General features: G+C 71.5%; 50 protein-coding genes and 1 pseudogene (2 of these 51 cut by a window edge). 34 read left to right on the top strand and 17 right to left on the bottom strand.

Features of this window, described 5'->3' with window-relative positions; translation table 11 throughout:
* From ABZX85_RS23735 to ABZX85_RS23710, 6 genes are all read left to right on the top strand, one after another.
* On the top strand, positions 1-221 hold the final stretch of the coding sequence (locus ABZX85_RS23735) for a WYL domain-containing protein (protein ID WP_355871977.1). It extends 772 nt beyond the left edge of the window; only the last 221 of its 993 coding nucleotides appear in the window; its start codon lies off the left edge, out of view; it ends in the stop codon at positions 219-221.
* Positions 218-517 (top strand): hypothetical protein, encoded by a 300-nt coding sequence (locus tag ABZX85_RS23730; RefSeq protein WP_355871975.1) that lies wholly within the window; start codon positions 218-220, stop codon positions 515-517. Before ABZX85_RS23735 ends, ABZX85_RS23730 begins: the two co-directional genes overlap by 4 nt.
* A 65-nt stretch (positions 518-582) precedes the next feature.
* Positions 583-777: a hypothetical protein gene (locus ABZX85_RS23725; protein ID WP_355871972.1), complete on the top strand. Its 195-nt coding sequence runs from the start codon at positions 583-585 to the stop codon at positions 775-777.
* A 262-nt stretch (positions 778-1,039) separates the two neighbouring features.
* Positions 1,040-1,330: a Sec-independent protein translocase subunit TatA gene (gene tatA, locus ABZX85_RS23720; protein ID WP_355871969.1), complete on the top strand. Its 291-nt coding sequence runs from the start codon at positions 1,040-1,042 to the stop codon at positions 1,328-1,330.
* Between the two features lie 47 nt (positions 1,331-1,377).
* Entirely contained in the window at positions 1,378-2,325 is a 948-nt protein-coding gene (tatC, locus tag ABZX85_RS23715; RefSeq protein WP_355871966.1) for a twin-arginine translocase subunit TatC, read from the top strand.
* A 132-nt stretch (positions 2,326-2,457) separates the two neighbouring features.
* A complete protein-coding gene (locus ABZX85_RS23710) occupies positions 2,458-5,262 on the top strand; it encodes a DEAD/DEAH box helicase (RefSeq protein ID WP_355871963.1) in 2,805 nt (934 codons plus the stop codon).
* A gap of 55 nt (positions 5,263-5,317) precedes the next feature.
* Here the strand turns inward: ABZX85_RS23710 and atzF are convergent, their stop codons facing one another.
* From atzF to ABZX85_RS23690, 4 genes are read right to left on the bottom strand one after another with little or no spacing between them, the layout of a single operon-like run.
* The gene (gene atzF / locus ABZX85_RS23705; protein ID WP_355871960.1) at positions 5,318-6,982 is read right to left on the bottom strand and encodes an allophanate hydrolase; all 1,665 of its coding nucleotides are present in this window, start codon (positions 6,980-6,982) and stop codon (positions 5,318-5,320) included.
* Between the two features lie 14 nt (positions 6,983-6,996).
* Entirely contained in the window at positions 6,997-10,656 is a 3,660-nt protein-coding gene (locus ABZX85_RS23700) for a 5-oxoprolinase/urea amidolyase family protein (protein ID WP_355871957.1), read from the bottom strand.
* Positions 10,653-11,291: an urea amidolyase associated protein UAAP2 gene (locus ABZX85_RS23695; RefSeq protein WP_355871954.1), complete on the bottom strand. Its 639-nt coding sequence runs from the start codon at positions 11,289-11,291 to the stop codon at positions 10,653-10,655. The genes ABZX85_RS23700 and ABZX85_RS23695 overlap by 4 nt, the downstream gene beginning before the upstream one ends.
* Positions 11,288-12,112, bottom strand: coding sequence for an urea amidolyase associated protein UAAP1 (locus ABZX85_RS23690; RefSeq protein ID WP_355871951.1), 825 nt, complete (start codon positions 12,110-12,112; stop codon positions 11,288-11,290). Before ABZX85_RS23690 ends, ABZX85_RS23695 begins: the two co-directional genes overlap by 4 nt.
* Positions 12,113-12,505: 393 nt before the next feature.
* On the opposite strand from ABZX85_RS23690, the gene ABZX85_RS23685 reads away from it, so the two are divergent.
* The 6 genes from ABZX85_RS23685 (at position 12,506) to ABZX85_RS23660 (ending at position 17,986) form a co-directional block, all read left to right on the top strand.
* Positions 12,506-13,123 (top strand): TetR/AcrR family transcriptional regulator, encoded by a 618-nt coding sequence (locus ABZX85_RS23685; RefSeq protein ID WP_355871948.1) that lies wholly within the window; start codon positions 12,506-12,508, stop codon positions 13,121-13,123.
* Between the two features lie 228 nt (positions 13,124-13,351).
* Positions 13,352-15,025 carry an ATP-binding protein gene (locus ABZX85_RS23680; protein ID WP_355871945.1) on the top strand — a complete coding sequence of 558 codons (1,674 nt, stop codon included), beginning with the start codon at positions 13,352-13,354 and terminating at the stop codon, positions 15,023-15,025.
* Positions 15,022-15,429 (top strand): roadblock/LC7 domain-containing protein, encoded by a 408-nt coding sequence (locus ABZX85_RS23675; protein ID WP_355871942.1) that lies wholly within the window; start codon positions 15,022-15,024, stop codon positions 15,427-15,429. The genes ABZX85_RS23680 and ABZX85_RS23675 overlap by 4 nt, the downstream gene beginning before the upstream one ends.
* Positions 15,426-15,833: a DUF742 domain-containing protein gene (locus tag ABZX85_RS23670; RefSeq protein WP_355871939.1), complete on the top strand. Its 408-nt coding sequence runs from the start codon at positions 15,426-15,428 to the stop codon at positions 15,831-15,833. The genes ABZX85_RS23675 and ABZX85_RS23670 overlap by 4 nt, the downstream gene beginning before the upstream one ends.
* Positions 15,814-16,434 (top strand): ATP/GTP-binding protein, encoded by a 621-nt coding sequence (locus tag ABZX85_RS23665; protein WP_355871936.1) that lies wholly within the window; start codon positions 15,814-15,816, stop codon positions 16,432-16,434. The genes ABZX85_RS23670 and ABZX85_RS23665 overlap by 20 nt, the downstream gene beginning before the upstream one ends.
* Before the next feature lie 58 nt (positions 16,435-16,492).
* Positions 16,493-17,986, top strand: a complete 1,494-nt coding sequence (locus ABZX85_RS23660; protein WP_355871933.1) for a cytochrome P450 — start codon at positions 16,493-16,495, stop codon at positions 17,984-17,986.
* A gap of 30 nt (positions 17,987-18,016) precedes the next feature.
* Here the strand turns inward: ABZX85_RS23660 and ABZX85_RS23655 are convergent, their stop codons facing one another.
* From ABZX85_RS23655 to ABZX85_RS23640, 4 genes are all read right to left on the bottom strand, one after another.
* The gene (locus ABZX85_RS23655; protein WP_355871930.1) at positions 18,017-18,994 is read right to left on the bottom strand and encodes a pseudouridine synthase; all 978 of its coding nucleotides are present in this window, start codon (positions 18,992-18,994) and stop codon (positions 18,017-18,019) included.
* Between the two features lie 364 nt (positions 18,995-19,358).
* Positions 19,359-20,867, bottom strand: coding sequence for an amino acid permease (locus ABZX85_RS23650; RefSeq protein ID WP_355871927.1), 1,509 nt, complete (start codon positions 20,865-20,867; stop codon positions 19,359-19,361).
* Between the two features lie 153 nt (positions 20,868-21,020).
* Positions 21,021-21,860, bottom strand: coding sequence for a siderophore-interacting protein (locus tag ABZX85_RS23645; protein ID WP_355871924.1), 840 nt, complete (start codon positions 21,858-21,860; stop codon positions 21,021-21,023).
* 177 nt (positions 21,861-22,037) lie between these two features.
* The gene (locus ABZX85_RS23640) at positions 22,038-22,943 is read right to left on the bottom strand and encodes a 5'-3' exonuclease (RefSeq protein ID WP_355872319.1); all 906 of its coding nucleotides are present in this window, start codon (positions 22,941-22,943) and stop codon (positions 22,038-22,040) included.
* 221 nt (positions 22,944-23,164) lie between these two features.
* Between ABZX85_RS23640 and ABZX85_RS23635 the strand changes: the two genes are divergently transcribed.
* The 5 genes from ABZX85_RS23635 (at position 23,165) to ABZX85_RS23615 (ending at position 29,365) form a co-directional block, all read left to right on the top strand.
* Positions 23,165-24,202 carry a glycine betaine/L-proline ABC transporter ATP-binding protein gene (locus ABZX85_RS23635; protein ID WP_355871921.1) on the top strand — a complete coding sequence of 346 codons (1,038 nt, stop codon included), beginning with the start codon at positions 23,165-23,167 and terminating at the stop codon, positions 24,200-24,202.
* The gene (locus ABZX85_RS23630) at positions 24,195-25,988 is read left to right on the top strand and encodes an ABC transporter permease/substrate binding protein (protein ID WP_355871918.1); all 1,794 of its coding nucleotides are present in this window, start codon (positions 24,195-24,197) and stop codon (positions 25,986-25,988) included. Before ABZX85_RS23635 ends, ABZX85_RS23630 begins: the two co-directional genes overlap by 8 nt.
* 338 nt (positions 25,989-26,326) lie before the next feature.
* Positions 26,327-26,896, top strand: coding sequence for an XRE family transcriptional regulator (locus tag ABZX85_RS23625; protein ID WP_355871915.1), 570 nt, complete (start codon positions 26,327-26,329; stop codon positions 26,894-26,896).
* A 73-nt stretch (positions 26,897-26,969) separates the two neighbouring features.
* On the top strand, positions 26,970-27,884 hold the full coding sequence (locus ABZX85_RS23620) for a LysR family transcriptional regulator (RefSeq protein WP_355871912.1): 915 nt from the start codon (positions 26,970-26,972) through the stop codon (positions 27,882-27,884).
* Between the two features lie 566 nt (positions 27,885-28,450).
* The gene (locus tag ABZX85_RS23615; RefSeq protein ID WP_355871910.1) at positions 28,451-29,365 is read left to right on the top strand and encodes a phosphotransferase; all 915 of its coding nucleotides are present in this window, start codon (positions 28,451-28,453) and stop codon (positions 29,363-29,365) included.
* 7 nt (positions 29,366-29,372) lie between these two features.
* Here the strand turns inward: ABZX85_RS23615 and ABZX85_RS23610 are convergent, their stop codons facing one another.
* Positions 29,373-30,053: a gamma-glutamyl-gamma-aminobutyrate hydrolase family protein gene (locus ABZX85_RS23610; protein WP_355871908.1), complete on the bottom strand. Its 681-nt coding sequence runs from the start codon at positions 30,051-30,053 to the stop codon at positions 29,373-29,375.
* 128 nt (positions 30,054-30,181) lie between these two features.
* A complete protein-coding gene (locus tag ABZX85_RS23605; RefSeq protein WP_355871905.1) occupies positions 30,182-30,919 on the bottom strand; it encodes an FCD domain-containing protein in 738 nt (245 codons plus the stop codon).
* 119 nt (positions 30,920-31,038) lie between these two features.
* On the opposite strand from ABZX85_RS23605, the gene ABZX85_RS23600 reads away from it, so the two are divergent.
* Genes ABZX85_RS23600 through ABZX85_RS23590 form a run of 3 tightly spaced genes read left to right on the top strand, consistent with a single transcriptional unit; the run spans position 31,039 to position 34,603 of the window.
* Positions 31,039-32,397 (top strand): glutamine synthetase family protein, encoded by a 1,359-nt coding sequence (locus ABZX85_RS23600; protein ID WP_355871902.1) that lies wholly within the window; start codon positions 31,039-31,041, stop codon positions 32,395-32,397.
* Positions 32,398-32,456: 59 nt separating this feature from the next.
* Entirely contained in the window at positions 32,457-33,824 is a 1,368-nt protein-coding gene (locus ABZX85_RS23595; protein WP_355871899.1) for an aldehyde dehydrogenase family protein, read from the top strand.
* Positions 33,821-34,603 carry a 3-oxoacyl-ACP reductase gene (locus ABZX85_RS23590; protein WP_355871896.1) on the top strand — a complete coding sequence of 261 codons (783 nt, stop codon included), beginning with the start codon at positions 33,821-33,823 and terminating at the stop codon, positions 34,601-34,603. The genes ABZX85_RS23595 and ABZX85_RS23590 overlap by 4 nt, the downstream gene beginning before the upstream one ends.
* Positions 34,604-34,607: 4 nt before the next feature.
* Here the strand turns inward: ABZX85_RS23590 and ABZX85_RS23585 are convergent, their stop codons facing one another.
* On the bottom strand, positions 34,608-35,810 hold the full coding sequence (locus ABZX85_RS23585; RefSeq protein WP_355871893.1) for an amino acid deaminase/aldolase: 1,203 nt from the start codon (positions 35,808-35,810) through the stop codon (positions 34,608-34,610).
* Positions 35,811-36,154: 344 nt separating this feature from the next.
* Between ABZX85_RS23585 and ABZX85_RS23580 the strand changes: the two genes are divergently transcribed.
* A complete protein-coding gene (locus ABZX85_RS23580) occupies positions 36,155-38,746 on the top strand; it encodes a hypothetical protein (RefSeq protein WP_355871890.1) in 2,592 nt (863 codons plus the stop codon).
* Between the two features lie 110 nt (positions 38,747-38,856).
* On the top strand, positions 38,857-40,050 hold the full coding sequence (gene mycP, locus ABZX85_RS23575; RefSeq protein WP_355872317.1) for a type VII secretion-associated serine protease mycosin: 1,194 nt from the start codon (positions 38,857-38,859) through the stop codon (positions 40,048-40,050).
* 25 nt (positions 40,051-40,075) lie between these two features.
* On the opposite strand, the gene ABZX85_RS23570 is transcribed toward mycP, so the two are convergent.
* A complete protein-coding gene (locus ABZX85_RS23570; protein ID WP_355871887.1) occupies positions 40,076-41,014 on the bottom strand; it encodes a serine hydrolase in 939 nt (312 codons plus the stop codon).
* Between the two features lie 149 nt (positions 41,015-41,163).
* Between ABZX85_RS23570 and ABZX85_RS23565 the strand changes: the two genes are divergently transcribed.
* Complete coding sequence (locus tag ABZX85_RS23565; protein ID WP_355871884.1) at positions 41,164-41,889, top strand: SseB family protein; 726 nt, start codon at positions 41,164-41,166, stop codon at positions 41,887-41,889.
* Between the two features lie 59 nt (positions 41,890-41,948).
* On the opposite strand, the gene ABZX85_RS23560 is transcribed toward ABZX85_RS23565, so the two are convergent.
* Positions 41,949-42,293: a DUF1844 domain-containing protein gene (locus ABZX85_RS23560; protein ID WP_355871881.1), complete on the bottom strand. Its 345-nt coding sequence runs from the start codon at positions 42,291-42,293 to the stop codon at positions 41,949-41,951.
* A gap of 376 nt (positions 42,294-42,669) precedes the next feature.
* On the opposite strand from ABZX85_RS23560, the gene infC reads away from it, so the two are divergent.
* From infC to ABZX85_RS23510, 10 genes are all read left to right on the top strand, one after another.
* Positions 42,670-43,407, top strand: coding sequence for a translation initiation factor IF-3 (infC, locus tag ABZX85_RS23555; protein WP_355872314.1), 738 nt, complete (start codon positions 42,670-42,672; stop codon positions 43,405-43,407).
* 111 nt (positions 43,408-43,518) lie between these two features.
* Complete coding sequence (gene rpmI, locus ABZX85_RS23550) at positions 43,519-43,713, top strand: 50S ribosomal protein L35 (protein WP_003977225.1); 195 nt, start codon at positions 43,519-43,521, stop codon at positions 43,711-43,713.
* 93 nt (positions 43,714-43,806) lie between these two features.
* Positions 43,807-44,190: a 50S ribosomal protein L20 gene (rplT, locus tag ABZX85_RS23545; RefSeq protein ID WP_010350261.1), complete on the top strand. Its 384-nt coding sequence runs from the start codon at positions 43,807-43,809 to the stop codon at positions 44,188-44,190.
* A gap of 85 nt (positions 44,191-44,275) precedes the next feature.
* A complete protein-coding gene (locus tag ABZX85_RS23540) occupies positions 44,276-45,112 on the top strand; it encodes an RNA methyltransferase (RefSeq protein WP_355871877.1) in 837 nt (278 codons plus the stop codon).
* Between the two features lie 45 nt (positions 45,113-45,157).
* Positions 45,158-46,264 (top strand): ATP-binding protein, encoded by a 1,107-nt coding sequence (locus ABZX85_RS23535; protein ID WP_355871874.1) that lies wholly within the window; start codon positions 45,158-45,160, stop codon positions 46,262-46,264.
* Positions 46,265-46,391: 127 nt separating this feature from the next.
* Positions 46,392-47,513 carry a phenylalanine--tRNA ligase subunit alpha gene (gene pheS, locus ABZX85_RS23530; RefSeq protein ID WP_355871872.1) on the top strand — a complete coding sequence of 374 codons (1,122 nt, stop codon included), beginning with the start codon at positions 46,392-46,394 and terminating at the stop codon, positions 47,511-47,513.
* A complete protein-coding gene (gene pheT / locus ABZX85_RS23525) occupies positions 47,513-50,023 on the top strand; it encodes a phenylalanine--tRNA ligase subunit beta (RefSeq protein WP_355871869.1) in 2,511 nt (836 codons plus the stop codon). The genes pheS and pheT overlap by 1 nt, the downstream gene beginning before the upstream one ends.
* 215 nt (positions 50,024-50,238) lie before the next feature.
* Positions 50,239-51,234 carry a PP2C family protein-serine/threonine phosphatase gene (locus tag ABZX85_RS23520; protein ID WP_355871866.1) on the top strand — a complete coding sequence of 332 codons (996 nt, stop codon included), beginning with the start codon at positions 50,239-50,241 and terminating at the stop codon, positions 51,232-51,234.
* 194 nt (positions 51,235-51,428) lie between these two features.
* Positions 51,429-52,769 carry a transcriptional regulator gene (locus ABZX85_RS23515; protein ID WP_355871863.1) on the top strand — a complete coding sequence of 447 codons (1,341 nt, stop codon included), beginning with the start codon at positions 51,429-51,431 and terminating at the stop codon, positions 52,767-52,769.
* A gap of 117 nt (positions 52,770-52,886) precedes the next feature.
* Complete coding sequence (locus ABZX85_RS23510) at positions 52,887-53,417, top strand: NUDIX hydrolase (RefSeq protein WP_355871860.1); 531 nt, start codon at positions 52,887-52,889, stop codon at positions 53,415-53,417.
* Here the strand turns inward: ABZX85_RS23510 and ABZX85_RS23505 are convergent.
* Together ABZX85_RS23505 and ABZX85_RS23500 are read right to left on the bottom strand one after the other, a co-directional pair.
* On the bottom strand, positions 53,414-53,671 hold the full coding sequence (locus ABZX85_RS23505) for a hypothetical protein (RefSeq protein ID WP_355871857.1): 258 nt from the start codon (positions 53,669-53,671) through the stop codon (positions 53,414-53,416). The genes ABZX85_RS23510 and ABZX85_RS23505 overlap by 4 nt on opposite strands.
* Positions 53,672-53,875: 204 nt before the next feature.
* Positions 53,876-53,992, bottom strand: a pseudogene (locus ABZX85_RS23500) (3-hydroxyacyl-CoA dehydrogenase family protein); the annotation flags it as partial.
* 514 nt (positions 53,993-54,506) lie between these two features.
* Here ABZX85_RS23500 and ABZX85_RS23495 point away from each other — a divergent pair.
* Positions 54,507-54,752, top strand: coding sequence for a helix-turn-helix transcriptional regulator (locus ABZX85_RS23495; protein WP_355871854.1), 246 nt, complete (start codon positions 54,507-54,509; stop codon positions 54,750-54,752).
* 331 nt (positions 54,753-55,083) lie between these two features.
* On the opposite strand, the gene ABZX85_RS23490 is transcribed toward ABZX85_RS23495, so the two are convergent.
* Together ABZX85_RS23490 and ABZX85_RS23485 are read right to left on the bottom strand one after the other, a co-directional pair.
* A complete protein-coding gene (locus tag ABZX85_RS23490) occupies positions 55,084-55,641 on the bottom strand; it encodes a hypothetical protein (protein ID WP_355871852.1) in 558 nt (185 codons plus the stop codon).
* A 113-nt stretch (positions 55,642-55,754) separates the two neighbouring features.
* Positions 55,755-56,959 carry the 3' portion of a helix-turn-helix transcriptional regulator gene (locus tag ABZX85_RS23485; protein ID WP_355871849.1) on the bottom strand. 28 nt of this gene lie beyond the right edge of the window, so 1,205 of the gene's 1,233 nt are visible here — the last part of the coding sequence; the start codon falls outside the window, past its right edge; its stop codon occupies positions 55,755-55,757.

Raw genomic sequence — 56,959 nt, 5'->3', positions numbered from 1 at the left:
CCGAGTACTACCCGCACGACAGCGCGGAGGAGCTGCCCGACGGGGGGCTGCGGATCACGCTGCGCACACCCGATCCGGCGTCCCTGCGGCGGCTCGCGCTGCGGCTGGGCGCCGACGGGCGGATCGTGGCGCCGCAGGACCTCGCGGACAGCGCCCGTGAGGCCGCGCGGGCGGCGCTGGCCGGGTACGACGAGGCCGGGACGAGGGGAGTGGCGGGGTGAGCGAGTCGTCCGGGGGGCCGGAGATGACGGTGGCGACCGCGTTCGCGGGTATGAAGGACGTGGGAATCGAGGCGGTCACGCCGGTCGTGTTCACCGCGGGGTGTCCTGAGTGCCGGGGGCGGTTCGAGCTGGAGGCGTCCGCGCTGATGCTCGCGATCGGGGGGAGCAGCAGGACGACGTTCTACTCGTTCACGTGCCCCGTGTGCGAGGAGACGGTGCGCAAGCCGGCGGGGGAGCGGATCGTGGGGCTGCTGGTGGAGGGCGGGGTGCGGACGCTGCGGTTGCAGGGGGCGTAGGGGTTCTCGGGGGTGTCCGGTGGCCGCCCGTCACCGGGTGCCTGGGGGAGCGCTACGCTCGGGGCATGTTCTGGGCGATGGTCGCGGTTGCTGTGGGTTTCCTCGGGCTGCTCGTGCTGGGGGTGCTCGCGGTGCGGGTGTTCGTGGAGGCGCGGCGGCTCGGGGCGCAGGTCGCGGCGTCGGCGGAGCGGATCGGGCGGGCCGCCGAGGACCTGGAGAGGGCCGCGGTGAGCACCGCGCGGGCTGTCGACTCGCTGTGAGTACCGCTGTGATGGTTCTGTGAGTCCGGCGGCGGATGCGATTTGGGCGACTTCTCCCTCCCGCGCCGACGGGTGCGGCGGGTACGCTGCTGGTCGCGGACCGGAGAACGAGGCCCGATTCGCGGAACAGGGAGTACGCACGGGGATTGCCTGACGTTCACCCCCGGGAGTTACGATCGCTGAGAGCACGATCGTTCGGACACCTGTCCGACCGGTCGCACAGCATCCCCACCCAGCCGCCTCGGTGAGAAGGTAAAGACTTATGTTCGGAAGGCTCGGAGCCCCCGAGATCATTCTCATCCTCGTCGTCATCATCCTGCTGTTCGGCGCGAAGAAGCTTCCGGACATGGCCCGCTCCCTCGGGAAGTCCGCGCGGATTCTGAAGAGCGAGGCCAAGGCGATGAAGGAGGAGGGCGGCAACTCCGCCACCACCTCGGCCGCCCCGCCCACCCCGGGTGACCAGGCCAATGCGCAGCGCACCATCCAGGCGGCCCCCGGCGACGTGACCAGCTCCCGCCCGGTCACCGAGCCGACGGACTCCACGCAGCGCTGACGCAGGGCCGGTGAACTCCGGCCCACCGCACGAGATGGGAACGTGGGTTGCTCAAGTCTGCCCGCAAGAAGGAGAAGGACCCCGAGGGGCGGATGCCCCTCGCGGAACATCTGCGTGAGCTGCGCAACCGGCTCGCCAAGGCTGTCCTGGCGATCGTCGTCGTCACGATCGTCGCCGCCTTCTTCTACAAGGACATCATCGAGTTCTTCACGAACCCGATCCTGGACTCGGTCGGGTGCAACGCCACCCTCTCCGAGCTGGCGCAGCAGCGCACCGGAACCTGCGCCCGCATCGTCCTGAACGGTCTGCTGACCCCCTTCACGCTCGCCCTCAAGGTCTCCCTGATGGCCGGTGTGATCTTCGCTTCCCCGATCTGGCTCTACCAGCTCTGGGCGTTCATCACCCCGGGTCTGCACAAGCACGAGAAGAAATACGCGTACGTCTTCGTCGGCACCGGTGCCCCGCTGTTCTTCGGCGGCGCGTTCTTCGCCTACAAGACGCTGCCGACGATGGCGAAGGTCCTCCTGGAGTTCTCCCCGGCGGACCTGGACAACCAGCTGCCGCTGGACGATCTGCTCGACCTGATCGTCCGCATGGTGCTCGTCTTCGGTCTCTCCTTCGAGCTGCCGCTGCTCCTGGTGATGCTCAACCTGACCGGGGTGCTGACCGGCAAGCGGATGCTCGGCTGGTGGCGCGGCATGATCATGGGCATCACCGTCTTCGCCGCGGTGGCCACGCCCAGCACCGACCCGCTGACGATGCTGGCGCTGGCCGGCCCGATCTGGGTCCTCTACTTCTGCGCCACGCTGGTCTCCCTGCTCAACGACCGCCGCAAGCGCCGCCGCGAGGAGATGGGCCCGGCGGACGACGAGGCGTCCGAGCTGGACCTCACCCCGCAGGACATCGGCGAGGTCGAGTCGGTCAGCTCCTCCCGCGCGCTCCCGGGCCAGTCGAACAACACCGACCGGGTCAACGGGTACGACGACGTCACCTGACCGCCCTCGCCCGACGGGCCACGGCCGGACGCTCACCGAGTGTCCGGCCGTTTCCGTCCGGCCGGGCTGTTTGTCCACGATCCGGATAATGATCGTCCCGTTGTCAGTGGGGGCCGGTACGCTCGAAGCACGATGACAGAGGACCTCTCCCCGGCCGAGCGGTACGCGGCGGCGCGCATGCGCGCTGTCGAGCAGGCGACCGCGCTGGCCGGGTTCCGCGAGATGTATGAGTTCGGGCTCGACGCCTTCCAGATCGAGGCGTGTCGGGCGCTTGAGGCGGGGAAGGGGGTGCTGGTCGCCGCTCCCACGGGATCGGGCAAGACGATCGTCGGCGAGTTCGCCGTCCATCTCGCCCTGGGCCAGGGCAAGAAGTGTTTCTACACGACCCCGATCAAGGCGCTCTCGAACCAGAAGTACGCCGACCTGTGCCGCCGCTACGGCGCGGACAAGGTCGGGCTGCTGACCGGGGACAACAGCGTCAACTCCGACGCCCCGGTGGTCGTGATGACCACCGAGGTCCTGCGGAACATGCTGTACGCCGGTTCGCAGACGCTCCTCGGCCTCGGGTACGTCGTGATGGACGAGGTGCACTACCTCTCCGACCGGTTCCGGGGCGCCGTCTGGGAAGAGGTGATCATCCACCTCCCCGAGTCGGTGACGCTGGTCTCCCTCTCCGCGACCGTCTCCAACGCCGAGGAGTTCGGCGACTGGCTCGACACGGTCCGCGGCGACACCGAGGTCATCGTCTCCGAACACCGCCCCGTCCCCCTCTTCCAGCACGTCCTGGCCGGACGGCGGATGTACGACCTGTTCGAGGAGGGCGAGGGCAGCAAGAAGGCCGTCAACCCCGACCTCACCCGCCTCGCCCGCATGGAGGCGCAGAGACCCTCCTACCAGGACCGCAAGCGCGGCCGGATGCGGGAGGCCGACCGGGAGCGGGAGCGCAGATCCCGCTCGCGCGTGTGGACGCCGGGCCGCCCCGAGGTCATCGAGCGGCTCGACGCCGAGGGACTGCTCCCCGCGATCACGTTCATCTTCAGCCGCGCCGCCTGCGAAGCCGCCGTCCAGCAGTGCCTGTACGCCGGTCTGCGGCTCAACGACGACGAGGCGAGGGCCAAGGTCCGTGCCCTCGTCGAGGAGCGCACGGCCGCCATCCCCCGCGAGGACCTCCACGTCCTCGGCTACTTCGAGTGGCTGGAGGGCCTGGAGCGGGGCATCGCCGCGCACCACGCGGGCATGCTGCCGACCTTCAAGGAGGTCGTCGAGGAACTGTTCGTCCGAGGGCTCGTCAAGGCCGTCTTCGCGACGGAGACGCTGGCGCTCGGCATCAACATGCCCGCCAGGTCCGTCGTCCTCGAAAAGCTCGTCAAGTGGAACGGCGAGCAGCACGCGGACATCACGCCGGGCGAGTACACGCAGCTCACCGGGCGGGCCGGGCGGCGCGGGATCGACGTCGAGGGGCACGCGGTCGTGCTCTGGCAGCGCGCCATGAGCCCCGAGCACCTCGCCGGCCTGGCCGGGACGCGGACGTACCCGCTGCGGTCGAGTTTCCGGCCCTCGTACAACATGGCCGTCAACCTCGTCGAGCAGTTCGGACGCCACCGGTCCCGGGAGCTGCTGGAGACGTCGTTCGCGCAGTTCCAGGCCGACCGGTCGGTCGTCGGGATCTCCAAGCAGGTCCAGCGCAACGAGGAGGGCCTCGACGGCTACAAGGAGTCGATGACCTGCCACCTCGGGGACTTCGAGGAGTACGCCCGGCTGCGGCGCGAACTGAAGGACCGCGAGACCGAGTTGGCCAAGCAGGGGGTCGCGCAGCGGCGCGCCGAGGCCGCCGTCGCACTGGAGCGCCTCAAGCCCGGTGACGTCATCCACGTCCCCACCGGGAAGTACGCCGGGCTCGCGCTCGTCCTCGACCCCGGGCTGCCCGCCGGGCGGGCCAACGGGCATCGCGGGTTCGAACACCACGACGGGCCACGGCCGTTGGTCCTGACCGCCGAACGGCAGGTCAAGCGGCTCGCGTCCATCGACTTCCCCGTGCCGATCGAGCCGCTCGACCGGATGCGCATCCCCAAGACGTTCAACCCCCGCTCACCGCAGTCCCGGCGCGACCTCGCGTCCGCGCTGCGCGCCAAGGCCGGGCACATCCCGCCCGAGCGGGCCCGCAAGCAGCGGGCGCAGGCCGCCGACGACCGCGAGATCGCCCGGCTCCGCGCGGAGCTGCGCGTGCACCCCTGCCACGGGTGCGCCGACCGGGAGGACCACGCGCGGTGGGCCGAGCGGTACTACCGGCTCCTGCGCGACACCTCGCAGCTGGAGCGGCGGATCGAGGGGCGGACCAACACCATCGCCCGGACCTTCGACCGGATCGTCGCGCTGCTGACCGAGCTGGACTATCTGCGCGGGGACGAAGTCACCGAGCACGGGCGGCGGTTGGCCCGGCTGTACGGCGAACTCGACCTGCTCGCCAGCGAATGTCTGCGGGCCGGGGTGTGGGAAGGGCTGTCGCCCGCCGAACTCGCCGCGTGCGTTTCCGCGTTGGTGTACGAGGCGCGGGTCGGGGACGACGCGATGGCTCCCAAGGTGCCGTCCGGGGCGGCCAAGGCCGCGCTCGGGGAGATGGTGCGGATCTGGGGGCGGCTGGACGGGATGGAGGAGGAGTTCCGGATCAGGCAGACCGAGGGGGTGGGGCAGCGGGAGCCGGATCTCGGGTTCGCGTGGGCCGCCTACTCGTGGGCCTCCGGGAAGGGGCTCGACGAGGTGCTTCGGGAGGCGGAGATGCCGGCCGGGGACTTTGTGCGGTGGTGCAAGCAGGTGATTGATGTGCTGGGGCAGGTTGCGGCTGCGGCGCCGTCGGAGGGGTCCACTGTGCCGAAGGCTGCGCGGAAGGCGGTTGAGGGGGTGTTGCGGGGGGTGGTGGCCTATTCGTCGGTGGGGTGAGGGTTGTTCGGCGGGTGCGGGTGCTTCGTGGCTTGTCGCGCAGTTCCCCGCGCCCCTAAAGAACCTCACCATCACGTTCGTTTAGATAGGGGCGCCAACCTCCGTACGCCGTTATGTCCTCTGCGTTTTCCAGTGCCGCTGGTTCGCAGAGGAAACCCGTGACCTGGGTGCCGTCTGTCAGCTGTACCTTTCCCAGCGTCATCGGGCGTGGGAGAGTTGACAGGAAGCAGCCCAGTGACTCCGCGGACAGGCGCCAGACCTCTGTTTCCATGGCTGCTCCCCCTTCTTCTACGTGCACCAGGCCCGGTTTCGGTGGGGTCGTGTCCAGGGCGTACATGCGGTAGTTCGGGGCCGTTGTCGTGGTGCGGTCCAGGACTGCGCCCAAGGACAGGAGTTGGGGGTTCAGGGGCTGGCCCGTCAAGTGGGCGCCCACTACGGCCAGGTGGACCTCGGGTGTCAGCAACTCGGCGATTCTCGCCAGGCGTTCGTCCGTGTGGGCCGGGCCTATCAGCATGACGCCGAAGGGGAGGCCGTTCACCTGGGCGGCGGGGACTGCGGCGGCGGCCAGGTCGAAGAGGTTGGTGGAGTTGGTGAAACGGCCCAGGCGGGCGTTGGTGGTGAAGGGGTCGGCCGCTACTTCGGCCAGGGTGGGGTGAGTTGGGGCGGTCGGGAGCAACAGGGCGTCCGCGTCGGCCAGTTCCTTGAGGGCCTTCGTGTGGAGGGTGGCCAACCTTGCCTGGTCCGTGAAGAGTTGGTGGGCCGGGATGTCCCGGGCACGGGTGATGATGGTGGCCACGGTGGGGTCGAGGTCGGGGGTGGATTTCTCGATGAAGGGGCCCACCGCTGTGTAGCGTTCGGCGACGAAGGCGCCCTCGTAGAGGAGGGCCGCCGCTTCGGTGAACGGGGTGAGGTCGAGGGGGCGGATCTCGGCGCCCGCCGAGGCGAGCCGGCGGACGGCGTCGTCGTAGGCGTCCTGCCAGCCCTCGTCGAGGGGGCCGAGGTGTTCGGGGGTGGCGACGGCGACGCGCCAGGGGCCGGGGGCGCGGGGTGGGGTGGGGCTGGGGGCGGTGGTCATGTGGGCGAGGGCCTGTTCGGCTTCGCGCAGGGTGCGGGCGAAGACCGTGACGCAGTCCAGGGAGGCGCAGGCCGGGACCACGCCGTCCGTCGGGACCAGGCCCTTCGTCGGTTTGAGGCCGACGATGCCGTTGAAGGCCGCCGGGACCCGGCCCGAGCCCGCCGTGTCCGTGCCGAGTGCCAGGTCCGCGATGCCCAGGGCGACCGCCACCGCCGAACCCGAGCTGGAGCCGCCGCTGATCCGGGCCGGGTCGTGCGCGCCCCGGACCGCGCCGTGCGGGGAGCGGGTGCCGACCAGACCCGTGGCGAACTGGTCGAGATTGGTGGTCCCGAGGACGAGAGCACCGGCCGCGCGCAGCCGGGCGACCACCGGGGCGTTCGCCGCAGGGTCGTACGCGTACGAGGGGCAGGCGGCCGTCGTGGGGAGGCCCGCGACGTCGATGTTGCCCTTGACGGCGAGGAGCCGGCCGGCGAGGGGGAGGTGGTCGCCGGCGGCGAGACGGGCCTCCAGGGCCTCGGCCTCGGCCTCCAGGTCGGCCTGGGGGCGCAGGCCGATCCAGATCTCCGGGCGGTCGACGGCCTCGATACGGGCGTAGGCGGCGCGGACCCGGCAGACGAGGGTGGCGCGGACTCGGGGGGTGGGCATGGGGTGCGCCTCTTTCAGTTCGCGGCCGGGGTGAGGGTGTGCGTGGTCGGGGTGGACTCGGCGGGGTGTTCGATCTGGTCCGACCGGGCGGGAGTTCGGCTGGCCGGGGGCGTAGTCGTGGTCGTGGCCGTGAGCGGTGCCAGGACCAGCAGGGCCGTGCCCGCCTCCACCTGGTCGCCCGGTCCGGCCAGGATCTCGTGGACGACACCGGCGGCCGGGGCGTGGACGCGGGACTCCATCTTCATCGCCTCCAGGGCCAGGAGGGGCTGCCCGGCGGTGACCTCGTCGCCCTGACGGACGTTCACCTGCCAGACGGACGCCGCGAATTCGGCCTCGACGAGACGGCCGCCCGGCGGGACCTCGACCTCCGCGGGCGGCGGCGCGGGCGCGTCGGCCGCCTCCGCGCGCGCGAACTCGCCCGCCGCTTCCCAGGCTTCGCGCTCGGCACCGAACGCGTGCTGCTGGGTTCGCCTGAACTCCGCGATGGAGTCGGCGTGTTCGGCGAGGAACGCCTCGTACTCCGCCAGGGAGAACGTGCCCTCCTCGACGCGGGGGACGAAGCGGCCCGAGGTGATGTCCGCGCGCAGGTCGAGGAGTTCGTCCCCGTCGACCGGATACCACTTGATGCGGTCGAAGAAGCGCAGGAGCCAGGGCTTGCCGGGTTCGAAGGCGCCGCGCTGCTGCCAGGGGGACCAGACCTGGGTGGTGCGGCCGACGAACTGGTAGCCGCCGGGCCCCTCCATCCCGTAGACGCACAGGTAGGCGCCGCCGATGCCGACGGAGTTCTCGGCGGTCCAGGTCCGGGCCGGGTTGTACTTCGTGGTGACCAGACGGTGGCGGGGGTCGAGCGGGGTGGCGACGGGGGCGCCCAGGTAGACGTCGCCCAGGCCGAGGACGAGGTACTCCGCGTCGAAGACCGTGCGGTGGACGTCGTCGACCGTGGCGAGGCCGTTGACGCGGCGGATGAACTCGATGTTCCAGGGGCACCAGGGGGCGTCGTCGCGGACGCCCGCCATGTAGCGGGCGATGGCCTCGCGGGTCGCGGGGTCGTCCCAGGAGAGGGGGAGGTGGACCGTGCGGGAGGGGACGGTGAGTTGGGCGGTGGGTGGCAGGGCCTCCGTCAACCGGCGGATGCGGGGCAGGAGTTCGGACAGGGGGAGGCGGGCCGGGTCCGTCTTGATCTGGAGGGAGCGGATGCCGGGGGTGAGGTCGGTGACGCCCTCGATCGCCGCCTCCGACACCGCCTCCATCAGGGCGTGGACGCGCATCCGCAGCGCCAGGTCCAGTTGCATGGGGCCGAATTCGACGAGGAGGTTGTCGTCGCCGCTGCGGCGGTAGGTGACGTCGCCGTCGTGGGCCAGGATGCCGCCGTCCTGAATCTCCGGGCGGGGGGCGCCTGTCACGTCGACCGGGGCGAAGCGGACCGTGTCGCCGGGGCGGAGCTGGCCCAGCTTCCAGCGTTCCGTGGAGAGGATCGTCGCCGGGCAGACGAAGCCGCCGAGGGAGGGGCCGTCGGGGCCGAGGAGGACCGGCATGTCGCCGGTGTAGTCGACGGCGCCCACCGAGTACGGGGTGTCGTGGATGTTGGAGGGGTGCAGGCCCGCCTCGCCGCCGTCGGTGCGCGACCAGCGGGGTTTGGGGCCGACGAGGCGGACGCCGGTGCGGGCCGAGTTGAAGTGGACCTTCCAGTCGGCGGCGTAGAAGTCGTGGATGTCGGCCTCGGTGAAGAACTCCGGGGCGGCGTGCGGGCCTTCGGTGACGGCGAGGTGCCAGGTGGAGGTGAAGGAGGGGGGTTCGGCGGGGGTTCCCGGCGCGTCGGCGGGGGCCCCCTCGGCGATCGTCCCGCCGTGCAGGACGTCCCCCGGTCGCAGCGCCCTGCCGCCGTGTCCGCCGAACCGGCCCAGTGTGAACGTGCTCGCGCTGCCCAGGAATTGGGGTACGTCGAGGCCGCCCGCGAAGAGGACGTACGTGCGCAGGCCGTGTTCCGTGGGGGCGCCGACCTTGAGGACGCCGCCGGCCGGGACGGTCACCGGCGTGCCCTGGGGGATGTCCTCGCCGTCGACCGTGACCGGTGCCGGGGCGCCCGTCACGCACACGGCCGTCGGGTGGGTGAACCTCAACTCCGGGCCCTGGAGCGTGCATTCGAGGCCGGGGGTGCCCTCCGGGTTGCCGAGGGCGCGGTTGCCGAGGCGGAAGGAGCGGTCGTCCATCGGGCCGGACGGGGGGACGCCGACCTGCCAGTGGGCGGTGCGGCCGGGCCAGTCCTGGACGGTCGTGAGGGTGCCCGCGGAGACGACCTCGATCCGGGGGGTGGGGTCGATGACCGTCGTCAGGGTCGCCGTGGAGTGCGTGGCCGCCGCGAAGTCGCCGTTCTCCAGGGCGGCTTGGAGGAAGCCGAGGTTCGTCTCGATGCCGTCGACACGGGTGCCGGCCAGCGCCTTCGCGAGGCGGCGCAGGGCGTCGGCGCGGTCCGTGCCGTGCGCGACGACCTTCGCGAGCATCGGGTCGTACGACGTCGTCACCTCGGTGCCGGTCTCCACCCAGCCGTCGACGCGGACGTCGTCCGGGTAGGAGACGCGGGTCAGCAGGCCCGCGCTGGGGCGGTGTTCGCGGGTGGGGTCCTCGGCGTAGAGGCGGGCCTCGACGGCGTGGCCGTGCGGGGTGGGCGGGGTGCGGACGACGTCCCGGTCGCCCTGGGCCAGGCGGAGCATCCAGGCGACCAGGTCGACGCCGAAGATCTCCTCGGTGACCGGGTGTTCGACCTGGAGACGGGTGTTGACCTCCAGGAAGTACGCCTCCTCGCGGGCCGCGTCGTACACGAACTCGACCGTGCCGGCCGAGCGGTAGCCGACCGAGGCGCACAAGTCGTGGGCGTTCTCGGCGAGTTGGCGGCGGATGTGGTCGGGGAGACCGGGGGCCGGGGCCTCCTCGACGACCTTCTGGTTGCGGCGCTGGAGGGAGCAGTCGCGGTCGCCGAAGGTGACGACCGTGCCGGTGCCGTCGCCGAAGACCTGGACCTCGATGTGGCGGGCGTGCTCCACCAGGCGTTCCAGGAAGACGCCGGCCGAGGAGAAGGAGGCGGCGGCGACGCGGTGCACGGACTCCCAGGCGTCCGTGAGGGCCTGCGGGGTGTGGCAGGCGGACATGCCGATGCCGCCGCCTCCGCCGGTCGCCTTCAGCATCACCGGGTAGCCGATCGTCCCGGCGCTCTCCAGGGCCTCCTCCAGGGAGGCGAGCAGGCCGGTGCCGGGGGCCAGGGGGACGCCCGCCGCCTCCGCCGCCGCTCTCGCCGTGTGTTTCGCGCCGAAGAGGTCCAGGTGGGCGGGGGTGGGGCCGACGAAGACGAGGCCGGCGCGTTCGCAGCGGCGGGCGAAGTCGGCGTTCTCCGAGAGGAATCCGTAGCCGGGGTGGATCGCGCCCGCGCCGGTGTCCCGCGCGGCCTTCAGGACGAGGTCGGCGTCGAGGTACGAGTCCTTCGCCGGGGCGGGGCCCAGGCGGACCGCCTCGTCGGCCAGCCGGACGTGGGGGGAGTCGCGGTCGGGGTCGGAGTACACGGCGACCGTGCGGAGGCCGAGGTGGCGGGCCGTGCGGATGATACGGGCGGCTATCTCGCCCCTGTTGGCGACGAGGAGGGTGTCGAAGGGGGTGGGGGGTGCGCCGGTGGTGGGGGTCATGCCGGGTCCGCCCCTTCGGTCGAGTCGCCTGCCCCGGGCGGCTCTTCGATCGTCATCTCGACCGGGGTCGGGTCGAAGCCGTTGCACGGGTTGTTGATCTGGGGGCAGTTGGAGACGAGGACGAGGACGTCGCGTTCCGCGCGGAGGGTGAGGGAGAGGCCGGGGGAGGAGAGGCCGTCGACGATGCCGAGGGTGCCGTCCGGGTCGACCGGGACGTTCATGTACCAGTTGATGTTCGACACCAGGTCCCGTTTGCCGAGGCCGTACTTGGCGCCCTCCGCGAGGAAGTTGTCCACGCAGGCGTGCTGGGACCAGGTGTGGTGGCCGTAGCGGAGGGTGTTGGACTCCTTCGAGCAGGCGCCGCCGATCGTGTCGTGGCGGCCCACGTCGTCCCTCAGCACCGTCATCAGGGGCGTGTGTTCGTTCGACAGCAGCACGCTGCCCGTCGTCAGGAAGAGGCTGCCCTGGGCGTGGACGGTGTCCGGGGCGCTGTAGCGGATCGTCGTGTCGTCGGCGTCGTACACGAGGAAGTCGACCGCCTGGTTGCCGTGGAGGTCCGTGATGGTCAGGGTCTCGCCCCGGTGGACGGTCGCCGACCAGGCGGCCCGTGCGGGGACCACTGTCTTCCTGCTCATGAGCGGCCCCTTGCGGTGAGGAATTCCGTGGTGTTGAGGAAGGCGCGGCGGGCTTCCGGGGTGCTGGTCCAGAGGGGGTCGGTGTCCGTGGTGGGGGCGGAGCGCCAGGCCAGGACTTCGAGGGGGGTGCTGATGTAGTCCGGGCGGGGGTCCGTCGGGTGGGGGACGTTCGCGATCAGGATCGTGACGTCCTGTTCCGTGCGGAGGGTGACGCGGGCGCCGGGGCCGGCGGAGCCGGTGAAGCGGAGGGTGCCGTCCTCGTCCGCGCGGACGCCCTGGAAGAAGGAGAGGGACGGGGGGAGGTCCCGGGGGTCCAGGCCGTTCTTGGCCGCGGCGAGTTTGAGGAGTTCGCGGCCGGCGGGGGTGGGGGAGTGTGGGGTGCCGTCGCCGTAGCGGGCCGTGTTGCGTACGAGGGTGCTGGTGCCGCAGAGGGTGTCGTGGTGGGCGGAGGTGTCGTCCGTGAGGGTGGCGAGGACTCTGCCCTGGTCGGAGAGGAGGAGGGTGCCCGGGGTGAGGTAGGCGTTCCATTGGACCTTGACGGTGTCCGCGACGTTGAGGCGTTCCCAGGGGCGGGTGTCGGCGTAGAGGAGGACGTGGGCGCAGGCGTCGCCCTGGAGGTCCGTGAGGCGGAGTTCTGTTCCTCTGGCGAGGGTGCGGTGGGTGTAGTTGCCGCCTGCCACTGTTTCCGCCCAGACCAAGTGGCCTGCCTCGCGCGGGGGGTTGGGCCAGGTGGTGGCGGGGACGATCGGCATGTTCTCCGCGGGCGTGCCCTCTTGGGCCCGGGCGTGGGCTCGGGCTCCGTGGGGGGTGGCTGTCGGCATGGTGCCTCCGGCGGGCGGGGGTTTCTGTCGTGTGACAGAAATTAGGGGTGGGGGGATTCGGGGGGGTTGCCCGGCTGTTTCGGTGGGGTTGCTGAGCGCTCACATTTCCTCGCCCCCGCCGCCCCTACCCGTCCCATCCCTGGGGGAGGGCCCCCAGAGCCCCCCGGGGGAGGGCGGAGGGTGTTGACGGGTGGGACGGGTAGAGGCGGGGCTGTGGGGGTGGGTGGAGCTCTGTTGCCGGGTGCGGGTCCTTTGTGGCTGATCGCGCCGTTCCCCGCGCCCCTTGGGTGAGCGGGGTGAGGTGGGATTGTTCGCTCGCGCGCCAAAAGGCTTCGTGTGGTGTGGCGGCAAGATCGTTCGTCCGCGTCGGAGGCGTTGTGCGAGGATCGGTGTATGAGTAGCCCAGGTGGACGGCGTGTGGGGCGGCCTCGGGCTGTGGAGCGGGTGGGGTGGGGGGTGGACCCTCGGGGGGAGTTGTTGGGGGCGGCGGCGGAGCTTTTCACCGTCAAGGGGTATGCCGCGACCAGTACTCGGGCGGTGGCCGAGCGGGCCGGGATGCGGCAGGCGACGATGTATCACTACGTGTCGGGGAAGGAGGAGCTGCTCGTCGCGTTGTTGGAGTCGACGGTGGCTCCTTCGTTGAGTTATGCGCGGGCGTTGCTCGGTGAGGAGGGGCGGGGGGCCCGGGAGCGGTTGTGGGAGCTGTGCCGGGCGGATGTCGAGGTGTTGTGCGGAGGGGAGTTCAATCTCGGGGGGCTTTATCTGCTGCCCGAGGTGCGGGGGGAGGGGTTCGCCGGGTTCCGGGCCGCCCGGGAGGAGCTCAAGGGGGCTTACCGGGAGTTGGTCGGGGAGGCCGCCGGGCTTGAGGGCGGGGAGTTGGAGTTGCGGACCGATCTGGTCTTCGGGCTGATCGAAGGGGTCATCCTCGTACGGCGGGACGCTCCCGGTCGGGCCGTCTCCGAGTTCGCGCGGGCGACCGCGGACGCGGCGTTGAGGATCGCCGGGGTCTGAACTGTCGTACGCCTGCGCGACGTCACTGTTCGTATTCGAACGAATTCGCAGTGTTTAAAACGAACGACCATACCTCTGTCGGGGGATGCCTTTCAGGCGGTTGCCGAACATGACGCGGCGTTGATCCGGTCGGACTAAGCTCGCCCGCAGCGCACCCGGTTGAGATGGATTCGTGCGCTTGTTCCCGAATGTTCTGAAGATGCGGACAATTCCCGACAGAGGGTCCCCATGGTGAGTGCTCAGTCCTCCGCGCAGTCCCCGTCCGGGCGTGAACGCCCCTTCGCCCGGGTGCTGTTGCCCCCGGCGATACTGATGACCGCGGTGAGCGGAGCGGCTGTCGCGCTGGTCCCGCGGTCGGCTCGGGTCGCGGTCGGCGTCTGCGGGGCCGTCGCCACGGTGCTGGTGGTGATGACCGCCGTCGAGGTGGTCCGGCGGGGACGGCGGCTGCGCGAGCTGCGGGCCGACACGGAGCGCCGTACGGCCGCCCTGGAGCGCCGGATCGAGACGTACGCGACCCTCAACCTGAGAGTCGCCGAGGACCACGTACCCACCGCCGTCAAGGTGCTCAGGGCGGGCAACTCCCCGCGCGAGGTCCTCCAGTTGATGCCGGACATCGACCCGACCTTCCGCGACCTCGACCGCGCCCAGGCCGGCGTCGTCACCAGCGTCCTCGACATCGTCGAGCACCAGGAGAACCTCCGGGACTCCGCGCTGCGCTCGTACACCTCCGTCGCCCGGCGCATCCAGGCCATCGTCCACCAGCAGAACGACGAACTGCTGGAGATGGAGTACGACCACGGCAACAACCCGCACGTCTTCGACGACCTCCTGCGCATCGACCACGGCACCGCGATGATCGGCCGCCTCGCGGACTCCGTCGGCGTCATCGGCGGCGGCCGGCCGAGCCGTCAGTGGCCCGCGCCGGTCCCCCTGTACAGCGTGCTGCGCGGCGGCATGTCCCGGATTCTGGAGTACCCGCGGATCAAGCTGGAGTCGATCGCGAAGGTCAACATCCGCGGTATCTCCGTCGAGCCGGTCATCCACGCCTGCGCCGAACTCATGGACAACGCCACCCGGTTCTCGCCCCCGGCGAGCATCGTGCACGTCAACGCGATCGAGGTGCAGACCGGTATCGCCATCGAGATCGAGGACGCCGGCGTCAGCCTCAGCGAGGAGGGCCGCGCCCGCGTCGAACGCATCCTGGAGGACGCCAAGCGCGGCGAGGACATCCACGACGACGGCGGCGCCCCCCGCCTCGGCCTCGCCGTCGTCGGCCGGCTCTGCACGACGTTCAACATGCAGTGCTCGCTGCGCGTCTCGGCGTACGGCGGCGTCCGCGCCGTCCTCATCGTGCCCGCCGAGATGCTCACCGAGGGCCCGGAGACGATCTACGCGCACGGCATCGGCGCGGGCGCCACCCCGACCCTCGACCTCGGCGGCGTCAAGGGCCCCGAACGCCGGCCGAAGAAGCGCCGCCCCACCAGCCCCCGGCTGCCGGAGGGCGTGTCCGTGCGGGAGGACGAGACGCCCGAGGTCACCGAGTGGACCGCCGAGGGCCTCCCGCAGCGGCGCAGCAAGGCCGTCGTCTCCATCCTCGACTCCTACCCCCAGGCGTACGCCCGCCAGCTCGCGGAGGAGGCCGCCGAGAAGGCCGCCGCACGCGGCGAGCCGGTGCCGGTCGACCCGGAGGAGGAGATGTGGGCCGAGGCCGCCGCGCGCGTGCTGGCCAAACCCGCGCCGAGCGGACCCGCGCCCGGCCTCGGCTTCGAGGCGTTCTGGGCGGGCCTGAAGGACAACACGCCCGACGGCGTGCACCCCACCGACTTCACCCGCAATCCCACCGCATACCTGCACCTGATCGACGACAAGGCCACGGCCGACGACGAAGGGGACCCGACGTGATCAAGCAGCGCGCCAACTTCGACTGGATGCTCAAGGAGCTGTACAGCGGAGTCCCGGGCATCGAGATGATCGTGGTGCTCTCCGCCGACGGACTGCGCATCGCGCGCTACGGCGGCGACCCCGACGCCGCCGACCGGGTCGCCGCCGCCTGCGCCGGACTCCAGAGCCTCGCCGGGGCCGTCGCTGAGGAGATCCCCACCGTCGAGGGCGACATGAAGCTCGTCGTCATCGAGATGAACGGCGGCTACTTCTACCTGATGGCCGCGGGCGCCGGCGCCTATCTCGCCGTCCTGTCCGACGTGCGCTGCGAACCCGGCGCGATGAGCCTGCACATGCGCGACCTCGTCGTACGCATCGGATCGCATCTCACGAGTCCGCCCCGGCGGAAAGGGCAGACCGTATGACTCCTCCGCGACGCCGGCGGCGTGCCGCCCTGCGGCCCCTGCCCGAGCCGCCCGCGGTGGCGGCGGGGGAGGAGAAGGAGAAGAAGGCACCCGAACGGCTCTACACGATCTCGGGCCCCGACGGCGAACGGGTCCCGCTCGACCTGGTCACGCTCGTCGTGGCCCGCACCGAACCGAACTCCTCGACCGGGCCCGAGCGGACCGTGGTGCTGCGGATGTGCGCGACGCCGCTGTCGCTCGCCGAGGTCTCCGCGTATCTCGCGCTGCCGTTCAGCGTGGTGTCCGTGCTGATCACGGACATGCTGGCGGCCGGCCTCCTCGACTCGCGGGCCCCGATCGTCCGGCAGAAGATCCCCGACCGGTCCCTCCTCGAAGCGGTGATGCATGGACTTCAACGCCTCTGACACGCTCCCCGGCCCACGCGCCGAGGACCGGCTCCCGCACACCACCGCCGCCGCGGCGAAGATCGTCATCGTGGGCGGGTTCGGCGTCGGGAAGACCACGATGGTCGGCTCCGTCAGCGAGATCAGGCCGCTGACCACCGAGGAGACCATGACGCAGGCCGGGATCGGCGTCGACGACGACTGCGGCTCCGACACCAAGACCGCGACCACCGTCGCCATGGACTTCGGGCGCATCCGGATCAGCGACGAGTTCGTCCTCTACCTCTTCGGGACACCCGGCCAGGAGCGGTTCTGGTTCCTGTGGAACGGGCTCTTCGAAGGGGCCCTCGGGGCGGTCGTCCTCGTCGACACCCGCCGCCTCGACGTGAGTTACGAGGTCATGGGGCGGCTCGAAGAACGCGGCGTGCCGTTCGTCGTCGGCGTCAACACCTTTCCCGACGGGCCCCGTTACCCGATTCCCGTACTGCGCGGGGCACTTGACCTCAACCCCCGTATCCCGATCGTCGAGTGCGACGTCCGCAGGCGCGCCTCCAGCCGGGATCTCCTCGTCACCCTCATGGACTTTCTCGGCACCCTCCTGAACAAGGGCGCCCTCGTCTGACGGCTCCGTCCCGAACGTCTGACGGCTCCTTCCCGAAGCTTCTGAAAGCGACTTCCCCGTGACGTCTGACCACACCCCCACGACCACCACCGAACCCCCCGCCGGCTGCCCCGCCCACGGCCGCGGCGCGGGCGGGCTGACCCGGCTGTTCGGGCCCGGCGCCGAGGACCTCAACGGGCTGTACGAGCGGCTGCGCGAGGAGCACGGCCCCGTCGCGCCCGTCCTCCTCCACGACGACGTGCCCATCTGGGTCGTCCTCGGGCACGCCGAGAACCTCCACATGGTGCGCTCGCCCACCCACTTCACCCGCGACAGCCGGATCTGGACGCCCCTCGTCGACGGGCAGGTCAAGCCCGACCACCCGCTCATGCCGCACATCGCCTGGCAGCCCATCGCCTCGCACGCCGAGGGCGACGAGCACAAGCGGCTGCGCGGCGCCGTCAAGGCGTCCATGGAAGGGCTCGACGACCGGACCCTGCGCCGGTACATCAACCGGTCCAGCCAGCGGCTCGTCAACGAGTTCTGCGAGAGCGGGAAGGCGGAGTTGGTCACCCAGTTCGCCGAGCACCTCCCGATGGCCGTCATGTGCCACGTCCTCGGCATGCCCGAGGAGTACAACGACCGGCTCGTGCACGCGGCCCGTGACGCGCTCAAGGGGACCGACACCGCGATCGCCAGCCACGGGTACGTGATGGACGCGCTCAGTCGGCTGACCGCACGCCGGCGCGCCGAGCCGCTCGACGACGCCGCCAGTAAGCTCGTCACGCACCCCGCGAAGCTCACCGACGACGAAGTCCGGGAGCACTTGCGGCTGTTGCTCTTCGCCGCCTACGAGGCCAGCGTCAACCTGCTGTCCAGTGTGCTGCTCCAGGTCATCATCGACCCCCGGTTCTACGCCAAGCTGAACGGGGGGCAGATGACCGTGCCCGAGGCGGTCGAGCAGTCCCTGTGGGACCATCCGCCGTTCAGCACGATCTTCGCCTACTTCGCCAAGGTGGACACGGAGTTGGGCGGGCAGCGGATTCGGAAGGGGGACGGGCTGCTCTTCGCGCCGGCCCCCGCGAACGTCGATCCGCTGATGCGGCCCGATCTGTCCGCGAACATGCGGGGGAACCGGTCGCATCTCGCGTTCGGGAGCGGGGCGCACGAGTGTCCTGGGCAGGATGTGGGGCGGGCCATCGCCGATGTGGGGGTGGACGCGCTGCTGTTCCGGTTGCCCGATGTGCAACTCGACTGTCCTGAGGCGGAGTTGCGGTACACGCAGTCCATCTCGTCGCGGCATCTGGTGGCGTTGCCGGTGCATTTCGATCCCAAGCCGCAGCAGGAGATCACGCACAAGCCGAGCCATGCGAATCTGCCGCAGCCGAGGGGGAGTTGGCCGTTGCCTTCGCGGCGGCGGGTGGCGCCCGAGGCGAGGGCGGAGGCGGAGGCGGTCGTGGCTGAGGTCGAGGCCGCTGATGCTGTCGCTGTCGCTGTCGAGGAGACGGTCGTGGTGGAGGCGCGGCGGCCGGGGGTGTGGCGGCGGGTGCTGGTCTGGTGGCGGGGGTACTGAGGGGTCGAGCGGGTCGGGTCGGGGGTGGCCTCAACTGCCCCCGGCCCACTCCTCGTACGACTCCCATGCCTCCAATGTCCGTCCGCTGTGCAGGTGATGGTCGCGGCCGGTGATCGGGTCTGTGAAGTGGAGTTCTCGGGCCAGGAGTTGGAGGGGGCGGTGGAAGTCCGTCGGGGGGACGGGGGGTTGGATCTCCGGGTAGAGGGGGTCGCCCAGGAGGGGGAGGCCCAAGGAGGCCATGTGGACGCGGAGTTGGTGGGTCTGGCCGGTTTCCGGGGTGAGGCGGTAGCGGGCCAGGTCGGTGCGGTGGGTGAGTTTCGTGATGTGGGTGATGGCGTTGGGCGGGCCGGGGAGTTCGAGGGTGATGAGGGAGGTGCGGGGTTTTTCCATGCGGGAGGTGAGGGTCAGGGGGAAGGTGGGGGTGGGGGAGGCCGAGGTGTGGGGGGTCGGGGAGTTCGGGGCCACCGCCTCGTACACCTTGTGGATTCGGCGGTCTCTGAACAGGGTCTGGTAGGCGCCGCGTTCCTCCGGGCGGATCGTGAAGAGGACCAGGCCGGCGGTGAGGCGGTCCAGGCGGTGGGCCGCGCCGAGGGTGGGGAGGGAGAGGTCGTGGCGGAGGCGGGCCAGGGCGGTTTCCGCGATGTGGCTGCCTCGGGGGGTGGTGGCGAGGAAGTGGGGTTTGTCGGCCACGACGATGTGGGTGTCGCGGTAGACGATGTCGACGGGGTAGGGGACCGGGACTTCGGGGGTGAGGTCTCGGTGGAACCAGACGTACGTTCCCGGTGTGAAGGGGGTGGTCTCTGTGACGGCTTGCCCGTCCACCCCGACGACCCTTCCCCGCGCGAACAGTCCCTCGACGACTCCTTCTCCGGCTCCGCTGAGGCGCTCCACGAGGTACTCCCGAACCGTCTCCCACGTTCCCTCCCCGGGGAGCCTTACCTGTACGGGGTCGACGCCGTTCCGCTGGGGGAGGGGGGAGGGTGGGGCGGGGGTACGGCGACGTCTCATGGCAGGTCAGGGTACGGGGTGGGGGCGAGGTGGGCGCAGGTTCGGTGGGTGGGGTGCGGGCCGGTGGGTGGCTGGGCGGGTGGGGTGCTTGCCCGCGCGTGCGGGGTGCCTCCCCCGAGCTCTTCGAGCAGGGGGGACCCCCAGCCCACCCGTGCCCTGGCGGCACGACTGCCCGCAGCTAGGTGGCGGGAGGAGACGTGGGCGCGGGCGGGTGGGCCGTAGGGGTGCGGCATGGCTGGTCTCGCAGGCGGGTGGCGGCGGTGGAGCGGCTGCGGGTCGGAGAGGGCGTGGCTGGGTGGCCGTAGTCGCGTGAGCGCGTGTCGGTGTCGTATGCGTGTGCCCCCCAGTCGCCCTCCGCCCATGCCTACCCCCTCCGCCTCCCCACCCGGTACGCCACCCCCAGTGCCACCGTCACCCCCAGGAACAGGACTGTGAACCACTGGAAGTACCAGTGGCCGCCGGCCGGGTCGTAGACGGCGGCTCGGGGCCAGGCGAGGTTGAGGGTCATGAGGGTGCCGTAGAGGACGGCGAGGATGTTGATGGGGAGGCCCCAGCGGCCGAGGGTGAAGAGGGGGGCGCCGGTTTCGTCGGTGTCGGTGGGGGTGGGGTGGGGCCAGGTGTGTTTGAGGCGGTGGAAGAGGAGGGGGGCGGTGACCATCGCGTAGGCCAGGTAGAGCATGACTATGCAGGTCGTGCCGATGGCCAGGAACGCCTCGGGGGAGGCGAAGTTGAGGAGCAGGAGGGCGGCGGCGAGGGTGCCTACGACGAGGGCGGGGGCCGTGGGCATGCCGGTGCGGGGGTTGACCCGGGAGAGGGTGCGGGAGAGGGGGAGGTGGCCGTCGCGGGCCATGGAGAAGAGCATGCGGGAGGCGGACGTCTGGATCGCCAGCGTGGCCACGGCGATCGCGACGACGACGTCGGCCAGCAGCGCCTTGCCCACCCCGTCGCCCAGGCTGCTCGTCAGGACGTAGCTCAGCCCGTCCGTGGCCAGCCGCCCGTCCGTCAGGCTGGGAGCCGCGAGGAGCCCGGCGAGGACGATCAGCCCGCCGAGGAGGCCCGCCGCGGTGAGGGCCGAGAGGATCGTGCGCGGCGCCGTCCGGCGGGGGTTGTGGGTCTCCTCGCTCATCTCCCCGGCGCTGTCGAACCCGATCATGACGTACGCGGCGGTGAAGGAACCGACGAGAAGCGCCCCGAACAGCCCGTCCTGGAGGGCCCCTCCGGTGTGGAAGGTGATCGTCGGCGTGCGCTCGGAGTGGGTGAGCAGGAGGACGACGATGAGGACCGCGCCGATGATCTCGGCGGTCACGCCGACCCGGTTGACGACGGACATGACCCGGTTGTCGACGACGTTGACCAGCGTCGTCAGCACCAGCAGGAACACCCCCAGCAGCGCCGCGTTCGCCGCGCCGTCCGCCGAGGTCGGCGCGGGGTCGGAGCCGATCAGCTGGAAGCCGGACCACAGGGCGGGCAGCACCATCTGGAGGGCGAGGGCCGCGGCGGCGACGACCACGATCTGGCCGATCACCATGATCCAGCCGGCGAACCAGCCGAACGCGGGCGTGGAGAGCCGGGACGACCACTGGTAGATCGCCCCGGATATCGGGTAGCGGGCGGCGAGTTCGGCGAAGCAGGCGGCCACCGCGAGCTGGCCCAGCAGCACCACCGGCCAGGCCCAGAAGAAGACGGGGCCGCCGAACGCGTACCCGAAGGCGAAGAACTGGAAGACGGTGGTGAGGACGGAGATGAAGGAGAAGCCGGCGGCGAAGGAGGCGTACCGGCCGAGGCTTCGGTGGAGCTCCTGGCGGTAGCCGAACTCCGCCAGGGAATCGGTGGGGGGATCGGGTCGTACGTCGGTGAGGGGCGTGGTCGTCACGGCGGCACCTGCCTTCGGCGCGTGCTCCAGCACGTATTCCTGTCGGGTGACAGAAATTAGGGATGTGCTGTTGCGTGCGCGTCACGCGGGCATGTCCGCGACGGACCCAAGTCCTCACGGCGCCGTGCGGCGAACGGCGTGCGGGTGGTGGGACTACGCGGCCGGCGACTCCTGCTCGGCCTCGATGCGCGCGTTCCACTCCCGCTTGGACGCCTGCCAGCCGTCCTCGTCGTGCCCGAGCCGCCAGTAGCCGGAGATGGAGAGGTCCTCGCGGGCCAACTGGCGCTCGACGCGCAGCAGTTGCCGGAGTTCCTTCACGAAGTGCGCCTCGCCGTGCACGAACGCGTGCACCCGGCCCTCGGGCCAGTCGAGCGCGCGGACGGCCTCGACGAGCAGCTCGCCGACCGGCCGCTCCCCGCGGTGCAGCCACGTGACGTCGACATCGGAGTCGATCTTCTGCTCCTCCTCGGGCCCGGCGATCTCCACGAAGGCGTGGGCGACGGCCCCGGCGGGCAGCGACTCCAGGGTGGCGGCGATCGCGGGCAGCGCGCTCTCGTCCCCCACGAGGAGATGCCAGTCGGCGTCGGGGGCGGGGGCGTAGGCGCCGCCGGGTCCCATGAAGCGGACGGTCTCGCCCGGCTGGACGCGCATCGCCCAGGGTCCGGCGAGCCCCTCGTCGCCGTGCAGGACGAAGTCGAGGGTCAGCTCGCGGTGTTCCGCGTCCCAGTGGCGGACGGTGTAGGTGCGGGTCACCGGCCACTGTTCACGGGGGAGTTCCTCGCGCAGGCGCTCCAGGTCGAAGGGCTCGGGGTATTCGGTGCCGTCCGGGGAGAACAGCATCTTGACGTAATGGTCGGTGCAGGTGCCCGCCGAGAACTCGGCCAGCCCCTCGCCGCCGAGCACGACCCGCTGCATGTGCGGGGTGAGTCGTTCAGTGCGGACGACCCGCGCGGAATGGGGCTTGCGCGGCCTGCGTGCCGGACGCTCTGCCATGACGACCTCCCACTGCTATGGTTAGGTTTACCTAAGTTAGCATCACTCCCCCCATTCCCGCCTCCTTCGTCCCAGGTGGCGGTTGTGCGCTCCCGCAAGGAACCTCGCCACCTGCGAGAACGTCACTCTTCTTTACGAGAACGTGACTTCCGAAGCTTGAGGCGCCCCGGAAATACGTCAGCTCCCCAGCGTCCCCAGCAGCCTCCCCAGCGACCCCCCGAGCCCCCACCGCGCCCCCAGCGCCGCCACCGCCTCCGCGTCCCGCGCCCCGCGCGGCAGCGCCGTCTCCACCTCCGGCACCGGCACGTCGTCCGCGACCCGCACCACCGTCGGCGCCACCGCCACGTACGGCCGCGACTCGTCCAGCCGCTTGCGCTGCGACGGCGTCAGCTTCGCCTGCGGGTCGTCCACGGCGGCCATGATCCCCGCCAGGTCCCCGAACTCGGCCAGCAGCTTCGCCGCCGTCTTCTCCCCGATCCCCGGCACCCCGGGCAGCCCGTCGCTCGGGTCGCCGCGCAGCAGCGCCAGATCCGCGTACCCCCGCCCGTCCACCCCGTACTTCTCGCGCAGCCAGGACTCGTCCGTGACCTGGAGCGTCCCGACCCCCTTCAGCGGGTACAGGACGCGCACGCCCCGGGCGTCGTCCACGAGCTGGTACAGGTCCCGGTCCCCGGTCACGATGTCCACCGGGCCCTTCGCCCGCGCCGTGAACGTCCCGATCACGTCGTCCGCCTCGTACCCCGCGACCCCCACGCGCGCGATGCCCACGGCGTCGAGCACCGCCTCGATGATCGGCACCTGCGGCGACAGCGTGTCCGGGATCTCCTCCGCGTCCGGCCCCTCGGGGCGTTCCTCGGCGACCCGGTGCGCCTTGTACGACGGGATGAGGTCGACCCGCCACTGCGGGCGCCAGTCCGCGTCCATGCAGGCCACCAGCTCGTCCGGCTGGTGGTCCTTGACCAGCCGGTCGATGAAGTCGAGCAGCCCGCGCACCGCGTTCACCGGCGTCCCGTCCGGCGCCTTCACGGACTCCGGGACCCCGAAATAGGCGCGGAAGTAGAGGGAGGCGGTGTCGAGAAGCATCAGTCGTCCGGTCACCCCCGCATCATGCCGCACCCCACCGACAGTGACCCGCCCGTGTTCACCCCGGTGGCCGTGTGAAACGGGTGTGCACCTGTTGTGAGCTGGGACACCTGTGCGTTTGGCCGGAAAGGACCCGGGCAGGCGGGCCCTCGGAGCGGTGCCGGTTGCGTGTACGGCAACCGGTTGCGCTCCCGACCATGTCCCCGACCGGAGAGGTTCGCGTGTCCGCCAGGCTAGAGGCAGACCAGCTCTACAAGGTGTTCGGCAGAAAACCGGACGACGCAGTCGACAGGCTCAGGAACGGTGAGGGCCGCGAGGAACTGCGCGCCGACGGCGCCATGCCCGCCGTCATCGACGCCTCCTTCACCGTCGAACCCGGCAGCATCTTCGTCGTCATGGGCCTGTCCGGCTCCGGCAAGTCGACGCTGCTGCGCATGCTCAACGGGCTCCTGGACCCCACCTCGGGCGAAGTCCGCATCGACGGGCGGGAGTTGACCGCGCTCGACGACCGCGAGCTGAGGGAGGTGCGTGCGCGGAAGGTCTCCATGGTCTTCCAGCACTTCGCGCTCTTCCCCCACCGCACGGTCCTCGACAACGCGGCCTACGGCCTCGCCGTCCAGGGCGTCCCGCGCCCCGAACGCGACGAACGCGCCGCCGAGGCGCTGAAGTTGTGCGGCCTGGAGGGCTGGGAGGACTCCTGGCCCGACGAGTTGTCCGGCGGTATGCAGCAACGCGTCGGCCTCGCCCGCGCGTTGGCCACCGACGCCGACCTGCTCCTGATGGACGAGTCGTTCAGCGCGCTCGACCCGCTGATCCGCCGCGACATGCAGGACCAGCTCCTCACGCTCCAGCAGACCCTGAAGAAGACCATCGTGTTCATCACCCACGACCTCAACGAGGCGATGCGCCTCGGCGACCGGATCGCCGTCATGCGCGACGGCCGCATCGTCCAGAACGGCACCGCCGAGGACATCCTCCTGCGCCCCGCCGACGACTACGTCGCCTCCTTCATCCAGGACGTCGACCGCTCCCGGGTGCTCACCGCGTCCGCCGTCATGGACACCGACGCGGACGGCCACGACGCCGACTGCTCCTGCGAGACCGCGACGCCGGGCACCCCCTTCACCGAGCTGTGCGGGATCTGCGCGCGCGTGGACCACCCGGTGGCCGTCCTCGACGACGAGGGGACGGTCGTCGGCGTCGTCACGCCGAACCTCCTGGTCGAGTTCATGGCGGAGGAGGGGGCGACCCATGCCTAGGCTCCACCTCGGTGACTGGGTCGACTCCGGTGTCGACTGGCTGGTCACCCACCTGGCCTGGCTCTTCGACGCCGTCAAGGCGGTGGTCGAGGGCCTGTACGACGTCCTCGACGGCGTGCTCAACGCGCCGGAGCCGCTGCTCCTCGCGGGCATCCTCGCCGTCCTCGCGTGGTGGCTGCGCGGCCTCTCGGCGGGCGTGCTGTCGTTCGCCGGGTTCGCGCTGATCGACTCGCTGGACCTGTGGGAACGCGCGATGTCGACGCTGTCCCTCGTCCTGGTCGCGACGTTCATCGCGCTGGTCGTCTCGGTCCCGCTCGGCGTGTGGGCGGCCCGCTCGAAGACCGTCAGCGCGGCGCTGCGCCCGGTGCTGGACCTGCTCCAGACGATGCCGTCGATGGTCCTCCTGATCCCGGCGATCCTCTTCTTCGGAATGGGCGTACCGGCCGGCGTGATCGCCACGCTCGTCTTCGCGCTGGCCCCCGGCGTCCGGATGACGGAGCTGGGCATCCGCCAGGTCGACGCCGAACTCGTCGAGGCCGCCGAGGCGTTCGGGACACGGCCCCGCGACACCCTCTTCCGGGTGCAGCTGCCGCTCGCGCTGCCGACGATCATGGCGGGCGTCAACCAGGTCATCATGCTGGGCCTGTCGATGGTCGTCATCGCGGGCATGGTCGGCACGGGCGGGCTCGGCGGCGCCGTCAACGAGGCCATCGGGCAGCTCGACATCGGGCTCGGCTTCGAGGCCGGGCTCGGGATCGTCGTCCTCGCGATCTACCTCGACCGGATGACCGGCGCGCTCGGCACCCGGCTCTCGCCGCTCGGGCGGCGGGCCGCCGCGAAGGCGCGGACGAGCGCCTGGTCGTACCGGCCGCGCCCGGCGGTCGCCGTGTCCTGCGTGACCGTGCTCGCGGTCGTCGCGGGCGGGCTCGGGGTGTTCGGCGGCAGCGGCAGCCCGGCGCACGCCTCCGGGACGGACGTCGGCCGGGGCCAGGAGATCCGGATCGGCTACATCCCGTGGGACGAGGGGATCGCCTCGACGTACCTGTGGAAGGAGATCCTCCAGGAGCGCGGCTTCGACGTGAAGACGACGCAGTACGCCGCCGGCCCCCTCTACACCGGCCTCGCCACCGGCCAGCTCGACTTCCAGACCGACTCCTGGCTGCCGACCACGCACGCCGAGTACTGGAAGAAGTACGGCGACCGCCTCGACGACCTGGGCTCCTGGTACGGCCCGACGTCCCTGGAGCTGACCGTCCCGTCGTACGTGAAGGACGTGAACTCCCTCGCCGACCTCAAGGGCCGCGCCTCCGAGTTCGGCGGCCGGATCGTCGGCATCGAACCGAGCGCCGGGATGATGGGCCTGCTGAAGGACAAGGTCGCGGGGGAGTACGGCCTCGACGGGTACGACGTCGTCGACGGCTCGACCCCGGCGATGCTGGCCGAGCTGAAGCGGGCGTACGCGCGCAAGGAGCCGATCGTCGTCACCCTGTGGTCCCCGCACTGGGCGTACAGCCAGTACGGCCTGAAGAAGCTGGCCGACCCGAAGGGCGCCTGGGGCAAGGGCGACCAGGTGCACACCCTGGCCCGGTCCGGGTTCGCGAAGGACCAGCCCGAGGTCGCCCGGTGGCTGAAGGACTTCAAGATGACCGAGGCACAGCTGACGTCTCTCGAAGCGCAGATCCAGAAGTCCGGGAAGGGCAAGGAGCAGGACGCGGTACGCGCGTGGCTCAAGGCGAACCCCGGGCTGGTGGAGAAATGGGCGCCGGTGGAGGCGGGAACGGCCTAGCGGGACGAGCCGTTACGGCACGGTAAGGATTCGGCCAACCACGCAGAGCGACGTCATGCCCCGAGGTCACCCTCCGGCGCCCCCACCCGGCGCCGGACGGGTGACTTCGGGGCGTACGGGGCGTACGCTCGCGACCCGCCGGGGGCGTGGGGGCCGTTTCCGCATGTGTACGCCGTGTGATCCACTGGCGCGAACCCGTGCGTCGGACATGACGGGGTGTGTCGTCGATGTGACGGGCACATGAAACGGTTTGCGGAACATGCGTAGGGTGCAGAGAACTCATCAGAGGACGTGTGCCCGGGGGCGCGGCCGACGAGCTGAAGGAGGGAGCCGGAGCGATGGGCGACCACAAAGAACGGCCCCTGCGGGTGGGCGCGGCCGTACGGCGGCGTCGGCACGCGCTCGAACTGACGCTCGCGGCTGTCGCCGAGCGCAGCGGGCTGTCCGTCCCCTTCCTCAGCCAGATCGAGAACGACCGGGCGCGGCCGAGCACGGCGTCCCTGGAGAAGGTCGCGGACGCGCTGCGGACCACCGCGGTCGAGCTGCTCGCCGCCGCGGACCCCGCGTGCAGTGTCGACGTCGTCCGGGCGGACGAGGGGGAGCCCTGCGGGGCGCCCCAGGCGCGGTCACTCGTTCGTGGGCATCATCAGATGCACGCCACCGAGTACACCGGGGACCATGACGCCGGGCGTGAATTCCAGTACCGCAACGACCAGTTGATGTACGTCGCCGACGGGGCCGTCGAGATCGAGGCGGAGGGGCGGGCGTATCGGCTGGGGCGGGGCGACACGCTGTATCTGACCGGCGGGGTGCGGCACCGGTGGCGGGCGACCGTTCCCGACACGCGGATTCTGGTGGTGGCCGTCGCCGAGCACATCGAGGCGGTTCGGGGCGGGAAGCAGCGGTAGGTGGCGGGCGGGTTCTGATGTGGGCGGGCTTCGTTGACCTGGGGTGATTCTTCCTCGGGCATAAACTTGTCTTATGGGCAAAGACGGCGTCGTGGTCTCGCTCGCGCATCGGGTTCCTGATCTCGGGGCGCTTGAGCTGTTGCTCGCGGTTGCCCGGGTGGGGAGTCTGGGGGCCGCCGCACGGGAACTGGGGATCACCCAGCCGGCCGCCAGCAGCCGGATTCGGTCCATGGAGCGGCAGCTCGGGGTCGCGCTCGTCGACCGGTCGCCGAGAGGGTCGCGGCTCACCGACGCGGGGGCGCTGGTGACGGACTGGGCGCGGCGGATCGTCGAGGCGGCCGAGGCGTTCGACGTGGGGGCGCAGGCGTTGCGGGACCGGCGGGATTCGCGGTTGCGGGTGGCCGCGAGCATGACCATCGCCGAGTACTTGTTGCCGGGGTGGCTGTTGGCGCTTCGGGCGCAGCGGCCGGACACGGCTGTGTCGTTGCTCGCGGGGAACTCCGCGAGTGTCGCCGAGCGGTTGTTGGGGGACGAGGCGGATCTCGGGTTCGTGGAGGGGCTGACCGTGCCGGCCGGGCTGGACTCCGCCGTCATCGGGCACGACCGGTTGATCGTCGTCGTGGCGCCCGGGCATCCGTGGGGGCGCCGGCGGCGGGCGTTGCGGGGGGAGGAGTTGGCGGCGACCGCGTTGATCCTTCGGGAGAAGGGGTCGGGGACTCGGCAGGTGTTGGATGCGGCGCTCGGTGGTGTTTCCGCTCGGCCGCTGATCGAGTTGTCCTCGACGACCGCTGTGAAGGCCGCCGTCGTGAGTGGGGCCGGGCCCGCGGTGTTGAGCGAGCTGGTCGTGGGGGAGGAGCTGGCCATGCGGCGGTTGGTGTCCGTGCCGGTCGAAGGGGTGGCGTTGGGGCGGGAGTTGAGGGCGGTGTGGAGGGCGGGGCATCGGCCTGTGGGGCCTGCGCGGGAGTTGTTGTCGTTGACGCGGGGGTGAGGCGGTGAGGGGGCCGAGTGGTCGGGTGAGGGTGCGTTGTGGTTGTTCGCGCAGTTCCCCGCGCCCCTGGAGGAGTGGGTGCCCGTGAGTGGTTGGGTGCGGGTGCGTTGTGGTTGTTTGCGCAGTTCCCCGCGCCCCTGAAGGAGTGGGTGCGCGTGAGTGGTTGGGTGCGGGTGCGTCGTGGCTGGTCGCGCAGTTCCCCGCGCCCCTGAGGTTCGTGGGGGTTGCTGCGTTCTGCCGGGTGCTGCTGCGCTGAGCTTCCCCGAGTGACTACGCTCGCCTGCCGCCTGCCGCCTGCCGCCGCGCCCCGGCATCCTGCGCCCCGCGTACCCGCCGACCGCCGCCACGCCCCGACGCCCCGTGCTCCCGGCGCCCGCCGCTCTGCTACAGATACGGTTCCGCAGCTCCCCCCAGCGGTCCCTCCAGGCATGCCTTGCCCGGCAGGTGCCGGGCTCCCGTGTGCCCCTGCGGCGCAGCCGCATGATGCTCACAGCTTTACGGTTCCTGGAGGCCCCCGTCTCGGAAAAGCGTTGGGCAGTCCGATCCCCTCGCCTCACCATGTCCCCATGAAGCCAACCGCCCCGCCCGCCACCGGCATCCGCACCCCCTGGGAATCCCTGCCCGCCTTCGTCCAGGACGGTGTGGCGGCGATTCTGGGGGCGGTGGTGGGGGAGGCGAGGACGCAGCGGGGTGGGTTCTCGCCGGGGGTTGCGGCGAGGGTCGTCACGGTGGATGGACGGCGCGCGTTCGTGAAGGCGGTCAGTGGTGAGGCGAACGCGTTCAGTCCTGTGCTGCATCGGAGGGAGGCCGGGAATGCGGGGCGGTTGCCGGTGGGTGTGCCGGCGCCTCGGTTGATCGGGGTGTACGACGACGGGGTGTGGGTGGCGCTGGTGTTCGAGGATGTTCAGGGGGTGCAGCCTCAAGTCCCTTGGGATGACGGGGAATTTGGTGTTGTGCTTGATGCCGTGCACCGGCTCGGGCAGGTTCTCACCCCGGCCCCCTTCGACGCCCCCTGCGCCTCGGAGGAACTCGTCGGAACCTTCGACGGATGGCAGGAACTCGCGGACAGGGGCGAACCCGTCGGGTTCTTCGCCGAACTGGCCTCCTCCTGGCCCGACGCCGTGAGGGGCGACACCCTCGCGCACGGAGACCTGCGCGCCGACAACATCCTGATCGGCGAGGACAACGTCTGGTTCGTCGACTGGCCGCACGCGATGAGAGCCGCCCCCTGGTTCGACCTCCTGCTCCTGCTCCCCAGCGTGCGGGCACAGGGCGGACCGGACCCGGAGGAGGTGTTCACCCGGCATCCTCTGGGGTGCGACGCGGACCAGGGCGCGGTGACCGTCGCGCTGGCGGGGCTGGCCGGGTATTTCCTGAACAGTGCCAGTAAACCGGCACCACCGGGCCTCCCCACCCTCCGCCCCTTCCAACGCGCCCAGGGAGACGCCGCGTTGGAGTGGCTGCGTAGGCGGGTCGGGTAGGGGCGGCTCAGCCGGCCGCCTCGACGAGCCCTCGCATCACGCGCAGGTCGTCGCCCATCTCCGGATGCCACTGAACTCCCAGCACCCACCCCTCCGAGAGTTCGACCGCCTCCACCGTCCCGTCCTCCGCATGGGCCGACGCGACCAGCCCGGGAGCGAGACGGTCGACGGCCTGGTGGTGGTACGTCGGAACATCGGCCGCCTCGGGCACGAGGGAGGCGTAACGGGTACCCGGCACCGGCGTGACGGTGTGCGTCCCGAAGACCCCGGGAGACTTGACGTGCCCGTCCATGTGCTGGACGAGCGTCCCCCCGAGGGTGACGTTGAGGAGCTGCATCCCCCGGCAGATCCCGAGGAGGGGCACCCCGGCGGAGAGCGCCGCCTCGATCAACGCGCTCTCCCAGGCGTCACGCTCCCGCGCGGGGGAGTCCGTACGGGGATCGGGCTCGGCACCGTAGAGCGCGGGGTCGACGTCGGGACCACCGGAGACGACGAGCGCGTCGAGACGGGCGACGGCCGCGGCGGCACGGGAGGGGGCGTCGGGGGGAAGCATCGCGGCGATGCCCCCGGCCCGCTGGACGAGCCGGGGATACGCCGCCGGAAGCAGCGCCGCCTCCGCCTCCCAGACCCGCCAGCTCGCGACGGGCTCCAGGTAGGTGCTGACACCGATGAGAGGCACGCCGGCCATGAACCCTCCAGGTAATGGACTCCAGGGATACCTTTACAGATCCGGCGCCGATGAAGGAAGCCTCGGCCCGTCCGGGAATCCCCGCCGCCGCCCGCGAGGCCCCCGCCGCGCGCCGGGAAACCCCCGCCTCACGTCAAGAACCCCCGCAGCAACGCCGCCGTCCCCCCGCAGTGCTCCCGCATGATCTCCCGCGAACCGTCCGCGTCCCCGTCGAGGACCGCCTCGACGAGCGCCTCGTGCTGCCGCTGGGAGTGTTCGAGGTTGCGGACGAGCAGCGGGATGCAGTCGAGGAGATCGTTGACCTGCGCGCGGACGGCCGCGTACTGCGCGGTCAGCGAGGGCGACCCGCACAGCTCGGCCAGCGTCAGGTGCAGCAGGGTGTCACGGCGACGGTAGTCCGCGAGGGCGGCGTCATGGGTGCCCGCGAGGGCCTCGCGGAGCCGCCCGGACTGCGCGTCCGTCAGGCCGTGGGCCGCACACAGACCGGCCGCGCCGACCTCCAGGACCTCCCGGAAACGCAGCACGTCCTCGATGTCGACCTCGGCGATCCGCCGCCGCAGCTCGTCCTCGCCGCCCGCGTCGGCCGTCCGGGGCAGGACGAACGTACCGCCGTACCGGCCCCGCCTCGACTCCAGGAGACCCTGGTCCTGGAGGACCTTGAGGACCTCCCGCAGGGTCACCCGGCTGATACCGAGCCGCTCGGCCAACTCCCGTTCCGCGGGCAGCCGTTCACCCCCCGGGACGAGCCCCAGCCGGACCACCTGGAGGATCTGCTCCAGCGCCTCCTCGAAGCCGTTGCCCGCCCGCACCGGCCGCAGCACCGGCGTCAACCGGTCACCCGTACCCATGTCCTTCTCCGTGGTCATCCGGCCGTGCCCCCTTCCCAAGCAATGGTTTTCAGCAATACCTTATGGCTCCTGAACGCTTCCTGGCCCCCACCGGTCACCGAAGCCGAGGACGCCCCCGAGCCCCCCGAGGAGCCTTCGTGCCGGACCGCACAGCCCCGCTGCCCGTCGAGGACCTGCACGCGCTGGTCGCCGCCGGCGAGATCGACACGGTCGTCCTGGCCTTCCCCGACATGCAGGGCCGCCTCCAGGGCAAACGCTTCGCGGCCCGCTTCTTCCTCGACGAGGTCCTGCGGCACGGCACCGAGGGCTGCAACTACCTCCTCGCCGTCGACACCGAGATGAACACGGTCCGCGGCTACGCCATGTCGTCCTGGGAGAGCGGCTACGGCGACTTCGCCATGCGCCCCGACCTCTCCACCCTGCGCCGCATCCCCTGGCACCCCGGCACCGCCCTCCTCGTCGCCGACCTCGCCTGGGAGGACGGCTCCCCGGTCGGCGCCGCCCCCCGCCAGATCCTCCGCCGCCAGCTGGAGCGCCTCGCCGAACACGGCTGGACCGCCCAGGTCGGCACGGAACTGGAGTTCATCGTCTTCCGCGACACCTACGAGCAGGCGTGGGACGCGCGCTACCGCGACCTCACCCCCGTCAACCAGTACAACGTCGACTACTCGATCCTCGGCACCGGCCGCATCGAACCCCTCCTGCGCCGCATCCGCAACGAGATGGGCGGCGCCGGGCTCGTCGTCGAGTCCGCGAAGGGCGAGTGCAACCTCGGCCAGCACGAGATCGCCTTCCGCTACGACGAGGCCCTCGTCACCTGCGACCAGCACGCCGTCTACAAGACCGGCGCGAAGGAGATCGCCGCGCAGGAGGGCGTCTCGCTCACCTTCATGGCCAAGTACGACGAGCGCGAGGGCAACTCCTGCCACATCCACCTCTCGCTCACCGACGCCGACGGCGCGAACGTCTTCGCCGGGCCGGACGGCATGACCGACACCATGCGCCACTTCCTCGCCGGCCAGCTCGCCGCCCTGCGCGACTTCTCGCTGCTGTACGCGCCCAACATCAACAGCTACAAGCGGTTCCAGCCGGGCTCCTTCGCCCCGACCGCCGCCGCCTGGGGCCGCGACAACCGCACCTGCGCCCTGCGCGTCGTCGGCCACGGCCGCTCCATGCGCTTCGAGAACCGCCTCCCCGGCGGCGACGTCAACCCGCACCTCGCCGTCGCCGGACTCGTCGCGGCCGGCCTCTACGGCGTCGAGCACAAGCTCGAACTCCCCGCCGCCTGCGAGGGCAACGCCTACACCGGCGACTACGAACACGTCCCCACCACCCTGCGCGAGGCCGCCGAGGTCTGGGAGCACAGCCCCATCGCCGAGGCCGCCTTCGGCGAGGAGGTCGTCGCCCACTACCTCAACATGGCCCGCGTCGAACTCGACGCGTTCGACGCGGCCGTCACGGACTGGGAACTGCGCCGCTCCTTCGAACGGCTCTGAGACACCGGCGACTTGAAGACCAGTGACTTGAAAGACCAGCGACTGTGAAAGGCCAGGCATTGTCCGAGCTGACCGTCCTCAACCCGGCCACCGGGGACGTCGTCACGACCGTCCCCGCCGCCGACGCGGCCGAGGTCGACGCGGCCGTCACCCGCGCGGCGAAGGCCCAGGAGAAGTGGGCCGCCCTCGCCCCCGCCGACCGCGCCCGCCTCCTGCGCCGGTTCGCCGACCGAGTCGACTCCCACATCGAGGAGCTGGCCCAGCTGGAGGTCCGAGAGGCCGGGCACACCGTCGGCAACGCCCGCTGGGAGGCGGGCAACGCACGCGACCTGCTCCTCTACGCGGCGGGCGGCGTCGAGAGGCTGACGGGGAGTCAGATCCCGGTCGTCGGCGGCATCGACGTCACCTTCCTCGAACCCCTCGGTGTCGTCGGCGTCATCGCCCCCTGGAACTTCCCCATGCCGATCGCCGCCTGGGGCTCCTTCCCCGCGCTCGCGGCGGGCAACGCGGTCGTCCTCAAACCCGCCGAGGCGACCCCGCTCACCGCCCTGCGGCTGGCCCAACTCGCCCTGGACGCCGGGCTCCCCGAGCACGTCTTCCAGGTCGTCCCCGGCTACGGCGGCATCGCCGGACGCGCCCTCGTCGACCACCCCGGCGTCGCGAAGATCGTGTTCACCGGCTCCACCCGCACCGGCCGCGAGGTCATGGAGCGCTGCGCCAGGCTCGTCAAACCGGTCACCCTCGAACTCGGCGGCAAGAGCCCCAACGTGGTCTTCGCCGACGCCGACCTGACCCGCGCCCTCGACCCCTTCTCGTTCCTCGACAACTCCGGCCAGGACTGCTGCGCACGCACCCGCATCCTCGTCCAGGAGTCCGTCTACGACGAGGCGCGCGCCTTCCTCGCCGAGGCCCTCGCGGCGGTCGTCGTCGGTGACCCGGCCGACGAGAAGACCCAGATGGGCCCGCTGATCTCCCAGCAACAGCTCGACCGCGTACGGTCGTTCGTCCCGGACGACGCCCCCGGCGCCCTGCGCGGCGAGGCCCCCGACGGACGCGGGTTCTGGTACCCGCCGACCGTCCTGACCGCCGAGGCCCCCGACTCGCCCGCCTGCCGCGAGGAGATCTTCGGCCCTGTCGCCGTCCTGCTCCCCTTCACCGACGAGGCCGACGCGATCCGCCTCGCCAACGACACCCCCTACGGCCTCTCGGGCTCCCTGTGGACCCGGGACGTGGGCCGCGCGCTGCGCCTCTCACGGGCCGTCAAGGCGGGCAACCTGTCCGTCAACTCCCACTCCAGCGTGCGTTATTGGACCCCCTTCGGGGGCTACAAGCAGTCCGGGGTCGGCCGCGAGCTCGGCCCCGACGCGCTCGCCGCCTTCACCGAGACCAAGAACGTCTTCATCAGCACGGAGGTCCCCGCACAGTGACCGAGACTCCTGTCTGCCGCCGCCTCGTCGGCCGTACCGCCGTCATCACCGGAGCCGGCAGCGGCATCGGCCTCGCCACCGCCCGCCGCCTCGCCGCCGAGGGCGCGAACGTCGTCTGCGCCGACATCGACGAGACCGCCGGCAAGGCCGTCGCCGACGAGGTCGGCGGGCTCTTCGTGAAGGTCGACGTGACCAGCCCCGAACAGGTCGACGCGCTCTTCAAGACCGCCTACGACACGTACGGCAGCGTCGACATCGCCTTCAACAACGCGGGCATCTCGCCCCCCGACGACGACTCCATCCTGGAGACCGGCCTGGAGGCGTGGAAGCGCGTCCAGGAGGTCAACCTGACCTCCGTGTACCTCTGTTGCAAGGCCGCGCTCCCCTACATGCGTGAGCAGCGGCGGGGCTCGATCATCAACACGGCGTCGTTCGTCGCCCGGATGGGCGCGGCCACGAGCCAGATCTCGTACACCGCCTCCAAGGGCGGCGTCCTCGCCATGTCCCGGGAACTCGGCGTGCAGTTCGCGCGCGAGGGCATCCGCGTCAACGCGCTGTGCCCGGGACCGGTCAACACCCCTTTGCTGCGGGAGCTGTTCGCGAAGGACCCCGAGCGCGCCGCCCGCCGCCTCGTCCACATCCCGGTCGGCCGGTTCGCCGAGGCCGAGGAGATCGCCGCCGCCGTCGCCTTCCTGGCGAGCGACGACTCCTCGTTCGTCAACGCGACCGACTTCCTGGTGGACGGCGGTATCTCGGGCGCGTACGTGACCCCGCTCTAGAGCGTCACAGGAACGTGTGGCCCTCGCCGCGGTAGGTGGGCACCGTCGCCGTGACGGTGTCCCCCTCGATCAGGTGCAACTGGTCGAAACGCTCGCAGAGTTCACCGGCCTTCGCATGGCGGAACCACACCTTGTCGCCGATCAGCAGATCGTCCGCCGGTGCGCCCAGCAGGGGCGTCTGGACCTCGCCGGGGCCTTCCTGAGGGTCGTACCTGAGGCCCTCGGGGAGGTACGGCACCGGCAGCCGGTCCACGCCCGGGGCGCCCGAGGCCGGGTAGCCGCCGCCGAGGACCGTCACCACGCCGACGCCGGGCCGGCGCACCACCGGCTGCGCGAACAGGGCCGCCGGACGGCCCGTGAACGACGTGTAGTTGTCGAAGAGCCGGGGGACGTACAGCCCCGACCCTGCGGCGACCTCCGTCACCGCGTCCTCCGCGACCGTGCTCTCCACGCTGCCTGTGCCGCCGCCGTTCACGAACTCCAGGTCCGGGGCGACGGCCCGCACCGCGCGCACCACCTCGGCGCGCCGCTCGGCGAGTTCACGGCGGGCGGTGGCCTGCATGAGGCGGATCGCGCGGGAGCGCAGCGGGCGGCCCGCCACCGAGTCGCCGACCCCGGCGATATGCCCCTCGTAGGCCATGATGCCGACCAGCTCGAAACCCTGACGCCGGGTCACCGTGCGGGCGAAGTCGGCGAGTTGGGCGGGAGAGCGGAGCGGGGAGCGCAGGGCGCCCACCCTGATCCGGCCGCCCAGCAGCTGGAGTGAGGTGTCCAACTCCAGGCAGACGCGGATCACTTCACGGCCGTCGCCGCGCGCGGCGTCGATCAGGTCGAGCTGCGTCACGTCGTCCACCATCACCGTGACGGCGGCGGCGAGCTTGGGGTCGGCCGCCAGCTCCGCGTACCCCGAGCGGTCCGCCGAGGGGTAGGCCAGCAGGACGTCCTCGAAGCCGGAGCGGGCCAGCCACAGGGACTCCGCCAGCGTGAACGACATCAGCCCCGCGAAGCCGTCCATGGCGAGGACCCGCTCCAGCAGCGTCCGGCAGCGCACGGACTTGCTCGCCACCCGGATCGGCTTCCCCGCCGCCCGGCGGCGCAGGTCCTCCGCGTTGGCGTCGAAGGCGTCGAGATCGACGATCGCGAGGGGGGCGTCCAGATGGGCGGTGGCCCGGTCGTAACGGGCCCGGTCGGCGGCGCGCACAGTCATGCACGCAGCCTGCCAGACCCGATTACCGCAGGGTAGGGGGACGATACGGGCAGATGCCTCGGGGTGGCGGTACGGGTTCTCCCTCGCCCCGTGACAAGCCGTAGAGTGACGCGCACGCACGGACGAACGGCTCCGGCCGGGAGTCCGTGCCGGGATGCCGGTCGGCCTGTGCGGGTATGCGTGCCCAAGGGGACCACCGTCCGCCGGGCCGCCGGGGGCGTGCGCTGTCCGCGCGCCCACCATCGACGGAGCGGCCGGCACGAAGAAAACGGGGGGTGCACTTGAGCACGGAAGCGCGTCGCCCTCCCGCGGATCGCACCGGTCCGCTGTCAGGAGGAACGCCCTTGAGCGAGGGCTCGGCCACAGGGACGGGGTTCACGGAGCCGGTGGACGAGGGACGGGTCGTGGGGGGCGAGTCCTGGGACGAGGTGGGCGGGGAGCCCGCGGTACGTGAGACCACCGGTTCCGGCGAGGCGCGTGGCGGGGCTCTCTGGCGCGAGGTGCGGGGCGGCGGGGTGTTCGGACGGCGCGCGGGCAGGCCGCCGGAGAACGGACCCGAGGAGAACCCCCGTACGACCGCCGCCGCGGGCACCACCCCCGGCGACGCCTTCCCCCCGCCGGCCGCCTCCGCCCGCTTCCCGGACACCTCCCCCCCGACCTCCCGCCCGGGCACGCCACTGCGCCCCGAGCCCGGCCCACGGGTCCCGGCCGCGACGGACGACGACCCCACCGAGTACGACGCCGACGACGCGGAGCCTTCGCGGTACGACGCCGACGACACAGCCGTCTCCGAGTTCGAGGTCAGCGGTGTCCGGCCCTACATCTCCCGGGCTGCTCAACCACCGGCCTCCGACACCCCCCGTCCGCCCGCCCCCGGCAGCGCCTGGACCCCGTTCTCCCGCAGCCGCATGGCCCCGCCGGCCCGCCCCGCCGACGCCCCCCGCCCGACCCCGGCGGACACCCCGGCCTGGACCCCGACCTCCTCGACCCGCCCCCCTGAGTTCGACTTCCCCACGACACCCCCACCCCGGCCCACGGCCCGGGACGAGCAGCCCCCGACGGGCCCGGCTCACCGGAACGGGACGAGTCCGGCCGCCGGGCGACAGCAGCCGTCGGACCTCCCGCCCCGGCCCGCTTCCGCGCCGAACACACCCTCGTCGCAGCAGGTGCCTCCGTCTCGTCCGGCGCCCGATGCACAGACCCCGGGGACGTCGTCGTACTCCGGCTCCGCACGGGACGGCGCACGGCCTGCCACCGCTGCCCCCGGGACGGACACGCGCACCGCCGCCGCCTCGGCGGCCGACAATCCCCGGTCCGTTTCGCCCCGCACGGGTGACTCCCCGCCGCCGAAGAGGCAGGCACCCCCGACACGTCCCGCCGACGCCTCGGCATCGGGCGCCCCGACCGCTCCGGTGCGGCCGAGCGGTACCCCGGCCCCGGAGAGCCGCCCTTCTCCGACGCGCCCCGGTACGCCCCCGGCACCGGAATCCCCCACCCGCCCCGGCACACCCCCGGCGTCGGACAACCCGGCCCGCCCCGGCACATCCGCAGCACCGAAGAACCGTCCCTCCTCCCCGCGCCCCGCCGCGCCCCCCGCATCCGAGAGCCGTCCCTCCGCGCCCCGCCCCGCCACACCCCCCGCGTCGGAAGAGCGCCCCTCCCCGGCCCGCCCGGACACGGCCCCGGCACCCGAGAGCCACCCCTCACCGCCCCGACCGTCCGCCGCCCCGCCCTCGGAGGGCCGTACCGAGCCGCAGCCCGCGCAGGACCCGGCCCCCGGCACCATCCCCCCGCGCCCGACCACCTCTCCGAAGTCCGCGCGGCCCGGCACCAGCCGGGGCGAGCCCGTTATGCCGTCCGACTCCGGCGCGGGCCGTACCGATGCGTACGGTGCTGTCGAGCCGTCGGCGGACTCAGACCCCGCTCGTGGCGGCCTCGGCCCGACCACCCCGGCCCGCAGCCCGCACACCCCCACCGACCCCGCTCGCGGCGGCCTCGGCCCCACCACCCCGACCCACTCGACCCCGACCCTCAGCCCGCACACCCCACCCCCGGTCGCCCCCGTCTCGTACGGGTCCCCGCAGTCCTCCGTGCCGCGCCCCGACCCGTCCCTCTCCTGGACGGCCACTCCGGTCCGGCCCGCGGGTGCCTCGTCGGTCGAGGTGGACGAGGGGCCGCGGGAGCCGTGGGTCCGTGGGCGGGTCGTCGCCGCGACGGCGTGTGTGGTGCTCGGGCTCGGACTGATAGGCGGGGCGGCCACCGGAAGCTGGCTGGTGGGGGACAACTCGAAGGCGGCCGGCGGGAGTTACGCGGCGGCGTCGGCGATCTGGCACAGCGTCCCGGTGGACCAGCTGTTCCCGGCGACGGTCGACGGACAGGGCGCCGGGCCCGGGGGAGCGGACCGCACGTGGACGCGGATCGGCGTCGCCCCGGACGCCGGCTGCGAGAACGCGTTCGACCCGCTGCTCGCCCAGGTCCTCGCCCCGGTCGGCTGCGACCGCCTCCTGCGGGCGACGTACATCGACGCCACCCAGAGCTACGTGACGACCGTCGGCCTGCTGTTCACCAAGGCCGACGCCGCCACGATGCGCGAACTGGACGCCCGGTTCGAGAAGGAGGGCCTCGCCCGCCGCACCGACCTCATGCCCCGCCCGTACGCCGCCCCGGACACCCTGGCCGCCCGCTTCGGCACCGCCGAGCGCGCCTCCTGGACCGTGTCGGTGCTGACGGACGCCCCGGTCGTCGTCTACTCCGTCTCCGGCTGGGCCGACAACCGCACCGTCGACACCCCCCAGTCCGCCACCGAGGCGACCGCCACCGGCGCCACCACCGCCATCGCCCAGTCGGGCCTCGGCAACGAGGCGAAGGGCCTCGCCGACCGCATCGAACGAAGCCTGCGCAAAGCCGCCGCCGCCCCGACGGAGCAGCCGTCATGACCCCCCACCGCCCCGACGGGATCGAGGCGCACACGGACGGCACGCCCGCCACACCCCGCCACCTCACCACCGAGACCGCCGCCCCCACCCGCGACCACCCCCACCCCGCCATGACACCCCCCACCCCCTTCACCGCCCGCCACCGCAAGACCTGCCGCGCCGCCCTCCTCGGCTGTCTCCTCGCCGCCGCCGTCGCCCTCGTCCCCCCGACCGCCGCGTACGCGGACGGGATACGCGGCCAGCAGTGGGCCCTGGAGGCGATGCACACGCAGGAGGCGTGGCGGACCACGAAGGGCGCCGGGATCACGGTCGCCGTCCTGGACACCGGCGTCGAGGCCGACCACCCCGACCTGGAGGGCAACGTCCTGCCCGCGAAGGACCTCGTCGGCTTCGGCGCCGTCCCCGGCGAACGCGCGTGGGCCCGGCACGGGACCGCGATGGCCGGGATCATCGCCGGCCACGGACACGGGTACGACAACGGCGACGGCGTGCTGGGCATCGCCCCCGAGGCGAAGATCCTCCCCGTCCGGGTGATCCTGGAGGACGGCGACCCCGCCCGCACCCGCGCCCGCAACACCCGCGGCAACGCCCTCGCGGAAGGCATCCGCTGGGCCGCCGACCAGGGCGCGGACGTCATCAACCTCTCCCTCGGCGACGACTCCTCCTCCGCGCACCCGGAACCCGCCGAGGACGAGGCCGTCCAGTACGCGCTGAAGAAGGGGTCCGTCGTCGTCGCCTCCGCGGGCAACGGCGGCGACAAGGGCGACCACATCTCGTACCCGGCGGCCTACCCCGGCGTCATCGCGGCGACGGCCGTCGACAAGAACGGCGTCCGCGCCTCGTTCTCCACCCGCCGCTGGTACGCCACGGTCAGCGCGCCCGGCGTGGACGTCGTCATCGCGGACCCGGACCACAAGTACTACGAGGGCTGGGGCACGAGCGCGGCGGCGGCCTTCGTCTCCGGCGCGGTCGCCCTGATCAAGGCGGCCCACCCCGGCCTCACCCCGCCCCAGATCAAGACCCTCCTGGAGACGACCGCCCGCAACTCGCCCACGGGCGGCCGGGACGACTCCCGCGGCTACGGCTTCATCGACCCCGCCGCCGCGATCAAGGCCGCCGCCAAGCTCAAGCCGGGGGGCCTGGCCTCCCAGTCCTACGGCAAGGAGTACTTCGGCGCGGGCCCCGACAAGGAGACGGACGACCACGACACGTCCGGCTGGGCGGGCCCCCTGGCGGGCGGCGCGGGCGGAGTGCTCCTCGTCGCGTCGGTGGTGCTCTGGCGCAGCCGCCGCAGGACGGTCTAGCGCGCGGGCCGTACCGCGGGGGCCGCTACGGCGCCGCCGTGAACGCCTCCACCGCCGTCTGCGCCGCGTCCTCCACCAGCGAGATCCCCGCCGCCATGCTCGCGCTCCCGTCGGACAACACGGCGACCAGGTACGACGCGTCCCCGGCCGTCACCCGGCCGATGCTGTTGATGTCCCACAGCCCCGTCGTGCTGCGCGGCAGCCACCCGTTCTTCAGCGCCCACTCCGTACCCTGCGCGGCGGCCGACACCCCCCACCGCTGATCGGCCTCGATCTGCGTCATCAGCCCCCGCACGTATTCCCGGGACGCGTCGCTCAGCTCCGAGTCGTCCCCGAACACCTGCTGGAGCAGGGCGAGTTGATCGGTGGCGGTGGTCTGCGTGAGCCCCCACAGCGCCCCCTCCCCGCCCTCGGTCCCGGTCATCCCGAACCGCTCGTTGGCCGCGTCCAGCCCCTCCGCCTGCCCGATGGTGTTCCACAGCGCGGTCGCCGAGTCGTTGTCGCTGTTCACGATCATCGCCGTGGCGTACGTCTTCTCCTGGGCGGTGAGCCCACGCCCCGCGTCCTGCGCCTGGAGCAGGAGCGCCGCGAGGATGTCGACCTTCACGATGCTGGCCGTGTCGAACGCGGCCTCGCCGTAGACGGCGCTGTCCCCGGAGTCCAGGTCGAGGACGCCCACCGACACGGCGGCGTCCCCCGGCACGGTCACCGCCTCCATCGCCGTCTTCAGCAATGCGGTGTAATCGGTCTCCGGCTCGGTCACCGTCGCCTCCTCGGTACGCGCGGCGGGCGTGGACGTCGCCGCCGCGGCCGACGATACGACGCCCCCGCCCCCGTCGTCGTGGGTCTTCACGTACGCGGTCCCGCAGGCCATCGCGATGACGGCGAGCGCGGAGAGGAAGATCGGCCGGCGCCGGGAGGAGGAGCGGGCGCGGTGGCGGCGGGCGGCTCTGGAGGACTCCATCCCGCGATGGTGGGGGCGGTGACTGTGTCTCCCGTGAGACGGACGTTAGACCCACGTCAGGGATTCCTGAGAAAACCGTGAATCCGGTGACCGCCCGGTTACGGGCCCCGCACAACCCCAGCAGCATCCCCCCGATAGGGTCGGTGACCGTGGCGAACAAGAACATTCCCGACCCCGGCTTCCCCGACGACGACGGCAGCGCCGACCCGGCGCTGACCGCCGCGCTCGCCGCCTGGTCCCAGGACCGCACGGCCCTCCCCCCGGTCCTCGCGGCCCTCAGGAACGCCCGCCTCCTGGTCCCGATCGTCGCGGTCCTCGGCGAGGTCGAGGAGGACGAGAACGGCCTCCGCCGCGAAAAAACGAGCGACATGGCGGTCCCCACCCTCAAGGCCGGCCCCCGCAAGGCCCTCCCCGCCTTCACCTCGACGGCCGCCCTGACCCGCTGGGACCCCGAGGCCCGCCCTGTGGCCGTCCGCCTCCACCAGGCCCTGGAGGCAGCGGCCCACGAGAAGGCGGACACGGTGGTCCTCGACCTGGCGGGCCCGACCCCCTTCGAACTGACGGGCCCGACCCTGCTGGCCCTGGCGGAGGGCCGCACGACGACGGACCCCCTGGAGGACCCGGCGGTCGTGGATGCGGTCCGCGAGGTGGTCGCCGCCGAACCGAGCGTCCAGCGCGCGTACCTGGGCCCGGGGCAGTCGGACGGCACGCTGGCGCTGGTCCTGGCGGACGGCGCGGTATCGGCGAAGGCGGCCCAGGCGGTGGCGGAACGCCTGGCGGCGAACGAGACCCTCAGGGCACGCTTGGTGAAGGGGCTGGACTTGGCGCTACTCCCAACCGGCACGGAACTCCCGGACGGCACCCGAGTCCTTTAGGGGCGCGGGGAACTGCGCGAATGCCCCCCACCGGCCCGCAGCCGAAACTCAACCCATCTTTAGCCGTAGACCGGCCCGGTGTACTTCTCGCCCGGCCCCTGCCCGGCGGCATCAGGAACGATCGACGCTTCCCGGAACGCCAGCTGGAGGGACTTCAGCCCGTCCCGCAGCGGCGCCGCGTGGAACGAACTGATCTCCGTCGCGGACGCGTCCAACAGCCCCGCCAACGCGGTGACCAGCTTCCGCGCCTCGTCGAGGTCCTTGAACTTCTCGCCCTCCTCGGTGAGCCCGAGCTTGACGGCCGCGGCGCTCATGAGGTTGACGGCGACCGTCACGATGACCTCGACGGCGGGGACCTCGGCGATGTCGCGGGTCATTTCGTTGAAGTCGGGGGTGTCACTCATGGGGGACACGATAGGTGTCCGGCGCGCAGGGTCCCCCATCGAGCCCGGATTGGCCAGTACCGACGCGAACTGTTAACCTCGTAGAACGACCGGCTGGACACAACTGTGCCCGGCCCACAAGTGGAGGCTTCGAACTCCCACCCGACCACCCCCCTGGGGCGGCGGGTCACCGGTCAGACGGCCGCCCCTCGTGGGGGCGCCGCCGTCCGATGAGTACGCCCCGCGATCCCCGCGGCGGTGTTCCGGTAGTTCGAGGAACCCCGCATGTGATCGTTCGGGGCATTTTTTCTTCTCCGACGTGGTTGAAAGTCTTGAAGAGACAGACGTTACGCGGCGCTCGATCCAGGGAGTCGCGTGGTGCAACCGAGGAGGACTCATCAGCGTCGAGCCCCGCATCAACGACCGGATTCGCGTTCCCGAGGTGCGACTTGTCGGTCCCAGTGGCGAGCAGGTGGGCATCGTCCCGCTGGCCAAGGCACTGGAGCTTGCGCAGGAGTACGACCTGGACTTGGTCGAGGTCGCGGCGAACGCGCGCCCGCCGGTCTGCAAGCTCATGGACTACGGGAAGTTCAAGTACGAGTCGGCCATGAAGGCCCGTGAGGCGCGCAAGAACCAGGCGCACACGGTCATCAAGGAGATGAAGCTCCGGCCGAAGATCGACCCGCACGACTACGACACCAAGAAGGGTCACGTCGTCCGGTTCCTCAAGCAGGGCGACAAGGTCAAGATCACGATCATGTTCCGCGGCCGTGAGCAGTCGCGTCCGGAGCTGGGCTACCGCCTGCTCCAGCGGCTCGCCTCCGACGTCGAGGAGCTCGGGTTCATCGAGTCGAACCCGAAGCAGGACGGCCGAAACATGATCATGGTTCTCGGTCCGCACAAGAAGAAGACCGAGGCGATGGCCGAGGCCCGTCAGGCGCAGGAGGCCCGCAAGGCCGAGGCGAAGGCCAACCCCGGCCGCTCGCAGAACGCCGCGGACGCCGACGCCGTCAACGCCGAGGTCCGGGAGACCGACGAGGTCTCCGAGACCGCCGACGAGGTCCTGGAGATCGACGAGGCTCCGGAGATCGACGAGGTCGTCGAGACCCCTGCCGAGGCTCGCGCCGAGGCGTGATCCGCGGGGCGTGAGCCCCCTGGGTCGAACCGACAGAACAGCGACGCTCCACCCCGTGCCCGGTTTCACGACCGGGCACCGGAGCGCCACCGACGAGGAGAGTACGGCGCTATGCCGAAGAACAAGTCGCACAGCGGTGCCAGCAAGCGCTTCAAGATCACCGGCTCCGGCAAGGTGCTCCGCGAGCGCGCCGGCAAGCGCCACCTGCTTGAGCACAAGTCGTCCCGCGTGACGCGTCGCCTCACCGGCAACGCCGAGATGGCCCCGGGCGACGCCGCGAAGATCAAGAAGCTTCTCGGCAAGTGACGTACGGCGCCTAGCGCCCTACGCCTTCACCGGGACCCAATCGATACCGGGTCGTGTGAGTCCAACCACGGCCCCGCTACAAGGAGTTAACAAGTGGCACGCGTCAAGCGGGCAGTCAACGCCCACAAGAAGCGCCGGGCGATCCTCGAGGCGGCCTCCGGCTACCGTGGTCAGCGTTCGCGCCTGTACCGCAAGGCCAAGGAGCAGGTCACCCACTCGCTGGTCTACAACTACAACGACCGCAAGAAGCGCAAGGGCGACTTCCGGCAGCTGTGGATTCAGCGCATCAACGCCGCGGCCCGCGCGAACGGCATCACCTACAACCGCTTCATCCAGGGTCTGAAGGCCGCCAACGTCGAGGTCGACCGCAAGATCCTGGCCGAGCTCGCCGTGAACGACGCGAACGCGTTCGCCGCGCTCGTCGAGGTCGCCCAGAAGGCCCTGCCGGCGGACGTCAACGCCCCCAAGGCGGCCTGACTCCGGGCTTGAGCCTGACTGTACGGACCCGTGGGTTTACCTACGGGTCCGTTTTGTTGACGCGAACCGTCTGAAAGAGACCCTCATGACCCCCGACCTCATCTCCCCCCGTTCCCCCCGGGTCGCCGCCGCCCGGCGGCTCGCCCGGCGGAACTTCCGGAGCAAGGAGCGGCTGTTCCTCGCGGAGGGGCCGCAGGCGGTGCGGGAGGCGGCCGGGGCGACGCTGGTCGAGCTGTTCGCGACGGTCGAGGCGGCCGAGCGGTACGCGGACGTCGTCGGGGAGGCCCGGGACGCCGGCGCGCGGGTGCACCTCGCCGACGAGCAGGTGATCGCCGACATCTCGACGACCGTCACCCCGCAGGGGCTCGTCGGGATCTGCCGGTTCCTGGACACCCCCTTCGAGGAGATCCTCGCCGCCCGGCCGAAGCTGGTCGCCGTCCTCGCACATGTGCGCGACCCCGGTAACGCGGGCACCGTCCTGCGGTGCGCGGACGCCGCCGGCGCCGACGCCGTCGTCCTCACCGACGCCTCCGTCGACCTGTACAACCCGAAGGCCGTCCGCGCCTCCGTCGGCTCGCTGTTCCACCTCCCCGTCGCCGTCGGCGTACCCGTCGAACAGGCCGTGAGCGGGCTGAAGGCGGCCGGGGTGCGGATTCTCGCCGCCGACGGCGCCGGTCTCGACGACCTCGACGACGAGCTCGACAAAGGGACCATGGGCGGGCCCACCGCCTGGGTGTTCGGCAACGAGGCATGGGGTCTCCCCGAGGAGACGAGGGCCCTCGCCGACGCCGTCGTCCGCGTCCCGATCCACGGAAAGGCGGAAAGTCTGAACCTGGCCACCGCCGCCGCCGTATGTCTCTATGCGTCAGCCCGTGCACAGCGCGCCTCAGGAGGGTGCCGCAGCGTCACCGAGAACTTGTAGGGTGACGTGCTCGGGGGTCCTCGTCGCGGGAGGTGGGGTACGAGGATGAGTGCGGTCACGAGCGGCACGCCGGAAGCCCGCAGGGTCTGGTGGCCGCCCGGGATGGGGCCGGACGACCTGCCGGACGGCCTGGTGGTCGCCGACGAGGACGGCCGGGTGGTCTGCTTCAACGCCGCCGCCGAACGGATGACCGCCACCGCCGCGGCCGACGTCCTCGGCCGGCCGCTGGAGAAGGCGCTCCCGTTGGAGGATCTGGAGGGCCGCCGCTGGTGGCAGCTCACCGATCCGTACGGCGGCCTCGCCACCCGGGTGCGCCAGCCCGAACGCAACCTGCTCCTGCCCGGCGGACGCGAGTTCCTCGTCTCCGCCTCCTACGTCCGCGACCGCCCCACCGGCCCCGTACAGCGCGTCGTCGTCTGCCTGCGCGACACCGAGGCCCGCCGCCGCACCGAGCGCTCCCACGCCGAGCTGATCGCCACCGTCGCCCACGAACTGCGCTCCCCCCTCACCTCCGTCAAGGGCTTCACCGCGACCCTCCTCGCGAAGTGGGAGAGGTTCACCGACGACCAGAAGCGCCTGATGCTGGAGACCGTCGACGCCGACGCCGACCGCGTCACCCGCCTGATCGCCGAGCTGCTGGACATCTCCCGCATCGACTCCGGCCGCCTGGAGGTCCGCCGCCAGCCCGTCGACATGGGCGCCGCCGTCGGCCGCCACATCCAGGCATACGTCGCCGCCGGGCTCCCCGCCGACCGGTTCCTGCTGCGCATCGGCCAGCCGCTGCCCGCCCTGTGGGCCGACCCCGACAAGGTCGACCAGGTGCTCAGCAACCTCATCGAAAACGCGGTGCGCCACGGCGAGGGAACCGTCACGATAGACGTCACGTCCGCCGCGTCCCCCCGCGAGGGGGAGGACACGGGCACGTCGGTCACCGTGAGCGACGAGGGGGCGGGTATCCCGGAGGAGTCCATGAACCGCGTCTTCACCCGCTTCTGGCGGGGCAGCAAGCGCGGCGGCACCGGCCTCGGGCTCTACATCGTCAAGGGCATCGTCGAGGCCCACGGCGGCGTCATCACGGTCGGCCGCGCCCCCGAGGGCGGCGCACAGTTCCGATTTACGTTGCCCGTGGCAGCGCCTGCTTACCTGAGCTAGGCCGCCACGGGCGCGTTCGAACATCCACGCCCCGTTAGACTCGGCCCTTGGCACCTTTGTGTCCCACAGAGCGCTCACCGAGCCGGTCACGGGGTCTTCAGCCAGCAAACCGGAAGCACGGGAAGAGATGTCGGCACCGAATAAGTCGTACGACCCAGTAGAGGTCGAGGCGTTGAAACCGGAAGAGATCGAGCGCATGCGGGACGAGGCGCTCGCCGCCTTCGCCGCCGCCGACTCCCTCGACGCGCTCCAGGAGGCGAAGGTCGCCCACACCGGCGGCGCCTCCCCGCTGGCGCTGGCCAACCGCGAGATCGGCGCGCTGCCCCCGCAGGCCAAGGCCGCCGCCGGCAAGCTCGTCGGCCAGGCCCGGGGCGCCGTCAACAAGGCCCTCGCCACCCGCCAGACCGAGCTGGAGGCCGAGCGCGACGCCCGCGTCCTCGTCGAGGAGGCCGTCGACGTCACGCTGCCGTACGACCGGGTCCCGGCCGGCGCCCGGCACCCGCTGACGACCCTCTCCGAGCGCATCGAGGACGTCTTCGTCGCGATGGGCTACGAGGTCGCCGAGGGCCCGCAGGTCGAGGCGGAGTGGTTCAACTTCGACGCCCTGAACATCGGCCCGGACCACCCCGCGCGCGGCGAGCAGGACACCTTCTTCGTCGAGGCCGCCGACGGCACCGCCGACTCCGGTCTCGTCCTGCGCACCCACACCTCCCCGGTGCAGATCCGCTCCCTGATGAACCGCGACCTGCCGGTGTACGTGATCTGCCCCGGTGTCGTCTACCGCACGGACGAGCTGGACGCCACGCACACCCCGGTCTTCCGCCAGGTCGAGCTGCTCGCGGTCGACGAGGGCCTCACCATGGCCGACCTCAAGGGCACCCTGGACCACATGGTCCGCTCCCTGTTCGGCCCGGACATGAAGACCCGGCTGCGGCCGAACTTCTTCCCGTTCACCGAGCCGTCCGCCGAGATGGACATGGTCTGCTACGTCTGCAAGGGCGAGTCCGTCGGCAACCCCGACCGCCCCTGCCGCACCTGCTCCAGCGAGGGCTGGATCGAGCTGGGCGGCTGCGGCATGGTCAACCCCAAGGTGCTCGTCGCCTGCGGCGTCGACCCCGAGAAGTACAGCGGCTTCGCCTTCGGGTTCGGTATCGAGCGGCTGCTGATGTTCCGCCACAACGTCGAAGACATGCGTGACATGGTCGAGGGTGACATCCGCTTCACCCGGCCGTTCGGGAGTGAGATCTGATGCGTATCCCGCTTTCCTGGCTGCGGGAGTACGTCGATCTCCCCGCCACCGAGACCGGCCGTGACGTCCAGGCCAAACTCGTCTCCGCAGGACTTGAGGTCGAGACCGTCGAGCAGCTCGGCGAGGGCCTCAAGGGCCCCCTCGTCGTCGGTCAGGTCCTCACCATCGAGGAGCTGACGGAGTTCAAGAAGCCGATCCGCTTCTGCACCGTCGACGTCGGTACGGCGAACGGCACCGGTGAGCCGCAGGAGATCGTCTGCGGCGCCCGGAACTTCGCCGTCGGCGACAAGGTCGTCGTCGTCCTGCCCGGCGCGGTCCTGCCCGGCGACTTCGCGATCGCCGCCCGCAAGACCTACGGCAAGACGTCCCACGGCATGATCTGCTCCAGCGACGAGCTGGGCATGGGCGACGACGGCACCAAGGGCATCATCGTCCTGCCGCCCGAGACCGAGGTCGGCAAGGACGCCATCGAGCTGCTGGAGCTGGTCGACGAGGTCCTCGACATCGCCGTCACCGCCAACCGCGGCGACTGCCTGTCCATCCGCGGCGTCGCCCGCGAGACCGCCATCGCCTACGGCCTCCCGCTCAGCGACCCGGCCCTCCTCGACATCCCGGGCCCGAACGCGTTCGGCTACCCCGTCCAGGTCGCCGACCCCTTCGCCTGCGACCGCTTCACCGCCCGCACGGTCACCGGCCTCAGCCCCGAGGCCCGCTCCCCGATCTGGCTCAAGCGGCGCCTCCAGAAGGTCGGCGTCCGCCCGATCTCCCTCGCCGTGGACGTCACGAACTACGTGATGATGGAGCTGGGCCAGCCCCTCCACGCCTACGACCGCACCCTCGTCCAGGGCACGATCGGCGTGCGCCGCGCCGAGCAGGGCGAGAAGCTCAAGACCCTCGACGGCACCGAGCGCACGCTCGACGCCGAGGACCTCGTCATCACCGACGAGCGCGGGCCCATCGGCCTCGCCGGGGTCATGGGCGGCGCCAACACGGAGATCGCGGACCACGAGGAGGGCCAGGGCACGACGGACGTCGTGATCGAGGCCGCCCACTTCGACGCGGTCGCCATCGCGCGCACCGCCCGCCGCCACAAGCTGACCTCCGAGGCGTCCCGCCGCTTCGAGCGGGGCGTCGACCCCAAGGCCGCGCCCGCCGCCGCCCAGCGCGCGGTGGACCTCCTGGTCCTGCTCGCCGGGGGCACCGCCGAGGCCGGCGTCACCGAGGTCATCGCGCCCTCCGCGCCGCACACCGTCGCGCTGCCCGCCGACCACCCCGACAAGGTCGCCGGTGTCACCTACGGCCGCGAGACCGTCGTCCGGCGCCTTCAGCAGATCGGGTGCGACGTCTACGGGCAGGACGAGCTGATCGTCACCGTCCCGTCCTGGCGGCCCGACCTCGCCGCGCCCAACGACCTCGCCGAGGAGGTCATCCGGCTGGAGGGGTACGAGAACCTGCCCTCCACCCTGCCGAAGCCGCCCGCCGGCCGCGGCCTCACCGGCCGCCAGCGCCTCCACCGCCGGGTGGGCCGCGCGCTGGCCGGTGCCGGTTACGTCGAGGCGCCGTCGTACCCCTTCGTCGGCGAGCAGGTCTTCGACCAGCTCCTCCTCGACGCGGACGACCCCGACCGCCAGGTCGTCAAGCTCACCAACCCCCTCAACGACGAGGAGCCCGCGCTCCGCACGTCGCTGCTGCCGGGGCTGCTGGGCGCGCTGCGGCGCAACGACGGCCGGGGCTCGCACGACCTCGCCCTCTTCGAGACGGGCCTGGTCTTCCACCCCCGCGCGGAGCGGTCCGTCGCCCCGGTCCTGCCGGTCGACCGCCGCCCCTCGGACGAGGAGCTGGCCTCCTTGGACGCGGCGATTCCCGTCCAGCCGCGCCACGTCGCCGTCGTCCTCGCGGGCGCCCGCGAGCAGGCCGGCTGGTGGGGCAAGGGCCGTCCCGCCGACTGGGCCGACGCGGTCGAGGCGGGGCGCGCGGTCGCGCGGGAGGCCGGGGCCGAACTGCTGGTCCGCCAGGGTCAGTACGGTCCCTGGCACCCCGGCCGCTGCGCCGAGTTCGTCCTCGTCGCGGACGGCGTGGAGACCGTCGTCGGCCACGCCGGCGAGCTGCATCCCCGTGTCGTCAAGGCACTTGGGCTGCCCGCCCGGACCGCCGCGATGGAACTCGACCTGGACGCGGTGGAGTCGGCGGGGGACGACACCCCCGAGGCGCCCCGGATCTCCTCCTTCCCCGTCGCCACGCAGGACGTCGCGCTCGTCGTGGACGCCGGTGTCCCGGCCGCCGACGTCGAGTCCGCGCTGCGGGAGGGGGCGGGTGAACTCCTTGAGTCCATCCGGCTGTTCGACGTCTACGAGAACGTCGAGCAGTTGGGTGAGGGGCGGAAGTCGTTGGCGTACGCGCTGCGATTCCGTGCCGGGGACCGGACGTTGACCGTGGATGAGGCTTCGGCTGCGCGGGATGCGGCTGTTGCCTTGGCTGGGGAACGGGCGGGGGCTGTCCTGCGGGGCTGAGGTGTCGTTGCCGGGTGCGGGTGAGTTGTGGCTGATCGCGCCCACGCGGCGGTAGCCGCAAATCGACACAGCCCTGCACCCCTAGGGCGTTTCACTCATCTGGGTGACAAGTCCCGGCTCCCTAGCTCCCTTTAGTCATCCCGTCGACAGAATGCAGACCGGCCTCTCGGGGTCGGTCTGTTTTTCTTTCCTGGCCTAGAGGGGGGCCGTCAGGGATGTTCGGCATCAGGCGGTCGTTGGGGTGGGTCGCCGCGCCCGTGATGTTGGTGAGTGCGTATCAGTCGGTGTGCCCGTTGCTCGGTGGGGCGATGGTGCTGGTCGTCGGGGGTGGGGTCGCGCTGCACATGCGGCGGGAGTTGAGGCAGGCGCGGTGGGTCGCGGGCGTCGCGCAGAGTGTGGTGCTGCGGCCCCTGCCGGCCCGGGTGGAGGGGCTGGGCGTGGCGGCCGTACAGGTCTCCGCCGAGCGGGGCGCCTCGGTGGGCGGGGATCTGTACGACGTCGTCGGCACGGAGTTCGGCGTGCGGGTCGTGATCGGTGACGTACGGGGGCACGGGCTGGCGGCGCTCGGCACGGTCGCGGCGCTGCTCGGGGGGTTCCGCGAGGCGGTGTACGACGAACCCGACCTCGGGGGAGTGCTGCGCAGGCTGGACCGCACCCTCACCCGGCACCTCGCGGACCGCTCCCGAGTGGAGCCGTCGGCGAACCCGGTGGGCGAGGAGTTCGTCACCGTCCTGCTGCTGGAGATCGGCGTCGACGGCGGCGTACTGGCCCTCAACTGCGGTCACCCGTGGCCCTACTTGATCACGGGCTCCAGGGTCCTCCCCCTTTCGAGAGCCGACCCCCTCCCACCCCTGGGCCCGTTCCCGTTGCCGGCCGACCTGGCAACGGAACACGGCTTCCTCCTGGCCGGCGAGTCCCTGGTCCTCTTCACGGACGGCGCGGAGGACGCGAGGGATAGGAGGGGCCGCTTCTTCCCCTTGCCGTACATGCTGGAGAGGGCGGCGGTGGAACACGGGGGTTCACCGAAGGAGTTGGTGACGGCGGTCCTCGCGGACCTGCTGAGGCACACGGCGGGGAAGCCCGGGGACGACGTAGCTCTCCTGGCACTGAACAACGGATGCTCAGCCAAGTCTTTTAGGGGCGCGGGGAACTGCGCGACCAGCCACACACAACCCGCACCCGACAACTCACCTTTGGCCCCCCATCCCTAGTCGAAATTCCTACCCTCCGACCGGAACACCACTTCGAGGGGGAGCCGGCGCCCCGGCCGGAGGCACACCAGTGAACCGCCCCCGGCCCGCCGCCCAAAACCGAGCGCACCCCCCTCAGTACGAGCGCTCCCTTCACACCCCGTGTGAACCCACCCGCACTACGCTGTCCCCACCGAGCCACCACGGGGGCACCCATGCAGCCCAACACCCTCCTCGACGCGATCCTCGACGAAGCCGGCATCTCCCACGCGGGCCTGGCGGCCCATGTCAACGAGGTGGGCCGCAGACGAGGGCTCGCCCTGCGGTACGAACACACCGCGGTGGCGAGGTGGTTGAAGGGCCAGCGCCCGAGAGGCCAGGTCCCGGACCTGATCTGCGAGGTCCTGGCGACCCGCCTGCACCGCCCGGTGACGCTGGACGACATCGGGCTCGGCGTACCGGGCGAGCCGAGCGCCCCCCACGCCGGCACCCTCTCCGGGTTCGTGGAGCGGGCGACCGCCCTGTGGCGTTCCGACGAGCAGCAGCGCCCGCACATCCTGGGCGCCCCGGCGGTCACCGGAACGCCCGCGGTGATGCCGGTGTGGGAGTGGGAGAACCCGCCGGAGGACGTGGACGTCTCCCGGGGCGGCCGGCACCGCGTGACGCCGGGGGACATCGAGATGCTGCGGGCGGCCCGCGCGCACTACGAGCAGATGTACCGCAAGGCCGGCGGCGTGGCGACCCGTTCGCGGATCGTCGGCTTCCTGAACGCGGAGGCGGCCCCCCTCCTGCGGGGCGGCTACACGGACGCGACGGGCCGCCAACTGCACCGCGCGACGGGCGGGTTGGTGGCGATCGCCGGGATCTGCTCGTACGACTCGGACGCGCACGGCCTCGCGCAGCGCTACTTCCACCAGGCGCTGCGCCTGGCAAAGGCCAGCGGGGACCGGGGCCTTGGCGCGTACGTGATCGCGCTGCTCGTCAACCAGGCCCTGTTCATGCGGGAGTTCCGGCAGGCGGTCGCGTTCGCGGAGGCGGCCCTGCGGACGGCGGGCCGGCACATCACCCCCGCCCTCGCCTCGGACCTGTACGCGATGCAGGCCAAGGCGTACGCGCACCTCGGTGACGGCACGAGCGCGGTCTCCTGCATCCGGCGCGCGGAGACGGCGGCCGACCGCATCCGGCGCGGCCGGGAACCGGACGAGACGGGCTATGTCCAGCCGGGTCTGGTCAACGTCCAGGTCGCGGAGGCCCTGCTCAGCCTCGGTGACATCACGGCCGCCGCCGAGCACGCCGCCGCGGCCGTCGACACCCCGGCCCACGACCGGGGCCGCGTCCACCGCCTCGCCATGCTCACCACGATCGAACTGCGGCAGGGCAACGCGGACAAGGCGGTCGTCACGGCCGTCGAGATGGCCGAGCAGGCGCGGGGGATGGAGTCCCAGCGGCTGCGCGACCGGCTCCGTGAGGTCCGCGAGCATCTGGCGCGCAGCGGCGGCGCGGGCACGGCCGAGGCCGCCGAACTGATCGACGGCGCGCTCAGGGTGCCGCTGTAGAGAGCGCGGCGCGCTCCCGAACCGCCCCCCGAGTGCCCCCGCTCCCACCTCTTGCCTTCTCCGCCGCACATCCCCTGCTGCGATATTGCCCCTTACCAGACGGAAGGTGGCAGAACCGTGCAGTGGACGAAAAAAAACGAACAGGCTGTGTACGCGAACCGCTGGTTCAGCGTCAACCTCGCGGACGTGGAACTGCCGGACGGGCGACACCTGGACCACTTCCTCATCAGGCTGCGCCCGGTCGCGGTCGCGACGGTGGTCAACGAGGCGAACGAGGTGCTGCTGCTGTGGCGGCACCGCTTCATCACGGACAGCTGGGGGTGGGAACTCGCGGCCGGCGTCGTCGAGGACGGGGAGGACGTCGCGTACGCGGCGGCCCGGGAGCTGGAGGAGGAGACCGGCTGGCGGCCGGGTCCCCTCCACCACCTGATGACCGTGGAGCCGTCCAACGGCCTCACCGACGCCCGGCACCACATCTACTGGTCGGACGAGGGGGAGTACGTCGGACATCCCGTCGACGACTTCGAGTCGGACCGCAGGGAGTGGGTCCCGCTCAAGCTCGTCCCCGACATGGTCGCCCGTGGGGAGGTCCCGGCCGCCAACATGGCCGCTGCCCTGATGCTCCTGCACCACCTCAGGCTCGGCTAGCGCCCCAGCCGCTCCCACAAGGTGGCCACCAGGGCGCCGATCGAGGTGATCGCCGCGAGTGACGGAAGTGGCCAGCGGCGGTGCTCCAGGGAGCCGATCCGGGTGCTCAACTGGTCGAGTTCCTTGGCGGTTTCCTTGGTTCGGTGGTTCAGCAGAGCGAGCCCTCCCTCGACGCGGGCGTAGGCCACGTCGAGTCGGCGCCGTAACTCTGCGAGTTCCTCGGTCTTCGTGGGATGTGCCGGATCGCCGGTCACCTCTCCGCTCCTCTCCGCGATGATCCGTGATGGTCCGTTACGGAACGCCATCCCCTGCATGCGCATGAAGAGTGAACCTCCCTGGTGGGCGCGGCGGGAGAGTGTGCGGAGGGCATATGCGGGCCCGGCGTGCACACGGTGTGTGAATGGAGCGGGCCCGGTGCTCCGAAGAGCGCCGGGCCCGTTGCCGGTGACGGTGGGTGGTCAGCCGTAGGTGTAGAAGCCCGCCCCGGACTTCCGGCCCAGCCGGCCCGCGTCGACCATGCGCGCCAGCAGCGGGGGAGCGGCGTACAGGGGCTCCTTGTACTCCTCGTACATGGAGTGGCGATGGGTGCGACATGCGAGACGATTCGCGATCACGTCCCCACCTGCGCACTTGGGGCTTTCTCGATGTTTCAGGTACTTCCCTAGTCTTTCCATCTGATCCCCCCTGAGGGTTCCCTGGGGGGCTCTTCCCCCCTCCGGACCCCCTCGGATTCGCCCGGGAATCGCCGTCCGTGCAGCGGGGTTCCGGTGGGAAAATAACGTACCCCCCTGCGCCATGCGGTGGCGCAGGGGGGCCGCTCCCCGTCCGGCAGGCGCGCTTCCCAACGGCACGCCGGGCGGGAGTCTGGGCGTAGGGCGGTTATGCCCCTGTCTACTCAATGTCTAACTGATGACCGTTACGCGTGTCACTCGCTCGTTCGAGTGAACGCGCGTTCGATATTTTCACCATACAGGCAGCTCTGCTGGCATATGCCTGGCCGCAGGGTTGGAGGTGGGTGCTCTATTCAAGATCACAAAAATTAGGGTTTAGCCTAATCACATTTGATCACGGTACCGCGAGCGTGGGCGAGTGTCTCGCTCGACTCCGCCCGACGACCGGGTCCTCACCCGCCGTCGCCAAGTAGGCGCCCAGATTCGCCACGTACGCAAAGAGCACGAGATCAGCCAGCGTCAGCTGTGCGAACTCACGGGCATCGACATAGCCTCGTACAGCCGCATCGAGCAGGGCCACGTGTCCCCGCGCCTCGACACCCTGATCCGGATCGCCGACGCCATCGGGGTGCTGCTCGCCGATCTGGTCGCCGAGCCGGAGTAGCCCGCCGTCGGCGCCACAGGGAGCGTGGCACCGACGGCGGACTGAGGCCGCCCCCGCCGCGGGGGAACGATCAGGGACGGCCGTCCAACCCCGCTCCCGGCCGCCGGTGCCAGGCCGGGAGCGGGAGATCACGGAGTACCGGCGTGACCGGTGTCGTGCGTACGGATGCCGACCGCACAGTCCGACGCCAGCGACCAGTCACCAGCACGGCGAGCCTCAGCGCGTAACAGGCTCAGCTCGGCGCACCGGGCGCAGCCCGGGACCGGAATCGCGGCCGGCCCGTACGTGGATAGGTCGAACGGCCTGCTGGACCACGTCCGCTCCACCGTCGTCACTGGTCGCCCGCCTTGGCCGCGGCATGAAGGATGAAACCGTGGACGAGGTCGAGGCTGCACAGGTCGTTGCGGAACCGGGGCAGGACCGCCCAGTGCACACCGCGCGGGCCCGTCCGGGTCAGGTCCGGGACGCCCAGCCAGACGCCCTTGCCGAGGTACATGGTGCCGGCCGGAAACGGCTCCGCCAGGAACCGGTACGGGACGAGCGCATAGTACGGATACCCCTGCCTAGCCGTGAGCGGATCATAGATGACGGGCCCGCGAAGCGCCTGCGTGAGGCAATCGGCGACGGTCTCCGCCTCGTCGGTCCCGGCGACCGCGTGCACCATCCGGGCCGGGATACGCACGGCGCACATGACGGGCCCGAGCGGCAGCATGGCGACGCCGAGATCCTCAGCCCACTCCCGGCCCGGGGTCATCGGATCGTAGTGGGCGCTGGCCAGCCACTCCCGGATCTCGTCCGGACGGTCGTGCCGTGGCAGCGACTCCGCCCGCGTCGGGATCAGGACGCCCCAGGAATGCGGGAAGGGATGGTCGCGATGATGGTCGGGCATACGGGGCTCCCCTCGGTGGAGGGGTGCCTCCACGGTCACGGTGATCCGTCTCACACCGTGACCGTAGGGCGTTCCGAGAGGGGGAAGTGCTACAAGATGTAGCACTTCATGGGTCAGACGGCCCCGACGCGGATACCCAGCTCGATCAGGTCGCCGCGCCTCTGCGTACGGATCATCGTCCCGATCGTCTCCCGGACCCCCGCATGCGCGCGGGTGGCCTGAGGCGCCAAGCGCTCGGCCTCCAAGAACGCGTGCACGGCCTGCTCCCGCTGCCCGTTGTAGAAGTACGCCCTGCCACAGTCGATGTGGAAGTGACTACGCCGCTCCCGCGAGTAGTCCGCCGGGAGCCTCACCTTCTCCGCCCGGGCGACTGCGTCCTTGCCGCGCCCCATCTCTACCGGCAGGCTGACCGCCCACAGGGCGGTATTGGTGGGGCCGAACTGCATCTCCCAGTCGTTCCGGTCCTCGCCGAGTTCCTCGGCAGCCTCCTCCGCCCGCTTCAGGTGCCGGACCGCGCCCTTCGCATCCGTGGCGCGCGCCAAGTTGAGCGACGCCTTCAGGTGGAAGGCGCCCCGCAGCGACACAGCCTCAGGACCCGGCGACCGGATCGCGCCCAGCTCGGCGAGGGCCTCGTCGATGATGGCAGCCGCCTCGTCGTGCTCGCCGATGGTGAGGAACTCGCCCGCGTCGTACCAGTGGGCCGCGAGAACACGCAGCGGGTCCTCGGTCTCCTGCGACGCCCACAGCACGCGCTCGGTCGCGAGGGTTGCGTCCGAGCTGTGGCCCAGCTTGTACAGGTACTGCATGGCGCACTCGTACGCCGAGGCCAGCAGGGCGTAGACCTCGCGCCGCTGGTCTCCGCCGGAGAGTTCGGCGGCCACCTGGAGGTCGCGCAGGAGCGGCGGGAGCAGGGGGCCCGACGCGGCGAGGGCGGCGGCCTGTCGGCAGGCGTTGGCCTCGATGACGCGCTCGCGCAGTTCGGGCAGGTCGACGGCGGCGGCTTCCTGCTCGGTGGGGCGGGCCGGTCGTCCGTGGCGCAGGATGGCGCGGCGCACGGCGGCGACCGAGGCTACGGCGGCCTGCCCGTCGCGGTCAGCGTTGAGTGGCACGTAGGGTGCTCCGGTGATTTCGGTGGGGTGGCAGTCGAGAGCCTGCGCGAAGGCGAGGACGACGGCGGGCCGGTCGAGGGAACGGCGCCCCTGCTCCATGGCTCTTACAGCGGCGAGGGAGTATCCGGCTTCGGTGGCGAGGCGTTGCTGTGTCCAGCGGCGGCGTGCGCGGAGTCGGGCGAGGCGCTGCCCGTTGCTCTCCACGATGA

Origin of the sequence: Streptomyces sp. NPDC004539, from assembly GCF_040610055.1 — a bacterium.
In the GTDB taxonomy this organism is placed as follows: Bacteria; Actinomycetota; Actinomycetes; order Streptomycetales; family Streptomycetaceae; genus Streptomyces.
This window is presented reverse-complemented; position numbering and strand designations above follow the sequence as displayed.

What these genes read in the sequence shown, in the direction of transcription:
- ABZX85_RS23725 (WP_355871972.1), top strand. Translation starts at nt 583, where the DNA reads ATGTTCTGGGCGATGGTCGCGGTTGCTGTGGGTTTCCTCGGGCTGCTC.
- tatA (WP_355871969.1), top strand. Translation starts at nt 1,040, where the DNA reads ATGTTCGGAAGGCTCGGAGCCCCCGAGATCATTCTCATCCTCGTCGTC.
- ABZX85_RS23710 (WP_355871963.1), top strand. Translation starts at nt 2,458, where the DNA reads ATGACAGAGGACCTCTCCCCGGCCGAGCGGTACGCGGCGGCGCGCATG.
- atzF (WP_355871960.1), bottom strand. Translation starts at nt 6,982, where the DNA reads ATGCCCACCCCCCGAGTCCGCGCCACCCTCGTCTGCCGGGTCCGCGCC.
- ABZX85_RS23700 (WP_355871957.1), bottom strand. Translation starts at nt 10,656, where the DNA reads ATGACCCCCACCACCGGCGCACCCCCCACCCCCTTCGACACCCTCCTC.
- ABZX85_RS23695 (WP_355871954.1), bottom strand. Translation starts at nt 11,291, where the DNA reads ATGAGCAGGAAGACAGTGGTCCCCGCACGGGCCGCCTGGTCGGCGACC.
- ABZX85_RS23690 (WP_355871951.1), bottom strand. Translation starts at nt 12,112, where the DNA reads ATGCCGACAGCCACCCCCCACGGAGCCCGAGCCCACGCCCGGGCCCAA.
- ABZX85_RS23685 (WP_355871948.1), top strand. Translation starts at nt 12,506, where the DNA reads ATGAGTAGCCCAGGTGGACGGCGTGTGGGGCGGCCTCGGGCTGTGGAG.
- ABZX85_RS23680 (WP_355871945.1), top strand. Translation starts at nt 13,352, where the DNA reads ATGGTGAGTGCTCAGTCCTCCGCGCAGTCCCCGTCCGGGCGTGAACGC.
- ABZX85_RS23670 (WP_355871939.1), top strand. Translation starts at nt 15,426, where the DNA reads ATGACTCCTCCGCGACGCCGGCGGCGTGCCGCCCTGCGGCCCCTGCCC.
- ABZX85_RS23665 (WP_355871936.1), top strand. Translation starts at nt 15,814, where the DNA reads ATGGACTTCAACGCCTCTGACACGCTCCCCGGCCCACGCGCCGAGGAC.
- ABZX85_RS23655 (WP_355871930.1), bottom strand. Translation starts at nt 18,994, where the DNA reads ATGAGACGTCGCCGTACCCCCGCCCCACCCTCCCCCCTCCCCCAGCGG.
- ABZX85_RS23645 (WP_355871924.1), bottom strand. Translation starts at nt 21,860, where the DNA reads ATGGCAGAGCGTCCGGCACGCAGGCCGCGCAAGCCCCATTCCGCGCGG.
- ABZX85_RS23640 (WP_355872319.1), bottom strand. Translation starts at nt 22,943, where the DNA reads ATGCTTCTCGACACCGCCTCCCTCTACTTCCGCGCCTATTTCGGGGTC.
- ABZX85_RS23630 (WP_355871918.1), top strand. Translation starts at nt 24,195, where the DNA reads ATGCCTAGGCTCCACCTCGGTGACTGGGTCGACTCCGGTGTCGACTGG.
- ABZX85_RS23625 (WP_355871915.1), top strand. Translation starts at nt 26,327, where the DNA reads ATGGGCGACCACAAAGAACGGCCCCTGCGGGTGGGCGCGGCCGTACGG.
- ABZX85_RS23620 (WP_355871912.1), top strand. Translation starts at nt 26,970, where the DNA reads ATGGGCAAAGACGGCGTCGTGGTCTCGCTCGCGCATCGGGTTCCTGAT.
- ABZX85_RS23615 (WP_355871910.1), top strand. Translation starts at nt 28,451, where the DNA reads ATGAAGCCAACCGCCCCGCCCGCCACCGGCATCCGCACCCCCTGGGAA.
- ABZX85_RS23610 (WP_355871908.1), bottom strand. Translation starts at nt 30,053, where the DNA reads ATGGCCGGCGTGCCTCTCATCGGTGTCAGCACCTACCTGGAGCCCGTC.
- ABZX85_RS23605 (WP_355871905.1), bottom strand. Translation starts at nt 30,919, where the DNA reads ATGACCACGGAGAAGGACATGGGTACGGGTGACCGGTTGACGCCGGTG.
- ABZX85_RS23585 (WP_355871893.1), bottom strand. Translation starts at nt 35,810, where the DNA reads ATGACTGTGCGCGCCGCCGACCGGGCCCGTTACGACCGGGCCACCGCC.
- mycP (WP_355872317.1), top strand. Translation starts at nt 38,857, where the DNA reads ATGACACCCCCCACCCCCTTCACCGCCCGCCACCGCAAGACCTGCCGC.
- ABZX85_RS23570 (WP_355871887.1), bottom strand. Translation starts at nt 41,014, where the DNA reads ATGGAGTCCTCCAGAGCCGCCCGCCGCCACCGCGCCCGCTCCTCCTCC.
- ABZX85_RS23560 (WP_355871881.1), bottom strand. Translation starts at nt 42,293, where the DNA reads ATGAGTGACACCCCCGACTTCAACGAAATGACCCGCGACATCGCCGAG.
- rpmI (WP_003977225.1), top strand. Translation starts at nt 43,519, where the DNA reads ATGCCGAAGAACAAGTCGCACAGCGGTGCCAGCAAGCGCTTCAAGATC.
- ABZX85_RS23540 (WP_355871877.1), top strand. Translation starts at nt 44,276, where the DNA reads ATGACCCCCGACCTCATCTCCCCCCGTTCCCCCCGGGTCGCCGCCGCC.
- ABZX85_RS23535 (WP_355871874.1), top strand. Translation starts at nt 45,158, where the DNA reads ATGAGTGCGGTCACGAGCGGCACGCCGGAAGCCCGCAGGGTCTGGTGG.
- pheS (WP_355871872.1), top strand. Translation starts at nt 46,392, where the DNA reads ATGTCGGCACCGAATAAGTCGTACGACCCAGTAGAGGTCGAGGCGTTG.
- pheT (WP_355871869.1), top strand. Translation starts at nt 47,513, where the DNA reads ATGCGTATCCCGCTTTCCTGGCTGCGGGAGTACGTCGATCTCCCCGCC.
- ABZX85_RS23520 (WP_355871866.1), top strand. Translation starts at nt 50,239, where the DNA reads ATGTTCGGCATCAGGCGGTCGTTGGGGTGGGTCGCCGCGCCCGTGATG.
- ABZX85_RS23515 (WP_355871863.1), top strand. Translation starts at nt 51,429, where the DNA reads ATGCAGCCCAACACCCTCCTCGACGCGATCCTCGACGAAGCCGGCATC.
- ABZX85_RS23490 (WP_355871852.1), bottom strand. Translation starts at nt 55,641, where the DNA reads ATGCCCGACCATCATCGCGACCATCCCTTCCCGCATTCCTGGGGCGTC.